Consider the following 57,671-nt stretch of genomic DNA (forward strand, 5'->3'; position numbering starts at 1 on the left):
TTTAGCGAGCTGACCATCATATCATGTTTTAATAGTCTGTCAACTTCTTTTTTTAATTTGTTTCAACAAGTTAACTGAGTTATTAATGTGTAATCTACACACTAGCTACTTCCAGCTCGTCTTGATGAGGTGCGTATTATAGACGCTATATTTATTTAGTCAAGAAGTATTTTCTATTTAATTCAAACAATTTACATCGTCCAAATCAGCAATCCACTTCCCTTTCGACTGGGTGGCATTATACGGAATTTTAAATAGAAAACAAGGAAACTCTATAAATAATCTCAGTTATTTTCTATCAAAGATATCGTATTAACCTAACCTATTGTTATCGCTATCAAACTTTAAATACTATCTTATACATCTACAGATTGAGCTTGTTTACATTGGCTGATGTAACATAGCAATATATAGAACATATAAAAAAAGGAACTTACCTGACGGTAAGTTCCCTTATATAAAATCTAAATACAGCGTTTAACTTTTTACTTTCGTTTTAATCGTAGTTACGATACCTGATAACGCATAGATAATACCGATCGCTAAGATACCAACAGGAATATCATAGAGCACGATGCTCATGACTAGCACCCCAATGATAAGCACTACAAAAGGTACTTTCTTTTTATCAAACTCTTTAAAGCTATAGTATTTGACATTACTGACCATCAGTAGACCGCAAGTCACGACCCAAGCTGCAAACAATAGCATGACAGCTGTATCGTATTGACCAATCCACTCGTTATGATCGACTGCAACCATCACAGCAGACGTTACCAATATAGCAGCCAGTGGACTTGCCAAACCAACAAAGTACTTTTTATCGACAATACCAACCTGAACGTTAAAACGTGCAAGGCGAAAAGCAGCACAAGCGGTAAAGACAAACGCACAGCCAATGCCGATACGACCCAAAGGCTCTAAAGCAAAGCTATAAATCAAAATAGCAGGGGCAACACCAAACGCTAGCATATCTGCTAAAGAGTCGTATTGCTCACCAAATGGACTTTGCGCATTGAGCATACGTGCGACACGTCCATCTGCGCCATCAAGAATAGCGGATAAAAAGATAGCCAAAGCTGCTTTATAGAACTCACCTTGGGTACTCGCCAAAATCGAGTAGAAGCCTGACAGTAGCGATAAAGTAGTGATCAGATTGGGTGCCAAATAGACACCGCGACTAACTACTCGCTTACCTTCGGCTACTTCAGCTTCAATCACCTCAAATGTCAAACCATCATAGCTGTCGTTATCCGCTAGGCGAATATTAAATTCGTGCTCATCAATAAACGGTGGCTGAGTCGCTGCATTATCTTGCAACGAGCCGTCATTTAAGGACGAATTATTCAAAGGTGCATTATTCGGCTGGCCGATAGGTGGCTGAGTCGTCATCTTAATATCCTTATTGGCCGTTATTGCTATTCGCCGACGAGCCAGCGTACATTGGTCGCACTATCAGGCGTCAAGTTTGGCGCGTCTTCTACTTTTAGTACTGGCTGTAAGAAACGTAATATCTCACGTGCATGGTTATCAAATTGCCATGGCGGATTGATAACCAGTAGACCTGTACCGTTCAGACCAACCGCAACATCATTAGGATAAATGTTTAGCTCACAAACCAACTGACGTCTCATTTCAGTACGTTTGAGCTTTTTATAGAAGAGCTCTACGGCTTCGATATTTTTGATTGGGAACCAAAGTGCATAAGTCCCTTGTGGCCATTTGTTATAAGCCGCGACCAATAGGTCGATAAGCCGCGTAAAATCTTTGTGCTCTTGCTCATAAGGAGGATCAAGGAAAATCAAACCGCGCTTTTCTTTTGGTGGAATAACAGCGGTAATACCTTCAAAAGCGTCACGATGCTGGATACCAATTGGCAACTTATGTAGCTGATAGTTCAACGCATCGTATTCAGTCGCTTTGGCTTCAAAAGCCTCAGCACGCACGCCAGCATCAGGCTTTTTAACGGCGGTTTTTTCGACGTGATGGGCCACCCACCATGGCGAACCAGGATAGACTTTATTGTCATAAGTGAATTTGGCTTGCTTAATGCCTTCCATATAATCTTTGACAGCAGCTGGGGCTTTTTCGGTATCTGCTTTTAGAAAAGCTTGAATACCGCCTTTGGCCTCACCTGTTTTGCGCGCTTCTTCACTGCTTAGTGAATACAGTCCACGACCGCCATAAGCGTCAAGCACATAAAAAGGTTTGTTTTTCTGCCCCAGTTGATTAAGCAGTTGTACCAATAAAATGTGTTTAACCACATCAGCAAAGTTACCAGCGTGGTAGGCGTGTTTATAGTTCATAATCTCAAAAGTTTAAATAAGAAAAATTGCATCTATGGTAGCATAGGCAGAGTAAAAGATAATGTGGTTTTAGTAAGTGCTTTCAATAAAAACGTATTGAATGACGGTATATTGACAGCTGATTGATAATAATGAGATGAAATGACGCAGATTATTAGCAACCTTAACAAGACAGCGTTGGTCGTTGATCATCCGATAGGTCAGGATAATCCACCATTACTGCTGCCAGATACTCATAATGTTAGCCAAGAAATTCCTACTCAGCACGTATTGCAAATGTCTGACTTTGCGGTTAACTGGGAAGATAAGCTGACGGATAAACAGCTCGATACCTTTGTCACTGACGGCTGGCTCATCATTGATGACGTATTCAATAGTACTGCCTTATTAGCACTACAAGCAGAAAGCGGTTTTATTGACTATCGTGATGCAGAGCTGACCGCTGGTGTTCGCATCAGTGATATTCGCGGTGATAGAATACGCTGGATTACTGAAGACTTTTTTGCAGGTTATTACTATCTACAAAGCATAAATGTTTTGGCCTCGCTATTCAATCGTAGTTTATTTGCTGGTATTCGCCATAGTGAAGCGCATTATGCGTGCTATCCGACTGGTTTTGGCTATCAATGGCACAGTGACAACCCTGCTGGACGTGATGAACGTGTTATCTCGGCGGTTTTTTATCTCAATGATAATTGGGAAGCAGCCGATGGCGGTGCACTAGAGGTCGTTGACAAACATGGCACGCACCATGAAGTGATGCCAGTTGCCAATAGACTGATTATTTTCGATAGCGATTTACGTCATCAAGTACAAATTGCGCATCGTCAACGCTACTCTATCGCTACTTGGCTAAGACGTGATGATGCTGTAGTTTTGTTTGCTGCGCCCTGAGTATATCTATCATTCGCTACGGCTCTAAGTAAGCTTTGTTAATTAAGGACAATAATAATGCGTAAGAATCTATTCAACCATTCTGTTTTACTTATTATGTTACCTTTGCTTGCAAGCTGCACGACTATTGATCATCAAGCCTCAATTCAACAAATCAGTGAGCCTTTCTTTACCTATCACCTACCAAAATCCACCTCTGAAAAACCTGTAATAGTTACACCAACTGCTATCACGACTGAGTTCAAGTATGAGAACGGGTGTCTGCTTGCATTTGATGGAACAAGATGGATGACGCCAGTATTTCCAGAAGGACATGCCACTTTCGATATTAGTAATAAAACTTTAGAATTATTAGGAACAAGTTATCAAATGGGCGAAGTTGTTTTTGCTGGTGGCAATATCAGTAATTATGACAGAGACAAAGCTAAAACTTATAGCAATACTCTAGCCGAAAAATGTATTACAGAGTATTTAGCAAAGTTTTATGGTGATTATGAAAAAATTTACTTAGACAGAGACTAAGATTTTTTTAACTATAGCAGTTGATTAACCTTTATATATTTGCAACGCATAAATAATTAGTACCAAATAGACCTGATAAAAAATAAGCTATCTTTTATAGCAAAAAACATTAACTCAACTTACCTAGGACTATCATGAGTTCAGAAAATAATAGCAAAACCCACCAGCAAGAAACCTTAGACTTAAGTATTGCACTGTTAGAGCGCCCTTCAGTGACGCCCGATGACGATGGTTGCCAAGATATGTTGTCAGCACGGTTAGAACAAGCAGGCTTTGATTGCGAGTTTATGTATTTTGGTGATAGAAAACAAAGCGGCGAACATGCCGAAGTTAAAAATTTATGGGCACGCCGCGGTACTACCGATCCAGTGATTTGCTTTGCTGGACATACTGATGTCGTACCAACAGGTGACGAAAAAAACTGGACTTACCCTCCGTTTACCCCAACTATCGCTGATGGGTATTTATGGGCACGCGGTGCCGCCGATATGAAAACGGGTATTGCAGCTTTTACTGTTGCAGCCGAACGTTTCGTTGCTAATCATCCTGAGCACAATGGCTCAATTGCTTTTTTAATCACTTCAGATGAAGAAGGCCCGTCAATTAATGGTACGGTCAAAGTGATCGAGACTTTAGAAGCACGTCAAGAAAAAATCACTTACTGTCTCGTTGGTGAGCCATCAAGTACCGATACGTTAGGCGATATCATCAAAAACGGTCGTCGTGGCTCATTGGGCGCAGAGCTTACCGTTACAGGTAAACAAGGTCATGTTGCCTATCCACATCTGGCATCTAATCCGATTCATGCGGCAATGTCTGCCCTTGCTGAACTGACTTCTACCGCATGGGACAACGGCAATGACTATTTCCCGGCCACATCATTGCAAATATCGAATATCAACGGTGGCACTGGCGCAACCAATGTCATTCCTGAAACACTAAACGTGGTCTTTAACTTCCGTTTTTCAACTGAAACGACTGAAGATGAACTAAAGGCAAAGACGCATGCTATCTTTGATAAACACTTTGCCAATAGTAAAGCGAGCTACGATATTCATTGGAAATTATCTGGTCAGCCGTTTTTGACCCCAGAAGGAAAACTGGTTTCGGCATGTCAAAATGCCATCAAAAAAGTGACCGATGTCGATACCACCCTATCGACTTCTGGTGGCACCTCCGATGGACGCTTTATCGCGCCAACTGGTGCCCAAGTTGTAGAGCTTGGCGTACGTAATGCGACGATTCATCAAATAGATGAAAAAGTAGAAGTCGATGATCTAGGAAAGCTTGCGCAGATTTATGAAGGCATTTTGGAAAATTTATTATTGGACTGATTGCAAGGTTAGCTGCACCTGTCTAATTGATGACATATATCCAAAGAAAAAGCGCTACCTAAGTTAGGTTAGCGCTTTTTTTATCATTGTTTTTATAGACAATAGGTTGAGCGGCTTAAATTATTTAAGCAAATTACTAGCTTTACTCGATACCAATATAGACATCAACCTGACCGTATTCTAAGTTACCACCGATATAATGCTCAAAGTCTACATTGAAAGTGCGGGTATGCTCGCAATCGGACGCATTGAAATATTCCCAAGCACTTTCCCATGCATTCATCACAGTGTTAGGCATATAACCTTCTTCAGAAAATACCAAGTACTTTCCTGCAGGAATATCAACAGTCACTAGGTTACTAGCATTGGCCACACTGTCGCTTTCTGATTGTGCATCTTGCTCGCTGGCTACTTTCCAACTGGCCACAACGTCAAACGCCCCTGCCAGATCATCGCTTTCATAGTTGTGATAGACACCATAAATGTCTTCACCTTCAGGGAGTTCACCCGCGTGATTTTGATAAAACTTCTGCCATAATCTACCAAGTTTGGCAGTGTCATGGCTTATCTCAGCGTTGTTGGTAGTACGAACGCTGATACCGCTACAAGCTATCGCTTCTGGTAGCTCTTTAATTTGTGAGGTCATGATGCGGCCTTTTCTATCTGTTTATTTAGTTTTCTGTTTGTAGCAATGCTGGCAGATCGAATCGATTAATCTGCTTCATCAATCCAGTTCATTTGAATGGCTTCTAAGATGCCTTCATTTGATTTTTGTGGATCATCATCAAAGCCTTCAAGCTCAGTTACCCAGCGATGCAAATCAGTAAAGCGAATATACTGTGGATCTGTTTCTGGAAATTTTTCATAAAGCTCAATCGCGATATCTAAGCTGTCTGTCCATTTTAATTTTTGTGGGGTCATAACGGTACCTTATTTTTAGTCGTTTTGAGAATCATCATTTTAAAAACGATGCCATCGTCCTAATACTGACGACTTGATGGGCTCTATCCTACCAAAATTCAGCAAATGATTATAGCCAAGTTATTTTACGATGTTGTTTTTCAATACTGGGTTTCAATACTGTTTTGCGATGTGGCTTAGGCTGATTTAGTCGATTTTACCGCGACTTGGTGCTCATTCCATGTGTTAATGGTATCCGTCAAATGCTCGCCCATCATGTCTAATACTTCTGGTGTGCGCATACCTTTGCTATCTGTAAAAACAAACTTAGTCATACCAACACCCATCAGCTGATTTTTGACAAAGAACCGATGCTCAAAATACACATATTTATGATCCCATCCTGCGACTGCACTGCTAAGCGTCATTTTATCCAAAAATTTAATTTGCTTAAGATAAATCATCTCTTGCATGGCAATCACCCAATTGAGCGACTTGATGCCTTTTTCGTGACAGCACGCCTTTACCCAGCGTGTCACGTTTAGCTCAATAAATGATAAATAACGATAATTGGGTAAATGATCGCGAAATCCCATATCGTGTGGCAAAATTCGATAATGGCGGACGGTCGGTGCAATCAATGTCTCTAGACTGATAGTTTCGCTCGTCGATTGATGCTTAAGCTGTTGCTTAAGTAAGCTAACCATAATAAAAAAACGCAGTAGCATATTCATAAATTTTTCTCTTATTTCATTGTATTTATAGTTGGTAATCGTATATCGTTAAAGCTGTTCAGATGGGTTAAAAGGTTAATCAGGCGCATACCGTATAGTGAGTACATAAAGCGCAGTTAATTTTGTGATTATTAAACAACTGACCGTAATTGGAAATAATCTCAGTCTATAGTCGGCTCATAAATGTCGCCCACTTTAACGCAAAAAAAGCCACCTCAGTGACTTTCTTTATCTAAAAACTTACCTGCAAATAATAATGGTTAAAAACATAGCTTAGAGATTAATGACCGCCGCCATTGATAGTACGTACCATCTCTTCTACCATTTTCTTAGCATCGCCAAAGATCATCATCGTTTTGTCCATGTAGAACAAGCTGTTATCCAGACCTGCATAACCAGTACTCATTGAACGCTTGATAACCATAACCGTCTGGGCTTTGCTGACTTCTAAAATCGGCATGCCAAAGATTGGAGAAGTAGGATCATCTTTCGCAGATGGGTTTACAACGTCGTTTGCACCGATAACCAAGACCACATCTGTACTCGCGAAATCTGAGTTAATCTCGTCCATTTCTAAAATATCATCATAAGGGACATCAGCTTCAGCCAATAGGACGTTCATATGGCCTGGCATACGACCCGCAACTGGGTGGATAGCAAAACGAACGTTAACACCTTCTTCTTTTAACAACTCATATAGCTCTTTTACTGCATTCTGTGCGCGGCCTTGTGCCATACCATAACCTGGTACGATGACCACGCTACTGGCATTAGACATCAGGAACCCTGCGTCTTCTGCTGAGCCTGCTTTGTAGTTCTTCGGTGCCCCATCATCGCCGCCTGCGGCAACAGCTGATGTACCCATACCACCGAATAAGACATTAAGTAGTGAGCGGTTCATGGCTTTACACATGATGTAAGACAAAATCGCACCTGATGAACCAACTAGCGAACCTGCGATAATCAGCATCGAGTTGCCAAGCGTGAAACCAATGCCTGCTGCTGCCCAACCTGAGAACGAGTTCAATAGAGATACAACTACTGGCATGTCACCGCCACCAATTGGGGCAATCCACATCCAACCAAAGATAACGGCAATCACTGCCATCGCATAAAATGCTGGTAGTGAGTCAGTGACGAAATACACCCCACCGAACCCAATCATCGCAATAAATAGTAGCGCTTGAACCGGTTTTACCCAGCCACCAACCAATGTTTTCGCCCAGCTTTTCGCGGCCAATTTACCAAAGGCAAAGACTGAAGCTGAGAACGTAATCGCACCGATGAAACAACCGATAAATAGCTCGATGCGAGCAACAGCGCCATGCTGTTGTTCAGTGTGTAATACTGTTGCAAGTGCAATTGCAACCGCTGCCAAACCGACGAATGAATGCATCAAAGCAACCGTTTCTGGCATCTGGGTCATTGCGACTGTTTTCGCTTTCCACATACCAACGAGGGCACCCAACACCATCGCCCCGATAATCAACCAAAGCACAGGGCCTTCTGCTAAAAAGAAGGTTGTCACGACGGCAATCGCCATCGCTGCCATACCAAAGCGGTTACCACGAATCGCTGTCTTTGGGCTAGACAAACCACGCAAAGTTAAAACAAAGAGGATAGCGCCGACTAGATAAAACCAATCTGCATTTGCCGCAATCATTGCTGAGAAGTCGTTCATGCATCACCTCCAACATCAGTGGTCGCTACTGGTGCTTTTTTCACTTTCGGTTTGAACATCGCAAGCATACGCTCGGTCACGGCAAAGCCACCGAAAATATTGATACTGGCTAAAAATACTGCAAAGGCACCAAGCAAACTGGTCGGTGTAAACATTGAACCATCAATCGTGACGGTCTGTAGCATCGCACCCACGATGACGATACTTGATAAGGCATTGGTTACCGCCATCAATGGCGTATGTAATGCAGGCGTAACGCCCCAAACCACGTAGTATCCGACAAAAATAGCGAGCACAAATACAGTGAAAATCGCTACAAATGGTGTGCTACTCATGGCCGCACCGGCTGGCGCTGCAGCTAAAATAGTGGCAATCATCTAATCCTCCTAAAAATTTATTCATTACTGGCAAATGTGTAGTGACAAAGTATGTGGTAATAGACTGTTCAAACTAGCGTTTGGCCAGTCGTACTTGACTGTCATGTGTCACTGCCAGTGCGCCCTGAATCTCGTCTTCCATGTCTAAGTTAAGTGCCAAGCTAGCTGATGCGTCATCGCCAACAGGTGCAATCAATGTCGTAATAAAGTTAACAAGGTTATTGGCATACAAATCTGAAGACTGTGCGGCTAGCTGTGAAGGGATATTGGCGGCACCAACGATACGTACGCCGTTGTCTGTGGTGATGGTTTCGTTAGGCACGCTGCCTTCGACGTTACCACCGGTACCAGCAGCCATATCGATCAGTACGGAACCTGCCTTCATTTTGGCAAGCGTTGCACCATGTACCAGACGCGGTGCGTTACGACCAGGAATCTGCGCCGTGGTAATAACGATATCAGCATTGCTCAATGCTTTGTCCACGACAGCCGCTTGATCTTTGACATATTGCTCCGATGGTGTCCACGCATAACCACCGGTAGACTTGGCTGTTTCAGCCTCCTCTGCACTCATCGGCACATCAAGCCATTTACCACCGAGTGACTCCACTTGCTCACGAGCGGTCGGACGTAGGTCACTGGCTTCTACCACTGCACCCAAACGCTTTGCTGTCGCAATCGCTTGTAGACCTGCAACACCCACACCTAGGATAACGACTTTGGCTGGCTTAACCGTACCTGCTGACGTCATAAACATCGGGAAAGGACGCGAATACTCATTGGCCGCTAGCAATACGGCTTTATAACCAGCAAGGTTGGCTTGTGACGACAATACGTCCATATTCTGTGCGCGTGACAGTGTACGAGGCAATAACTCCATCGCAAAGACTGTTGCGCCTTTGGCTGCATAAGTATCAAGCTGAGTGTTGCGATACGGGTCGAGCATGCCAATGACGATCTGACCAGACGATAAGCTTTCAGTGGCTTCCGCTGGTAGGTCATTGACGGTGGTAATAATATTAGACTGGGTAATCACCTCGGTGCTGCTACTAGCAATGTCGGCGCCCGCAGCCTGATACAACTCATCAGCATAGTATGCTGCTTGGCCTGCACCTGACTGAACGACGACTTCAAACCCAAGTTTACGCAATTTTTTGACTGCGTCTGGGGTTATGGCTACACGGCTCTCGCTCGTGATATCTGCACTAATTACACCGATTTTCATACCGTCTCCTTACTTACGTCCAATGACTATATTTACGTCTCACGACTACCTTTAATACCCTCAACGCACATCTAAAAAGCACAGGGGACAAAACCCATTGATCATGATTAATCCATTACAGCGACCAAAGGTTATCAATTTAATAAATGATAGCTACTTTACCATCATGCCTTTTTATTATAGAGATATCGTTCGTCAAGTTTCATTGTCTAATGATGACCCACAAGTAAAATAAAAATTTAGGTATTTACACCATTGGCATACTTTTTGTTGGTATATTAAAGCCTTTTATTTTTCCGAAAAACGCTTAACCCTTATAGATACAGGCCTACCTCCATTTATTTCCTAATGTTAAATCCGTTCTTTTATTAAACAAATAACGTCAATAAACATAAAATAAGCAAGGTTAAGTCAAGTTCCACCCATGCATACCGTATAATAAGAATACTTGACACTCGAAAAAACCTGTCATCGATTCATTATAATAAGGAATAACCATGTATTTTTTGCTCTCCCCTGCAAAATCCCTGAACGAAACAGATGCTATACCATTAAATTTAGGCAACTATTATAGTCAGCCCGAGCTAATCGAACGCTCACAAGAACTGATGAAAGTACTGAAGTCAAAAGAGCCTGTTGACCTACAAGAATTGATGAGTATATCTGACGATTTGGCTCAGCTTAATGCCACGCGCAATCAGCAATGGCATTGGAGTGAAGCGCAACCATTTACTAACGATGCCTCTGACAATGCCGCCAAACCTGCAGGCTATTTGTTCGATGGTGATGTCTATACTGGACTTGATATGTATCATATGGACAAAGATACCGCCACTTACGTCAATGAGCACTTAGGTATTTTGTCTGGGCTGTATGGAGTACTAAAGCCGCTCGATCTTATCCAGCCATATCGTTTAGAGATGGGCACCAAGCTGAAAAATGAGCGCGGTGACAATCTTTATGAGTTTTGGGGCGAGGAAATCACTAATGTTATCAATGCGCGTATGGCTGATAGCGATGACAAGGTATTAGTGAATTTGGCTTCTAATGAATACTTTAAGGCGGTAAAGAAAAAAGCACTGAAGGCAGGCATTATCACGCCACGATTTGAAGACGAGAAAAATGGTCAATATAAAGTGATTAGCTTTTATGCCAAAAAAGCACGTGGTTTGATGGTGAAATATGCAGCAGATAAGAAGCTGACCAATGCTGAGCAGTTAAAGCAGTTTGATTTGGCAGGCTATTACTATTGTGAAGGCGCGTCTGATAATAAGACGTGGACGTTTAGACGAGATGCGGTGGTTCAGTAGCTTGAGATAATATGAGTTAAAATTATAAAAAACCCATCATAAGCTAAAACTTATGATGGGTTTTTTATTCTCCAACCACTAAATGTTTTAGTACCTATACTCTAAAGCGTAACTTATCCCTTGAAACATCCAGTACTACTGTTTCATTATAAACATTATAGGTATGGAGACGATCAATGTCAGTCTCCCAATTCGGCTCAATATAACGTACAAAGGTTTCTTTATAAGAAGTCGGTGTTAACTCTTCTACTAGGTATAAAGCCACCCTACGCCCGTATCTAAGAGTGCCATCCTGAGCAGTACGAAAGAGCTGACCGTTTTTTTGGAATAATGCTCCCGCTAGTCGTGAGCCACGCACATCAATTTTTAGAGGCGCCGAGGGATGAATGGTCCAATTATCTGCTTGCAGCTTGTCAGACGTATAAATATACAGCTCTAAATCCATAGTAAATGCTGAAATTGAACCGTGAGTTGTGAAAAGATACCATAATCCATTATGCTCAATCACGGCGCTATCCACTGCCTGAACGCCTGAAACTAACTCATGAACTTTTTTCCACTTACGCGGAAAGTCTGTCGCTTTTAATAAGCTAATACAATTGGTTTTTGCAGCCTCTGGAATCATATAGACAGCATCTTCATACTCGAATACATTGGGAAAGCTTAAGTGCGTGCTAATACCCAAATCAGCTTGTCCTGAACCAATAACTTGATGGCTTTCATTCAGCTCTATCCACTCTATTCGACCAACATTCTCTTTATAGTTCAAGCTTTCAAAAAATATGTAACGTCTTGAGTCTTGTTCAATATAAAAAGGATCGGCCCAAAAACATCCCTTTTCAGGTAGTATCTCCGTGTATGTCTGTATCGGCTGATCAGTAGAACCAATAAAAATACTCCAGTTGTTTAGATAAAGACTTTTATAAAATCTTTTTATCATGTAGTTTTTTAGAAAATTCTGTAAATGTCGTACTGCTGTTAACTGTGGAGGCGTTTTATAAAGTGTGTGATCGTTAATTAAATTAATAAAATTCCCACTTTCGACGCCAATTTTATTTTTACGGAAGTACCAATACAGTATTGATGCTGCAACCCCTTTTAACTTATCCTCCGTCAAATTATAGTCCCAGTAAAACAAACTGCCATAACCTCTACCTACCACTTTGTCTACATCATCGTCATTACTCAATAGTTGCAGTGTCACGACGCTGTTCTCCCATTGTTCAGCAAACTGCCAATACAACGCAGGCTCACCTCGCTGTATCCTTTCATCACCATAATGAAGTAAGAGAATGCCATGCTTCGTAACACCTAGCGCTTTCCCTATTAAGGTTTGAAAATCCATACTCAGCAGGTAATCTAAATCTGTTGCCTGCAGTCTCTTAATCACTGAGTGTTCAATTTCATCAGTGGATTTATTCTGTCTTGGTATTGATGTAATGACAGGCATTTTGCCATTAGGGACTAAATCATGAATAGAATAACGCCTGGTAGTCTTTTTAGCTCGAGAAAGAATAGAAAATAACTTTTGATTGATAGACGGTATAACCTTGGATATATGAGAGGGATTAGCTTGGTGTTCTGCACTTCGTTGGATAGCAATACAAACCTCAACTATACCTTCATCTACTAGAGATTTTAATGGCATAAACTTGTGCCATTCTAATGTTTCATCTTCTACAAAGATTCCAAGCCTAATTTTTTTCATCGTTATCACATTCAATGGCACACGATATTTTGCAAATTCTGTCCCGCAACACGTGTCCAAGCTCCTTTTAAGTAAATTATCATTCCATTATATATTCATATAATAGCATATATATTGACAAACGTTAAACAAAGCGCAACGTTAAAATTAAACATAAAAAAGCCCTGCTATCTTTCGATAACAGAACTTCTAATAGCCAAATAGACTTTATGACAAAATCATACGTTTAGCGAAACGCGATTCATCGAGAAAGGTGAGAAAATGGTCAATATAAAGTGATTAGCTCTTATGCCAACAGAGCCCGTGGTCTGATGGTCAAATATGCTGCTGACAATAAGCTGACCAATGCTGAGCAGCTAAAGCAGTTTGACTTGGCAGGATATTACTATTGTGAAGACGCGTCTGATGATAAGACTTGGACGTTTAGACGAGATGCGGCGGATCAGTAGCTTGATATAAAAACTATATTTGCTACAGTCACTAGAAGCATTGCATTTAGTGCTTCTAGCTCACTCATCAGATATCCTTTAGTTGAACATATGAACAGATTACAACAATCCTTCTTGTGCCATCATTTCCTGTATCGAGGCGCGGTTTAGCATGGCTTGATAATGTGCATTTATGTGTATCCAGTCTTGGGCTCGACTCGCATATCGCTGACTCCAGTGAGCAATCATAAATAAATGAAAATCAGCCCCACTTAATTTATCGCCTAACAGCCATGGACCATTATTTGCTAATCCCTTTTCAACGATACCCCAGCAGTGGGTTAGCACATCATTCGCTTTATCTTTCACTTGTTGCAAATTGTGCTCGCCGCTAATGTACTGCTCGGGATGTGCCCAGCGATTGGCAGCTTCTTGTAGTGTAGAAGACATCCAAAACAAATACTGATAATAGACACCGCGCCTAGGGCATCCTATATCAGGTGCTAGCTCAGACTCTGGGTGTTGATCTAACACATACATTAAAATTGCCGCAGACTCATAAATAACCTGTCCCTGATGCACTAACGTAGGTACTTTGCCATTTGGATTAATGGCTAGATACTCAGCTGATTTTTGCATGTTTTTAGACAGGTCTATTTCTATCATTTCATAAGACGCGCCTAGCTCTTCAAAGACAGCATGGGTAGCCATATTGGCGCCACCCTTATCCCAATATAAAGTATAAATAATCGTGTCCTTCTTGCTGTGGCAATTAATAGATAAAACCATTGCACTGAGTTATAAAGATTATTCTCTAACGTGGAATAATCGACATGATAGCGTCCGCCAGTTGAGGGATTTCCGTCATTTTCAAACCGGCAATATTGATTCTACCATTTGGCATGCCGTAGATAGCGAACTCATCTTGCAACATGAGCATTTGACTCTCTGTTAGCGGTAATAGAGAAAACATGCCTTTTTGATGCGAAATATCCAAAAACTCTGCAGGTGCACCCCTATCTTTTAATGTTGCGCCTAATGCTTGGCGAATAGTATCTACCCTACTACGGTAGCTTGCCAGCTCGACTAGCCAAGCGTCTGGTTTGTCTAGCAAATAAGAAGCAACTGCGGCACCGTGATTGGGCGGCATAGAATAGTTGGCACGTGTGATGGTTTCTAAAAGTGTCTGTATATCTGCGTGACGCTCATGGTTCGTCGTCATCACCGTAGCAATACCCGTACGCTCGTTGTACAGCCCCATATTTTTTGAACAGCTGGCGGCGATAAATGCAAAATCAGCGTCTTCAATGATTAGACGAAGACCTGCAGCATCGGTATCAGGATCATCGCCAAAACCTTGATACGCCATATCAATAAACGGGACAATATTTTTCTGTTTACACCTATCAGAAAACAGTTGCCACTGCTCTAAAGAAGGATCTATACCGGTAGGATTATGGCAGCACGCATGTAATAACAGCACGTCTCCTTCTTTTGCTTTTTCTAGCGCGGCAAAACACGCATCAATGTCTAACTGACCATTTTGATTTTGCCATGGATACGTCTTAACCATTAACCCAGCACCTTCCATCAGCGGACGATGATTGATATAGCCTGGGTCACTGATCCAAACGGTTGAATCTGGAGCAAGCGTGACGATCAAATCAGCAATGAGTCGTAGCGCCCCTGATGCCCCAACCGTCTGAATCGTGCATTGGTTTTTTAGACTTGGACTGTCACCCAATACAAATTTTGCCATTTGCTGGTTAAAATTAGCGTTACCCGATAGCATGCCATAAGCTTTTGAATGAGCTTGATGAGCAAGATGTATCTCTGCGTCTTGCACGGTTTTCATCACAGGCGTATTGCCATACTTATCCCGATAGACACCAACCAATAGATCTATTTTATGTTTACGCTGGTCAGCGCGAAACCTACCTAACAATGCCCACAGTGGATCACCATTGATAACAGGCATATTATCTAACATCATGATACTTCCTTAATTAGTTTATTTCGCTCGATTGGACAAAATGACGCCAATGGTACTGAGTACGATGCCGCATATCATGATAACTGATAGAGACTCATTAAGTATCAGCGTAGCCAGTATAGCGGTTAATCCTGGCGACAAAGAGCCAAGTAATAAGGTACGAATGGAGCCCAGTTGTTTGACCGCATAAGAAAACGCAATGGTTGAAACCACCCCCACACCAAGTCCTTGTACTAGGATAAACGGAAGCGCTTCATCAAAAGATACAGAACCTATATTCGTCTCTACCATACCAGACAGAACCATCACTAATGTCAGAAAGAACGAGGTATAAGAAAGTACGATAGCGATAGCTATTGGATTTAACTTGGTGCTTTTTAACCCTAAGGTATAACCCGCCCAAATCAGGCTTGCCATCAACAGTAACCCCACGCCATACAGAAGACTATTAGGTATTGACTGTGCACGCCCGCCAATCATAGTAGCGATACCAAAGAGAATAAGGATCAATGCGGCAAATTTTCTTAATGATATTCGCTGACGATAAAAAATAAAAGACAATATTGCGGCAAAGAAGACTGGTGTCCCTGTCAAAATAGTACCAACGTAAGCTGCTGGTACCGTACTTGCACCAAAAGCAGCTAATAAAAGAAAAGGCACGCCACCAAGTAAAACGAACATGATATCTGGCAGTCTTATATTTTTGACTTCATGCCAACTAGAGAGTACCCAAGGAGTCAATAAGACCAGCGGTATACTAAAGCGAATGAGCATGACATCCGCAATACTTAGCGACGATGCTCCAACCGCTCGTACAGTCAACGCAAAGCCTGACCAAATCAATAATACGACACTCATAGCCACATAGCCTTTGGTTAGTGGCGACATTACAAACAAAGGATTTTTGCGCGATGAGGGATGGAATATCGTATTCATAGTCGTGTCTTATGCTGGTATACAAAGACCAATTATCGATTAAAATACGCGCTTTTATCTCTATTTATTCATTGCAATTTTGCAAATATTTGGTGGATAATGCTAATTAAATAAAAATTATTGGCTTAAAAATCCAAAAGGTAAATTATGGACAAAATCGATCGCCATATCTTGGAAGTGCTCCAAAAAGAAGCGCGCTTATCTACAGCCGAATTGTCCGAACGTATAGGGCTGTCGCCTTCTCCTTGCGCGCGACGCCTAAAACGTTTGGAGGACGAAGGCTATATAGAGAACTATCAAGCAAACGTAAATAAAGCCAAAGCAGGCATTGCGATGAGTTTCTTTGTGGAGGTCAGTCTCAACAGTCACCAAGAAGAATCTATCGCAGCCTTCGAACGCGCTCTGTCCAACATGGACGAGGTAATCAATGGACATGTGGTATCGGGTTCTTATGATTATTTGTTAGAAGTAGTAAGCCCCAATCTCGATGGCTATGAGCGGTTCACCCGTAAGCTACACAAGCTTGCTAGCGTAAAAGACATACATACTCATTTATCGGTGAGAAAGGTAATCAATAAGACGACTCTACCTATTTTTGTGTGAGATTCTTTTATACCGATTAGGAGAAAAATGTCTCGCTCGATTATTCGTGAGTAGCAAGGCCCATAATGAGTTCATTTGAATTTGACAGAATATTGCTATTATAAAGAAGTGTCTGATGATAAGACTTGGGTTTTTAGAAGAGATGCAACAGATTAATAGAGTATTTGATGAGCTTTAACTATAAAGCCCTAATATAGGAGATATTACTAGGGCTTTATTTTAGAGGGATAAGTAAGTCATTCATAGTAGGTAGCTTATTAACAATAGATTTGTATTCACCGTATTATAGGGAAATCTCAACTTCTATTTTGATTGGTCGTTTTAAATTGATGTTACTAATACTAAAAAACCCTACTAATTTTAGGAGGGTTTTTTAGTATTAGTGATTGGAAGCTCATAGATACGATATATTAGAGTAGAATTAATTACTACTCTCTTCAGTCGTGTCAGCACATCCTTTTCTACTGTATTGCGTTGAAACAGCTTCATATTTACCTTTCAAAAGAGCATAGTTAGACTGTAGTGTACCGTCCCCTCCCTCTAAAAAGAAAAGTGCAGGCCAAAACAGCACCAATCCAACGCCCATCTGCCATGCGTCAGCTGAGGCCTCTTTATCTACTTGGCCAGTAATAGTGGCCACTCTCTGCGATATATCTCTCATTTCATTTTCGAGAGCAGTACAACTAAGGCTAGCATATTCGTTTGGCGACACGTAGGTTATAGGAATCTTCGTAGATTTACTAGCGCAGCCACTCATAATTAAAGCTGTAACCATTACTACTAAAATGGCAGGTGAGTTAATGTTCAATAAATACTCCTTTTCTTAAATATATTGACTGTAAATGTATAAAGTAAAAAATAGTTTAGTTTTAACAGTGTGCATTATATACAAATAGAAATAGTTATGTAACATTTATTGATTTGCTGTATGAAATTTCCAATATAAAGATAAGAGTAACTAATTTGGAATTTATTTAATAAATCATGAAAATATTGAACTCCAACAAGTTAGCATATCGATTTTAATATTATCTGAGGATAAAACTTTCCAATAAACCAAACACAAAAAAGCCCTGCTATCTTTCGATAACAGAGCTTTTAATAGTTCAAACGCTTTCACAAAAATACTTACAACTCTAGTGAAAAAAGCTTTATGAGTTGACTAAAGCAGTACGACTAGGCAACCGAGTGAAGATTGTACTGATAGTACATCGAGCGAGGTTAACAACGTCGTACAAAGTTAGTCGAGGCATATATTACATCATGCCGCCCATTCCACCCATACCGCCCATTCCAGCACCGCCGCCCATAGCAGCCATACCGTCATCACCTTGCGGTAAGTCAGTGATCATAACTTCAGTCGTTAGCATTAAGCCTGCAACAGATGCAGCGTTTTCTAGTGCTGAACGAGCAACTTTAGCTGGATCAAGGATACCCATCTCTAGCATATCGCCATATTCGCCAGTCGCTGCGTTATAACCGTAGTTACCACTGCCACTCTTCACTTCGTTAACCACAACTGAAGCTTCTTCGCCAGCGTTGGTTACGATTTGACGTAGTGGTGCTTCCATCGCGCGACGTAGGATGTTCATACCAGCGTTTTGATCATCGTTATCACCGCGTAGTTCAGACAATGCATTCATCGCACGAACTAAGGCAACACCGCCGCCAGGTACAACGCCTTCTTCAACCGCTGCACGAGTTGCATGTAGCGCATCGTCAACACGGTCTTTCTTCTCTTTCATTTCTGTTTCGGTTGCTGCGCCGACTTTGATTACTGCTACGCCACCTGCCAGTTTAGCAACACGCTCTTGTAGCTTTTCTTTGTCATAGTCAGAAGTAGACTCTTCGATTTGACGGTTGATAGACTCAACACGATTTTCGATGTCAGCTTTGTTGCCAGCGCCATCAACAATAACAGTGTTTTCTTTACCGACAGTCACTTTCTTGGCAGTACCAAGTTGCTCTAGAGTAGCAGTCTCTAAGCTTAGGCCAATTTCTTCAGAGATTACAGTACCGCCAGTTAGCGTTGCGATGTCTTCAAGCATTGCTTTACGACGATCGCCGAAACCTGGCGCTTTGACAGCACAAGTTTTCAAGCCGCCACGCATGTTGTTTACAACTAGTGTTGCCAACGCTTCATTTTCTACATCTTCAGCGATGATTAGCAACGGCTTGCTCTGCTGCATTACTTGCTCAAGTAATGGCACGATCTCACGGATGTTGCTGATTTTTTTGTCAACCAACAAGATATATGGGTTTTCAAATTCAGCAGTTAGGCTGTCTTGCTTGTTTGCGAAGTATGGGCTGATATAACCACGGTCAAACTGCATACCTTCTACAACTTCTAGGGTATCTTCGAAGCTTGAACCTTCTTCAACAGTGATAACGCCTTGCTTGCCTACTTTTTCCATCGCTTGCGAGATCAGTTCACCGATTTTGGTGTCTGAGTTTGCAGAGATAGAACCAACTTGAGCGATTGCTTTGTGATCGTCAGCTGGCGTTGACAGTTTATGAATTTCTTTAACCGCTTCACGTACCGCTTTGTCGATACCGCGCTTAAGATCCATTGGATTCATGCCAGCAGCAACTGACTTCATGCCTTCTTGTAGGATTGACTGAGCCAATACAGTCGCAGTGGTTGTACCATCACCAGCGACATCATTAGTGCGACTAGCTACTTCACGTACCAACTGTGCACCCATGTTTTCAAATTTGTTTTCTAGCTCGATTTCTTTGGCAACTGAAACACCATCTTTAGTGATGGTAGGTGCGCCAAATGATTTATCGATAACAACGTTACGACCTTTAGGGCCTAATGTTACACGTACTGCGTTTGCTAGAACGTTTACGCCGTCCATCATTTGTTTACGGGCATCAATGCCGAATTTTACGTCTTTTGCCATGTTAAATTACTCCACTATTATAAGTATGAGAATACAATTGATTGATTTGATAGTTGCTTATCAAAAGCGATTATCAGAAACTGCTATCAAAATGCGCTGAGTATAAAATAATACTCAAAAGGACTAGCCTTCTAGCACACCCAATACATCAGACTCTTTCATAATCAATAGTTCTTCACCGTCAACCTTTACGGTTTGACCAGCATATTGACCGAACAAAACTTTGTCGCCAGCTTTTACATCTAACGCACGAGTTTCACCGTTGTCACGAACTTGACCATTACCAACTGCAAGCACTTCACCTTGTGAAGGTTTCTCTTGTGCTGAACCAGGAAGCAAGATACCACCAGCAGTCTTTGTTTCTTCTTCTATGCGGCGGACGACAATACGGTCATGTAAAGGACGAATGTTCATCGATATGACTCCAAAAGTTGGTTAATAAAATTAAGGGTTTATTTGAATTAATGGTCTCAATACCAGTATCTATAGGGAACACTGCCAAAAACAACGCTTTATAGATAAGCCTTGAGCTTGTAACAAAAAGTGGGGGCAAGGTGAGTTCGGTTCAAGTGTAAAGCCCAAAAATTTACAAGATTATTTTGCAAAAATTGATCAACCAACATCTAATATCGATGCTTTACGTTTAATAAAGCCGCTATGCTATTCAAATAAGGACAAGAAGTAAGAATATTTAAAATATTAGTGAGCTGAATTTATATTTTGACCAATGCCAAATTAACTATAGAAACATTTGCTACAAGCACTACACGAAGCGGTATGACACCACGCTTGAAAATGTAACAGCGTATGACCATTATAGGTCTGGTAAACATAATAAGAACGAACGAAAAAAATTGCTATATCGGCAATAAATTAATGAAGGGGTATCTATGAGTTTTTCATCAATGCACAAAAAGTCATCAAGCGACAATGTTGATAATGCTAATAACGCAAAACGCAGTCCATCTAAATTTTTATCTGCCTTAGTAACAGGCATCAGTATCTCTACCGTTGGAGCTTTGAGTATGACCGCACCTACCCTTGCCAGCGCAAAAACCGTCCAACCATCAACTGCCGATTATAGTTTTACCGTTGAGGACAAATACAAAGGCACAGCAACTCGTACGCTAAGCAAATCTGGTAATACGTGGAAATATAATGTCAAGGCTCGCGTCGCCGGTGTGGCTAGTGCCTCGCAAAACAGTACTTTTACGCTTAATGGTAATAATGTCAGTCCCACACAGGCAAGCACTACGTACAAACTACTTGGCATGGGTCGCACACATAAACTAGACTTTAACCCAAGCAGCAAAAAAGTCACCAGTAACTATAAGGGCAAGTCGACGACTATGAACATGTCGCAACAAGCCTTTGATGATTTGAGCCTTGAGGTACAGATTCGTCAGGATTTATTAAACGGTAAGTTCTCTGGTAATTACTACATGGCAAAAAAAGACAAAATCGAGAAGACGCCATTTAAAAAATCAGGCAGCACTAAAATTACCGTACCAGCGGGTACCTTTGATACGGTACGTGTTGACCGCGTCCACGATGACGATAGCCGCTCTACCAGCTTTTGGTTAGCCCCAAGCTTGGACTATATGCCAGTTAAAGTTAGCCAAATTAACGATGGTAAGAAAATGGATTTAGAATTAACTAAGATTAATTAATCTACTTATCTTGAAAGTTATAAACAAAAAAGCGGCGCTCCAGATGGGGCGCCGCTTTTTTATGGTTTTAGATTAATGGATATAATTTATTAGGCTTCAGGTAAGTTTAATTATTGGCGAGGTTTCTTCACAACATTGTTCATCGAAGGCAGGCGTTTAAGCAGAATAAATAGCCAAACATTGATAGCAAGCAATAGTAAAAAATCCGCTAAATACACGGCGATTTCTGCCCAGCTACTGCCATATATACGAGTAAATAGCACCACGCCACTCGCGCCCAAATATACTAGGGTAAACATACTGCTTATCAACAACGCATAAGGTGAACGACCGCGCAATATCCATGGCGTCAAAATCAACGCTGGCACTAGCCATAACGCCTGCCAAGCAATACCGCCAACGATATCAGGGCTACTAGGATTAAAGATACTAATAAAGATAGGCAATCCGAGCAGTCTATAAACGAGCCAAATTAACCACGTAACCTTCAAGCGCTGTGCAATAGGTGCGATAGCCTTAACCGTTTTAAGAGGCTTTGTATTAGAGCGAGTTGTGGCCATTAGATATTTTGACTTCCTAAATGAATAATATACTGCTGAATGTGAATAAGTAGCTCTTTGTTATAACCACTTGCTTATAATCAAGTGGTTATAAGCATTGAATCGTAGATTTTGAAACTTAGACGATTCTAGACAGCAGGTTTATAAAAGTTGCTTATAAGCTCCAATTAGCCTGTGCTAATGCAGCCGCAGTAATCGCTAAACGGCGACCCTGCGCAATACCCAAATCTCGTTCGTCAGTAGATATAGGCTGATCATGCGATGCACCGCTGACATGGCTAGCACCATAAGGCGTGCCGCCGCGATGAGTACGGTTCAATGCTGGCTCTGCATAGGGCACACCTACGATGACCATACCGTGATGCATCAACGGCAACATCATCGTCAATAATGTCGTTTCTTGGCCACCATGCATGGAACCTGTCGCCGTAAACACCGATGCAGGCTTGTTCTGTAGGTTCCCTGCCAGCCATAAGGTCACAGTATTATCCCAAAAATACTTCATGGGTGCGGCCATATTACCAAAGTGCGTTGGGCTACCAAGCGCTAGACCGCTACAGTCCTTAAGATCGTCCATCGTACAGTACAAGTCACCCTCATCAGGTATCGCAGGCTTACTTGACGTGGTTTCAGGTGCCACTGTCGGTACCGTACGGATACGCGCCGACATGCCAGCATCTTCAATACCTTGAGCGATAGCATATGCTAATGTCTTAGTCGTACCGTAATTAGAATAATAAAGCACCAAAACATAAGGGTCGGTCTGACTCATTAGCAAAGCTTCCTTATAAAATCGTTAGTCGTACTAGCCACCAAAAATGCGGCGAAATATACGACTAACTGGCATTGTAGAATATGTGCACATTATGCCCGAGTCATTCACTGTCATGCAAATAACCATGATTGATATCCTGACTTATATTGTATCTGATGTGCTACGCGGTGCATTTTGACACAATTAAACCGCAGATGATAACCGTTCATCTTTGTTACACTATTGTCACTCTTACTTCTGCTTAATGGTCGACATGGAAAAATTATCTCAAAAACTCCCGTTTTTACAGCAGCGCTGGTTTCAGTTCTTACGGTTTTTGACTCGGCATTTTTTTGAAGATAATTGCCAGCAAAAGGCAGCTTCACTGACATACACCACTATGCTATCGATCGTACCGGTATTAACGGTATTACTGATGATTTTGTCATCCGTACCAGCACTCGCATCGGTTAGAGCTCAGATTTATGACGTCATTTATAGCAATCTGTTGCCGCAGTCGAGCATGCAAGTTAGCGAGTATATTAATAGCTTTGCTGAAAAGTCATCCAATCTAACCATCATCGGTGCCATGATTTTGTTCTTTACGACTATCATGACCTTGACCACTATCGAGCGCGCGTTTAACCAGATTTGGCGAGTAGAAGACCGCTCTGGTGGCATCAAAAGCATGCTGCGTTATTGGACTATCGTTACCCTAGGGCCGCTGGTGTTGGGTACCGCTTTTATCGCTTCAAGTACCGTACAGAGTCTGAGCTTTCTCAATCGTCAAATTGCAGGCTACGGTATCGACTGGAGTTTTTGGGTACAAATGGCATCGATTGGTATTACGATGGCGGGCTTTATCGGTATGTACTGGTTTATTCCAAAGGCGCGCGTACCAGCAAAAAATGCAGCCATCGCTGGCGTGTTCGTGGCCATTGTCTTTGAATTAATGAAACATCTGTTTGGTACAGTGATGGCTAACTTTACCAGCTACGAAGCGATTTATGGCGCTTTTGCCGCATTGCCTATCTTTCTACTATGGATTTATCTGTCGTGGAATTTGATTTTATTAGGCGTTGAAATCAGTTATACCTTGACGATTTTTGAGACAGAAGAAGTCTACCCTCGTCACCCGTTACTCAGCTTGTTAGACATGTTGAATTTGGTTTATACCCACCACTTAAAAGGTGAAGCTGTTAGCGAGCAAGCACTGCGTAATGTCTTAGGTCGCAAAGAGCTGCCAAAATGGTATACCTATATCAACTACCTACAAGACAGCAATCTGATTACCATGACAGATGATGACGACTATGTACTCAAAAGAGACCTGAGTAGGATGACGTTATGGGACTTTTATCGTACCTTGCCCTACCCACTTCCTATCAAGGACGAGTTGGATGAGATGAAATTGGAAGGTCAAAAGCCTTGGCTAAGTTTACTGGTAAAACGCTTTGAAAATACTGAGGCGTACGCCAAACAGCAACTGCATCTGCCGCTAAATGCTATCTTTGCCAATAGCGAACCGCGTAAACAATCTAACAGTAAGCATAGCGATGACCATAAATTATTTAGAAAAACCTCTGCCGCCACTGAAAATGTACAACGACATGATAATCTAGATAGACATAATGAGAATATTTATAACGGTAATGATTCAAATATTGAAGCCTCACCGCACCTAGAGCCTATGGCTTATGATAAAGACAGTGATATTGAGTATGACGATCACGACAATGAAGCCATCATACCTCTAGGGACTAGTGAGAGTCATGCTGAGACAAATATGAGCAGACGTACGCACAAAAACGCTATTATTACAGAAGCAGATAACCCTAAGGCTCATCACAGTGAATAAAAATGATGGAGACAGTGTCTGGACACGTACGATCAATGCAGGTCAAAACAGGCTTAAGCAGTTCACTAAGTTGTGGTCAATACAAACGCTGACCGACTTGCCTGATCGCTTAAATAACTTGTGGCAATGGCTGATTGGCTCTTATTGGTTTATTCCAACCGCTTGTGTCATCGTCGGTATTTTGCTTGCTCCTTTACTAGTCGCGATTGATCAGCATTTTGATCGTGAAACGGTAAAAGAGATATCCTTTGCCTTTACTGGTGATGACGAGGCGGCGCGCGCGATTATGACAGCCATCGCTGGTGCGGTATTGGGCGTGGCCGGTACGACATTTTCGATTACGATCGCCGTCCTGTCGATGGCATCCTCACAGTTTGGCCCAAGACTGCTACGTAACTTTTTGACTGATACCCCAAACCAGTTTGTCCTTGGCGCTTTTATCGGTACATTTAGCTATAGCTTACTGGTACTAAAGTCGATCCATAAGTCTGACGTAGCTTTTGGTGTACCGCAATTGGCAGTGACTTTTGCCATTATTATGGCGATTATCTGTGCGCTGCTCTTGGTTTATTTTGTACAGCATATGGTGCATGCTATTCAGGCGTCACATGTCATTCAAAATGCTAGCAACGATGCAATTGCAAACATTTACTATTGGTATAACGATCGATGTGATATTCAACATCAACGCGATGCTGAGCACCATGATATCGAGCAGTTCCAGAACTGGCCTGCTATGCCAATTTATTCACCAAATTCAGGTTATTTACAGCAGATTTATCTTGAGTCATTGATTGCGCTGTCACAGGATTATGGTGGCGTGGTACAAATGCATGTCAACCTCGGTAATTACGTCACTGACAAAAACGTCATTGGCTACTTTTATCAGCGGCCTGCATCTCATCCAAATAATCGCCAAAGGACAGCAACACCGCATCTAGCAGTAATACCTAGAGCACCTGATGGACTGTTTTGGCAACGTCTTGCAGGTTGCCTACGACTTGAGCAACGATTGGCGCACTCTAACGACATTGCCTATAGCTTAGGTCAAATGACGGAGATTGCTGTACGCGCGTTATCCCCTGGTATCAATGATCCAAAGACTGCGGTCAATTGCGTCCAGTCTTTAACCAGCTGTCTGAGTATCATGATGCGTCGTCAGCCACCGAGCCCTTATCATTTTCACATACCGCAATCAGACACTAACGATAGCTCTGAAAATACTGTCAAACAGAAGCGACTGGCCATATTGGCACTAGTCACTCATATCCCCAAAATCTCTGATTTTATCAATGTATCACTCGGTGAGATACGTCGTTATGCAGCTGCTGACCTAATGGTCTTAAAAGCATTATGTCAGGCAATGGTCAATTTGAACTATGCACGAGTAAACAGCGCACAGCAGCAAACGCTATTACATGAATTGCATCTGATTCAGCGCGCCGGAGAAGAGAATTTAAATTATCAGGAGCTGGTCGATGACTTGGTCGCTATGTGCGAACAAGCCAAGCAATTTATCCTTGATAAAGATGCGCAGCACAAGCATTTTATTTATGTTAGTGAGTTTGAAGCCGATATTCGTCAAGCGTTACAGACACAGTCTAGTTAATGACATGACCAATTAATTGTTTAAATAAACGGCCGTATCAGACTTTATAAACACCTTACTTATAAGCACAACCCCTATAGCCAACAACACTTATAACGTCCCTATAAGCCCTGCGCTTTAGATACTTTTTATATTCATATGAGACCTACTTTTTATGGCATCTGCAACCAGCCTCACCATTCTAGAAATCAGCGCCATATTTTTGTCGATTACCGCTTCATTAACTTATATTAATCACCGTTTTATTGGTTTGCCGACCACTATCGGTGTCATGGTCATCTCTATCTTACTGTCAATCGGTGCGATATTTTTAGGCTTCTTAGGGTTTGATCAGCTGATTGATTACGAGGTCAGCTTACTGGAGCAGCTTGATTTTACCGAAGTACTCTTAGACGGTATGCTATCAATGTTGCTATTCGCAGGTGCATTACACGTTAATATTGGTGATTTAAGACGTTACAAGTTACCTATCGGCATCCTTGCCGGACTTGGTACGATCATATCAGCGATGCTCATTGCGACTGCGATTTACTTTATGCTGCCATTATTCGGTTTCGGCTTACCGTTTCTCTGGTGCCTGTTATTTGGTGCGCTTATCTCCCCTACCGATCCTATTGCTGTCATGGGCATTCTCTCATCAGCAGGCGCTCCAAAGAGTATCGAGACTGTCATCGCTGGCGAGTCATTGTTCAATGATGGTATCGGCGTGGTCATCTTCGTTTTATTGCTAGGAATTTTATCTAGCGGCGATATTCCTACTGCCAACTATGTCGCACATACATTAGCGGTTGAAGCTGGTGGCGGCGTTGTATTCGGACTGGTACTTGGTGCGATTTTGTACTACTTGCTCAAGAGCATTGATAGCTATCAAGAAGAAGTACTATTAACATTAGCGGGCGTCATCGGTGGCTATGCACTGGCCAGCCATTGGCATTTATCAGGGCCACTCGCCATGGTCATGATGGGTCTGATGGTTGGTAATCGTGGTCGAGAGCTAGCCATGAGTGATAAGACACGGCACTATATTGACTTGTTCTGGGAATTGATTGACGAGATTTTAAACGCCATTCTATTTGTGCTCATCGGTCTAGAAGTTGTGATGATTGCTTATTCAGGCAATTTATTTATTGCTAGTGGTTTGACCATTTTGATTGCGCTCATTGCACGGTTTATCGTGGTAGGTATGACGACCAAGACTTTTCATCGTCAGCTTGATTTGCCTACGGGCGCATGGAAAGTCCTGACATGGGGCGGTTTACGCGGAGGTATCTCAGTCGCGCTAGTATTACAGTTACCTATCGGAGCTGAACGAGAGATTCTATTAGCACTCACTTATGCAGTGGTGATTTTCTCTATCTTGGTACAAGGTCTGAGCGTTGGAAAAGTCGCTAAAAGCATTCGTACAGATGAAAAAACAGTAGAAGTATAAGCCAAAAATATAGCAGGCACAAAAAATCCAGCATGAGATACTTGTCTTATGCTGGATTTTTCAACTTAAATTTAAACGTTATATCAAGCCCTTTCGTTTCATATTACGATAAACCACAATAATAATGAGCAGATTAGAAACCAATATCCCAAGCTTAAACCAGTCAAACGGGCTAACGATCAGATAGTAGATTTCTATAGGAATAAATACTCCGTAGCCTAGTACCCCAAACCAATACGCCCATGTTTTGTCATGCCATAAGCCATATGCTTCTAGGAAGCGCAAACTGGCATAAGCGAATATCAATAATAAAAACATCGGCCAGTTTTTACTTGCTTGCTGAGCAATACGTACGGCACTATCGATTTGCGGGGCAAGCATATGGCCGAAGCTGCGCTGCCAAGTAACCGTTGCGGTCGTCAGCCAATGCTCAAGATTGGTATGCCACCACCATAATGCCCCTGCTCCTAGTAACGCACCAACACCTTTTACTACCTCATAAATGGCCACTGCTTTGATAGACTCACTCGCCGTACTACGCGATTTTTCTTGCTGACCATTCATAGTAACCCCTTTATCCTTCGAGGATGGCGGCAGACGGTCATCCTGTCGGGGCAAATTAGCCAAAGAATGTCTCCACAACACGTCCTTGCAACTGCTGATTGAAAAACGGCGTGTTCTTACCACTCGATAGCATAGATTGCGCGGTTACTTGCCACTCAAGGTTAGGATCGACTAATACTGCACCGCCGATAGCTTCATACTGCTCACTGATACCAGCGATTTTTGCAGGATTCAGGCAGATTTTGTCTACCAGTTGCGAGAGTGTTAATACCTCATCATTGACCAGCTGACAAGCCAACGCCATAAACGTATCGAAGTTTGAAATACCTGGCGTACTTTCAGCAAATGGTGCTTTTTTGGCGGTGCTACTTAGTGGCTCGTGATGACTACAAATAGCATCGATAGTGCCATCTTTTAATCCACGGCGAATTGCCTGCTGGTCAGTATTACTACGTAGCGGTGGCAACACATATGCCTGAGCATTAAAGCCTTCAAGGTTATCATCAGTTAAATACAGCTGATGCATCGCAACATCACACGTAACAGGCAAGCCTTTATCTTTTGCCCAGCGCATAAGCTCAATCGAAGACTTACATGATAACTGGCTAAAATGAGCAGCGATTCCAGTCTCTTCAACCATCAGCAGCTGCGTAGACAATGCAACAGTTTCCGCAATCCAAGGAATCCCTTGCAGACCATGATAAGAAGCAATATAGCCCTCATGTGCCACGCCATCTCCAGACAGACTTGGCTCATCAGGATAAAAGAATACTTTCATACCAAAAGTCGCCGCGTATTCTAGTGTACGTAGCAATACTAAGTCATTACGAAAAGGTCTACGCGCATTAGATACCGCAATACAGCCGCCCTTCTTAAGCCCTGCGATATTAGACGGTCGTTCGCCCTCTAACCCTGTGGTCAATGCACCCAAAATATGCAAGTAAATCCCGCCATCACTCAAGGCGCGCTCACGTAAACCTTTCAAGAGTGAGCCGTTTTCTAAAATAGGATTGGTGTCAGGCGGTGTGACTACATGCAAGAACCCATTACCACGTGCAGCACTGCCTTCTGATTTTAGCGTACCGTGTTGCTGTTGGCCTGGCTCACGCAAGCGCGCGCATAGATCTACTAGTGGTGGTAATAACCACATTTCACGGCCAGAATCGAGTGTAGACAGTTTTTCTGTTGCAGTTTGCGGCAATGCATCTTTAAATGCTTTTGGTAAATGGTCAAGAATGGGTGCATCCGTATTAAGCATGGTAGACATAACGTTATTACCGTATCAATAAAATGAAATAAATGAGAATAAGTCGCGCGGCAGCCTGTTACTTACCAGCCGCTTGATGAGCACGTTGACCTTCCATCGCAAGTGATAAGACTGCCATTCTAATAGCAATACCGTTATTTACCTGCTTTAAGATAACGGATTGTGCGCCATCAGCCACACTAGAGGCAATCTCAACACCGCGGTTCATCGGCCCTGGATGCATCACCAATGCATCTGGCTTGGCAAGCGCTACTCGCTCTGGCGTGATCCCATAATGCTTATAGTATTCACTTGATGATGCCAATAGCGGCGAACCAATACGCTCATTTTGTATTCTTAAGCCCATGATCACATCACAATCGGTGACACACTCGTCCATGTTTTCGTATACCTGCACACCGAAACGTTCGATACCTTTGGGCAGTAGAGTACGCGGCGCACAAACACGGATGTCTGTCACACCTAGCGTTTGCAGTGCACTGATATCGGAGCGTGCCACGCGTGAATGCTTAATATCACCAACGATTGCGATAGACAGCTCTTCAAATGGGCGCGGCGCTTCACGGTGAATAGTCAACATGTCGAGCATTCCCTGAGTAGGATGCGCATGCCAGCCATCACCACCATTAATGATAGCGATATCAGGCGTCACTTCTGTCGCCATAAAATGCGCGGCACCTGATGCTGAATGGCGTACTACAAAGATATCCGCGGTCATTGCCTGTAGATTCCACAGCGTATCACGCAGACTCTCGCCTTTTTTGGTACTAGAACGTTCGATATCGATATTGAGTACATTGGCACCCAAGCGTTTTTCTGCCACCTCGAATGTCGTCCGGGTACGAGTCGATGGTTCGAAAAACAAATTCATGACCGTATAGCCGTCTAACTCAGGACGATTGATTAGCTGTCCATTTTCATCAAAGAAAGTCTCTGCTTTTGCGATAATAGCTTTGAGCTGTGCTTTATTAAGACCTTCAACACCTAAAAAATGCCTAATACTGCCATCAGTGTTGAGCTGCGGACGACTCAATGAGGTATTGAGTCTTTGATGAATCGTACTGGGATCAAATTTTGCATAATCAGTCGGTGAGACTGGTTGTGTAGCGCTACTATCGATAGAATTTGACATAATGGCGAGTCTTTATTGTGGGTTTATATGAGTCTATAGTAATCACTTATTCATCTTTGTTCGATCATTTATCACTGATAGGCATAGATACAAAGGACTTTTTGACGCTTATTTGCTACAATTTACCGTAATCAAACTCGACCAAAAAATAGCCTCAGCAGACAATCAGAAAGCGTGAGTAGACATGCTGTATTCTCATAGAGAATAATTCTGACAAAACTATAAATGAATAACAATAGATATAGTGTAGCCGATTTTGTGGTCGGGACAAAGATGCCGTATTAGCTATTTAAGAATTTACCTATTTCAGGTGTGCGAAACGCCACCTACTTCTTTACTTTGACACCTATCCATTCTTTTACTTTCCATATCATTTATTAGGAAGCCTTATGACGACCTTAGCAGATTATCTAAACCAACATGCCACTAGCCCTGCACTTAACGACGTGATTACCACTGTCACTGATGTCGGTAAGACGATTTCACAATTGCTCAGAAAAGGCGCTTTAGCAGACATTTTGGGCGAAGCGGGTAATCAAAACGTCCAAGGCGAAGATCAGAAAAAACTAGACGTACTGGCCAATGACTTATTGCTAGATGCATTGGCAAAAAACACGCACTGTGCAGGCGTTGCTTCAGAAGAGCTCGATGACGCGACTCCTGCTAATGACGATGGTAGCCTATTGGTGTTATTTGACCCATTAGATGGCTCATCAAATATTGATATCAATATGGCAGTAGGTACGATTTTTTCTGTTCTGCCATATGAGCGCCAAGGTCAAACCAGTGAAAACAGCGACTATCTACAGGCAGGTAACAAACAGCTAGCAGCCGGTTATCTGCTATATGGTACCTCTACTGTCCTAGCGCTAACCATCGCTGATAAAGTCGTTATGTTTAGCCTAGATCCAGAGACGTCTGACTATGTGTTGATAGAAGACAACGTGCAAATCGATGCCGATACGAGCGAATATGCTATCAATAGCTCAAACTATCGCTACTGGCGTGCACCGATGCAGCAGTACATTGATGAGTTAATCGCTGGCGAGACTGGGGTACGTGGACGCGATTTCAATACACGCTGGGTAGCCGCCATGGTTGGTGACGTCCATCGTATTTTATGCCGAGGTGGTCTGTTCACTTATCCGTTTGATACCAAATACGCTCATAAAGCGGGTAAACTACGCTTGATGTATGAAGCCAACCCAATGAGCCTATTGATTGAGCGCGCGGGTGGCGGTGCGACAGACGCTATCAATCGTATCTTAGATATCGAACCGACTGATATCCATCAACGTGTCCCTGTGGTACTCGGTAGTAAAAACGAAGTCAATTATGTGAAAGACTTACACGTCAATTATTCTGAAAAATAATTGATTGACGCACTTGTTAAGAACAGCCAGCAGAATGCTAAATTAATCATAGGTGTTATGCTGGCTATCTAAACGACTCCTTTACTCTTCTCTAAGCGATCCACTATGGTATTAAATCCCACCGAGCTGATTACCTCAGATAAGAACACAACAGTGAAGCTTGTAAAAGCACTGTTGTCCCAAGCACGCCAGCGTAAAAAGAACGGTCAGACAGTCATAGAAGGTGTCCATTTGATAGATGCTGCACTGCGTAGTGACTATCCTTTCGTCCAGATACTACTGTCTGAGTCAGCGCGTAGCCACCCTGAAGTTCAGCAGGTATTGACTCGCCTGCCCACTTATACGCCTATCCTCACTTTGTCAGACTCACTCTATGAGAGTATCCGCAGTTTGGGTACAGGCATCGATATTATGGCCGTCATTAAAATACCAACGCCTAGCTTATCGATGATCAATGAAGACTGCCTAATCTTGAACGACGTGCAGGATAGCGGTAATGTCGGTACGCTACTACGCACAGCAGCAGCCGTTGGTATCCGCAACATCCTATGCACCAGTGCGACCGCTCAAGCGTGGTCTCCCAAGACGCTACGAGCAGGTATGGGTGCACAGTTTGCACTGACTATTTATGAAGGCTTGAGTACGCAAAATATTTTAAATCATGTACAAGTGCCGCTTTTGGCAACTAGCTCACATACAGATACTATCATTTACAATCACGATTTATCTGCGCCTGTGGCATGGATTATGGGTCACGAAGGCCAAGGCGTTAGCGACGAGCTAATGCAATGTGCCACGCCGATAGCATTACCGCAGCCAAACGGGCAAGAGAGCTTAAATGTAGCAATTGCAGGCTCTTTGTGTCTGTATGAGACCTTGCGCCAAAGACAATACTCTTAGCCTCAATTTATAACTACTATCAAAACCCTATCTATCAAGCGTAAAAAAACCCACTACCAATTGATAGTGGGTTTTTTATCATACGTCTACTACTGATATAGTCAAAGAAATCTAAAACAGATACAAAGCAGCCGACTGCAGATTGTACAAGTAGTACATCTAAGGAGGGTAACGCCGTAGCCGTTTAGTAGTTCTGTGACTATACATTAAACCTTGCTAGTAAGCTCAGGTAGTGCTTCGAACAAATCAGCTTCTAAGAAGTAGTCAGCAACGCTAGCGATAGGTGCTTCTGGGTCATTGTTGATAGCAACGATGACTTTAGAATCTTTCATACCAGCCAAATGCTGAATCGCGCCTGAGATGCCAGCTGCGATATATAGCTGCGGTGCAACGATTTTACCCGTTTGACCGACCTGCATATCGTTTGGTACATATCCTGCGTCAACAGCAGCACGTGATGCACCAACAGCAGCGCCTAGCTTGTCAGCCAATGGCTCAATGTACTTGGTGAAGTTTTCACCGTTTGCCAAGGCACGACCACCAGAAACAACAATACCAGCTGACGTCAATTCTGGACGATCAGACTTAGCCATTTCTTCGTTAACGAAACTAGCTTTGCCAGTTTCTTGTACATTGTCGATAGTTTCAACAGTAGCTGAACCGCCTTCGCTTGCCACTGGGTCAAACGCAGTGGTACGTACTGTTAGTACCACTTTGTCTTCTGTGGTTTTTACTGTTGCAGTTGCATTACCTGCATAGATAGGACGTTCAAACGTTTGCGCATCTACCACACCTGAGATTTCAGACAGCATGCTTACGTCAAGTAACGCAGCAACACGTGGCATAAAGTTTTTGCCAGTCGTGGTCGCAGCCGCTAGGATATGGCTGTAATCACCAGCGATATCAGCAACCAATAGCGCCACGTTACCTGCCAATTGATGCTCATAAGCAGCATTGTCAGCCAATAGTACTTTAGTCACGCCTTCTGCTTTTGCCGCTTCATCAGCAACAGCTTGGCTACCACTACCAGCAACCAATACATGGATATCATCACCCATTTGTTTAGCAGCAGCGATGGTGTTTAAAGTTGCCTTTTTTAGACTGGCATTGTCATGTTCTGCATATACCAAAATTGCCATGGTTTTAGTCCTTTATATATTCGTATTATCTATTCATGCGGTTGTTTGTGTACAAAGCTACGTAAGCAAATATCGCTTAATATAGGATAAAGCAGTCAAATTCATAGCCTTGTACAGGATATGCCGTAGCGAAGTATCCAATCATTAAAACATTAAATGACTTTTGCTTCGTTTCTTAGCTTATCGACCAACTCATCAACTGACCCTACTGTAATACCAGCTTTACGGTCAGCAGGTGGCACGACTTTAATAATCTCTTGCTTAGATGTCATATCAACACCGAAATCTGCTGGCGTTTTCTCATCAAGTGGTTTTTTCTTCGCTTTCATGATGTTAGGCAATTTAGCATAACGTGGCTCATTCAAACGTAGATCAGTCGTGATAACTGCTGGCAAATCAAGAGCAACAGTTTGTAGGCCGCCATCGATTTCACGCGTTACGTTCACTTTGTTGCCTTCAACTTTCACTTCTGATGCGAACGTACCCTGACCGATACCCATCAATGCCGCCAGCATCTGACCAGTTTGGTTGTTGTCATCATCAATCGCTTGCTTACCTAATAAGATAATATCAGTGCTTTCAGCTTCGGCGATACTTTTTAGAATCTTAGCAACTTGTAGTGGATATGGTTTTTCGTCACTTACGACTAACACACCACGGTCAGCACCTAGCGCTAGGGCTGCACGAATCTGCTCTTGTGACTCTTTTGGACCGATTGAAGCAACAATGATCTCATCAATGACGCCAGCTTCTTTTAGACGAACCGCTTCTTCTACCGCGATTTCATCAAAAGGGTTGATTGACATTTTAGTGTTTGATAAGTCAACGCCAGAGTTGTCGGCTTTTACACGAACTTTTACGTTATAATCAATGACACGCTTGACCGCTACTAATGCTTTCATACGTTCCTCGTTTATTAATGTTATGAGTTAAAAATTGTCAGTTAAGAACCAAAGGTTCGTTGTGGTTCAAATTGTCGTTCAAAATACTGCTCAAGGTTATTACTACATCAACAGAATATTGTTAACTAAGAAAGATGAGCCAATATCTAAGAGCATATTAGCATTGTATCTCTTACTAATGAAATCTGCTAAAGCTAAGCCAACCGTTATTATCAGACCTATGTATCTTGCGTCAGCAGGCAGATAAGGTCAAGACAACGCCGTGAATAATGCGTCATAAATTTGTCAACACTCTATAATAAATACTCTATAAGCGCATCGTTTCACGTTTTTCATGGTTCAACAGCTCAAAATGCTCATACCCTTTATAGCATTCTAAGCCTCAGCTTTACTTAATATTTTGTTATTATTTATCTCTTCAAAGTTAACGGATGAGAATAGTTAGGCAAGCTAGACCTGCGACTTACCATTCTTACTAGCACTAAGCAATAATTCGCTATCACGTATATCGTCAAATAAAGACCAGTCAGGTTCAACGTCATTATTCTTGATAACACTCATATCACCTGTCGTCTCCATAATTACTGCAAACACTTCTGTTTTGGCCTTAATACCATTTTTACGTAGCACTTCCTGCACATCGCTGGTACTAAGATTAGCCTCTTTTAAGTTGTCTTCTAAATACTTACCCTGAGCCATTAGGATAATAGCTTGATTGTCTATTAAAGCTTTGAGCGGCTTTATCTTACGTCTAATAACTGAGATAACGCCCTGAATTAAGAATAACACCGCAACAGCAAATAACCCTTGAAGTAGAGAGGGCTTATCTGACAATACCGTCGACGCCAATATACTACCAATACCAACGGTCATGGCAAAATCATGGCTTGATAACTTGGAAAAACTGCGTAAACCCATCAATCGAGTAAACAACATCAGCCCTACATAAAAGCCTATAGCAGATAAAGAAATCCCAAGCACTTGTTGCCAGTCAATTGAAAGCCAGTTTTCCCACTTCATAACACAACCTTATCTATTACATCTTTATTAAATTATTGTTCGCTATTACCTGATGATGTTAACCGTCAAAATCAATAGCACTTTACATTAGCAACACTTTGTCATACCAAAAAAGTCCCATAAAAAAAGCAACCTGATAAGAGGTTGCTTCTTTTTAAAGTCGATACAGTATTTTTATTGTTTTAACAAACAAAGTAATCAATGCATATTGATAATCTTATTGTCATTAAGTTTACTGACAAGCAGTTAACCTAATAATAAATGAGATTAGATAGCTTCGATTTGCTCAGCTTGTGGGCCTTTTTTGCCATCACCTAAGATGAAAGACACTTTTTGGCCTTCGGCTAGAGTTTTGAAACCGTTACCTTGGATAGCGCTGTAGTGAGCGAATACGTCTTGTCCGCCATTGTCTTGAGCGATAAAACCAAAACCTTTAGCTTCATTAAACCACTTTACAGTGCCTTCAACTTTATCTGACATAAATTTTCCTGACTCTTTAACTGTTGGCGAGACTTGTGTCATCACCGATTAATTGATATATACCCTAATATTTTTTGCTAAATGCGGCGGCCAAAAATGCTAAATAATCTTAAAGAAAATCTGGATCTTTTGCCTCAAATATTTTGAGTACAGTCTGATTATAACAGTTTTCCATGGTAGGAACAGTCTAAATTGCTGATTTTTGTAAATAAATACTAACCATTGTTGCAAGCTAACATTGATAGCAACCAGTTCCATATCTTATTGATATAAAATAGTTTTTATTTATAGATATAATACAACTTCATCAGTAAACCCCTAATGAAATAAGTCGACATAGATGATAGCAGGTTAGAATATTAGTTACTGCAATGGTGATGTCGGTAGCCATGCTGAACTCAATACGAGCAAACATAACGCAAAAAACACCAATGAAAATGACTGACTGTAGGCAATATATTTTGCTGGAATCACCAAATCTTTAGGAGAGTCAGGGATGCCTTTACGCTTCAGTAGCTTGGTACCATATATCCAGCCAAAGGTCGTGTATATGCCATATGCAGCAGGCACTGCGATAGCTAACGGGGTCAAATCAATAACGTATAAAATCACCACTGATATGAAGAACCATAGAGTATCTAACAATGAACTGACTTTGAAGAACTTAGATTGAGGCAGTTTACCATCGGTCTGTTTGAGCATCTCCCCTTCTATCCAAATTAAAACTGCTACCACAGCGCTAAGAGTAATATATACGAATTGCGGCGTTAGCCAGTCTGAATAAGATATTTGCACAGCATACAACCTATTATCTATAGAAAGTGAGAATGAAGCATCCGCCCGCTTCGAATACTTAGAAACGGGTAAGAACAATGATGAATGTTAATCGCAAAGGCGCTTTGGCCAATGTTAAGGTGCCTGCTTATATTGGGCAGCAATTAATGGTTTTCAACCGATAACCCAGATTCAAATCAAAGCAAAAAGTATCTATCAAATACTTTGCATAAAAAAACCCATGCTATCAAGTGATAACATGGGCTATTTAATCTAAATCAGATTATTATCTGAATAAGACTTTTATCTGTATAAAACTTAGTTTTTGTCTTTATCGATGATTTTGTTACCACCGATCCATGGCATCATGCCACGTAGCTTAGCACCAGTGATTTCGATTTGATGATCAGCGTTGTTACGACGACGCGCAGTCATTGATGGATAGTTGGTTGCACCTTCAGAGATGAACATCTTCGCGTATTCACCAGACTGGATACGTTTTAATGCATTACGCATGGCTTCACGTGACTGCTCATTAATAACTTCAGGTCCAGTAACATATTCGCCGTATTCAGCGTTGTTACTGATTGAGTAGTTCATGTCAGCGATGCCGCCTTCATACATCAAGTCAACGATAAGCTTTAGCTCATGTAGACATTCGAAATAAGCCATTTCTGGTGCATAGCCCGCTTCTGTTAGCGTCTCAAAGCCCATTTTAACTAACTCTACTGCACCACCACAAAGTACAGCTTGCTCACCGAATAGATCCGTTTCCGTCTCATCTTTGAACGTTGTTTCGATGATGCCTGAACGACCACCACCAACGCCAGCAGCATACGATAATGCTAACTGTTTGGCTTGACCAGAAGCGTCTTGATAGATAGCGATAAGATCAGGGATACCACCGCCTTTAGCGAACTCTGAACGTACAGTATGACCTGGTGCTTTTGGTGCAACCATGATGACATCAAGATCGCCACGTGGTACCACTTGGTTGTAATGGATTGCAAAACCGTGAGCAAAAGCTAGTGTAGCGCCTTCTTTGATGTTTGGCTCGATCACATCATTATAAAGCTCTTTTTGGAACTCATCAGGCGTCAAAATCATGATAACGTCAGCAGCTTTTACCGCTTCTTCTACTTCAGCAACTTTTAGGCCAGCATTTTCAGCTTTTTTCCATGAGCTTGAATTTGCACGTAGACCAACAGTTACATCGACGTCTGAATCTTGTAGGTTAAGCGCGTGTGCATGGCCTTGTGAACCGTAACCGATAATGGCAACTTTTTTACCTTGGATAATAGATAGGTCACAATCTTTGTCATAATAAACGTTCATAAATAGAGTCCTTGTTCTCAATCATGGCTTGCCATGGATAGTAAACGCTTATGCTGTAGTCAATATAATAACTAAGATAAGCGCTTTGTTGATTAGATAAATAAATATTGGTTGAAACTGGTTTTGATAAATATTTAGATGCTGAGGGTTTTTTCACCGCGGGCAATACCGATAACACCTGAGCGAACTACTTCCATAATGCGCTCACGGCCAATTACATCGATAAAACCATCAAGTTTGGCTTTGTCGCCCACGATTTGAATCGTATATAAGTTCGAATTTACATCGACGATTTGTGCGCGGAAAATATCTGCGCTACGTTTAATCTCTTCACGCACACCGCCTGTTGCACGGACTTTAATAAGCATCAATTCACGCTCAACGTGTACATTCTCTGTCAGATTAAGCACTTTAACCACTTCAATCAATTTATGCAATTGTTTGGTGATTTGCTCAATTCTTTCAGGTGACGTAATGGTCGTAACCGTTAGACGTGAGATACTTGGGTCATCAGTAGGTGCGACGTTCAAAGTTTCGATATTATAACCACGTTGTGAGAACAAGCCGACTAACCGCGACAACGAACCCGCTTCGTTTTCCATCAATACCGAAATCAGATGTTGTTGTTGCATTAGGTACGCTCCCCTTTTGTTAACCACATATCACGCATGGCCTGTCCAGCGATTTGCATTGGATATACATGCTCATTACGATCGACGTAAACATCGATAAATACCAGTTTGTCTTTCATCGCCATTGCTTCAGCCAATTGTGCTTCCATGGTCGCAGGGTCAGTAATTTTGATACCGACGTGACCATAGCTTTCAGCCAATTTGACAAAATCTGGTAAGGAGTTCATATAAGACTGGGCATGACGACCTTCATACAGCATATCTTGCCACTGCTTCACCATACCAAGCTGCGCATTGTTAATGTTCAGAATTTTAACTGGTAAGTTATATTGCAAACAGGTCGATAGCTCTTGGATATTCATCTGAATAGAGCCTTCACCAGTAATACAAACCACATCACGCTCAGGATTGGCAAGTTTGGCAGCCATTGCATACGGCAGACCAACACCCATGGTACCAAGGCCACCTGAATTCAGCCATTGACGTGGCTCATTGTAAGTATAGTAAAGTGCCGCAAACATTTGATGCTGACCGACGTCACTTGTGATAATAGCGTTACTATTAGTCACTTTATCTAGAGCTTGTACAACACTTTGTGGCTTAATGCCATTATCTGTGCTGGTGTCATAACGTAAGCCATGACGCTTACGCCACTCATTAATTTGTGACCACCAATCGAGCAATGCGTGCTGCTCTAACTGCTTGTCTTGACCAACAATCTCTAGCATGTCCGTTAAGACAGATTTCACATCACCTACGATAGGAATGTGCGCAAGAATCGTTTTTGAAATTGACGCAGGATCGATGTCGATATGAATGATAGTTGCGTTAGGGCAGAATTTTTTAACGTTATTGGTCACACGATCATCGAAACGCGCGCCGACAGCCAAAATCACATCAGCATGGTGCATACTCATATTGGCTTCGTAAGTACCGTGCATGCCAAGCATACCTAAGAACTGACGATCAGAGCCAGGGAATGTACCAAGACCCATCAAAGTATTAGTCACTGGTAAATTCAGACGATGTGCAAGATCTGTTAACTCTTCGTGCGCATTGCTCCAAATCACACCGCCGCCTGCATATACAACAGGACGCTGCGCTGCTAATAGCGTTTCAATGGCTTTTTTGATTTGACCGCTGTGACCTTTGAGTGACGGCTGATACGAGCGTATAAATACTTCTTCTGGATATTCGTAAGCAAATTTTTCGCTAGGCGCCGTCATGTCTTTTGGCACATCAATGACGACAGGACCTGGGCGACCAGTCTGGGCAATATAAAACGCCTTTTTTACAATCATTGGAATTTCGCTAGCATGGCGTACTTGGAAGCTATGCTTAACGATAGGACGAGATACGCCTACCATATCTGTTTCTTGGAAAGCATCTTCACCAATTAGGCTGCTTGGCACCTGACCTGCGATCACAACCATTGGTACAGAATCCATAAAGGCAGTAGCAATAGCTGTCACGGTATTGGTCGCACCAGGGCCTGATGTGGCCAACACGACGCCAGTATGACCAGTCACTCGCGAATAAGCATCGGCCATGTGGCCCGCTGCTTGCTCATGACGTACTAAGATATGCTCAATATTTTCTTGCTGAAACAGCGCATCATAAATGTGTAAGACCGCGCCACCTGGATAGCCAAAGATGTATTCGACACCTTCGTCAGTCAGTGCTTGCACCAGCATTTCAGCGCCCGATAGCATCACAGGCTGTGCACTACCTTCTGCAAGACGTTGTTGCTTTTGTTCAAAATTTTTGGCGGCATTACCCGTCTGGGTATGTCCCGTCATGTTCGGACTTTGCGTGGTTTGCGTCACTGTCATCACCTTTTTTTGCGGCGAGAATTTGCGGGATTCTATGAGTAAAAATAATTACTTACCGTCATTATTTCTACTTACTGAATGATCGCTAATTCTTGTCCATATCAAGAATATCTGCCCAATAGGTTTAATTAAAACTGTCTCATAGGACAATACTAATCAAACATAGCAGTGTATTTTAGGTCAGCTTTGTGATGGATGTTTATCGATATACAGTGACAAGATGCGAGTGCATCTATAAAAGAAGGCGCTTATTATTGAGGTTCGATACTAGCAAGTACCTATTGTGACTTTATTCGTGTGACTTTATTTGTACAGATGCATCGATATACACAAGCAAAAAAACTTCATAGCCAATGCTAAATTATAAGATGTTTAGAACTTACAATAGGCTTTGGGGAAATCTCTTAACAGCATACTATATCGCGTTTGATACAACTGCTAAAAACACATTTAGCACATTTCAAATAATAAGTTTATCTTAGTCATTGTAGACAGATAAGTCCGGAGACAATGTATCGCTATCAACAGTGGTCGTTATGCCACTATGCTTGCTATATCATTATCACAAAGGAAATAAAACTGCGTAAGCTACCGATAAGTAACTCGTCGTTTTCTTTCTCAAGTGCCACGGCAACATCGTAAAAGCCGCTCACTGACCAATCAACTGCTATTATATTCGATGGTTTACGAGTTATTGTCAAGAAAAACTTCTAAAGCCTATCCCAAACTAATAGTTATTAAATAATACACATTGATAAGTATTATTTGCTAGAATCGATAGTCGATACATTATTACTACCAATAAAACGTTCAAGTGTTATATTTACACCCATATACATTTGATTTTTATTAAATAAGAGGATTGCTACTATGGCATATGCGTCTAAGATAACTACCGCTGCCAAACTGTTGATGAGTACCGCGTGTATGCTAATGCTGTCCATGAATGCCAGTCAGGCCATTCAAGTTTATAAATCTATTGGGGCACATGGTGAAGTAAAATATAGCCAACATGCGCCACAAGTCGGCAAAAATATCGAACTGATTGAGTTTCGTAGTGACGGTAGACAGAACAATGCAGGACAAATGGCAGGAAAAACAGATCCTAACCAGAGCAGCAATGCTCAAACTGCAGAAGAACAGCGAGTAGCAGCACTTGAAGCACGTATTAAGGAACAAGAAGCTCAGGCTAATGCTCAACGCTGCCAATCATTACGTAATAATCTGACCAACCTAAATGTAGGCGGCCGTATCTATGAGATGGATGCCAATGGTAAACGTCAATACCTAGATGGTCGTGAGATTGAGCTTAAGCGCGAGCGAGTACAGCAAGCGATTACTCAGTATTGCTCCAACCCTTCTACCTAGTCAGACCTAATGAAAGCAAATATCAAACTATCATAAGCTGCATGACGTGACGAATGGCTGCTGGCATATCTTGAGCTTGTAGCCCTCGTTGCCCCATTAGTAATATATTTGCGTCGCTATTCGCTTGATTGACTAATACATCTCCTGCAAACCCATGTATAAGAACCGCTTGATGCAAGCTACGTGCCTCTGCTGATAAATCTTGCTGTGCTAATAGTCCAGCGGTTACCCCAGATAGCACATCACCCATGCCAGCGGTTGCCATACCAGCATTACCCACATTACAGACATATACTCTTTCTTTTCCCTCTTCTTGTTCTAACACTAACGATCCTGCCCCTTTTAATACCCAGTCACCACCATATGTTGCAGCGCACTGTTTTATAGCTTGCAGTCTATTGGACTCAATCTCACTTATCTTTTGCTCAAGTAATCTAGCTGTTTCCCCACTATGCGGCGTCAAGCAAACCCGATGATTAGCACTATATTCTCGTAGCTTTGTCGCCAGTTCATGACTGTCCATGTGCAGCGATGCTAAGTGATAAAGTCCATCTGCATCGATCACAATTGATTTTTCATTCTCTATAGCAGCCTGTACGTAATCAATGAATAATGCTTCGGCTTTTTCGTCGCGGCCAAGCCCCATCCCAATAGCAACGACACTGGCCTGCTTAATCAGATTTTTCACGCCGCTTGCGTCATGTAAATTAATAGTCATCGCATCTGGTAATGAGGTCAATAGTGACCCATGAAAAGCCTCATGGCAGGCAACTGTTATTTTACCGGCACCTGTCGCCATCGTACTGGCCGCTGATAGTATTGCAGCACCGCCCATACCCTGAGAGCCATCGACGCGATTTCCGCCAATGACTAGTACATGACCGTAGCTACCTTTGTAGCTGTTTTGGCGACGTGGCTTCATACTATATGCAGCCATCAGCAGCGTGGCAACTGGCGCAAATGCTTGACTGGCATTTTTCTCAGCTACCATATGATGGCTAGCTGTTTGCTGACACGCCTTTTGATGAGGTATCAACGGTATATCGACTATGTCTCCGCTATAGTCTGTACCGTCTTTGGTATGTAGACCAAACTTGCGCGCAATCAAACATAGAGTCACGTCAGCTTGTATCGCTATACGTTCGAAAACTTCACCAGTAGAGGCCACTAACCCACTCGGAATATCAACTGCTATTGCCAGTGCGTTATTTTGCTGAGTAAGACTATTGAAGGTATTGATAGCTAATTCATAAACGCCTTCTGGTGCACGATCTAAGCCAATACCAAATAATGCATCGATATAAACATCAGCTAGCAAGTTTATTTTATCCGCATCATCGTGACTAATAATGTCTTCAAACCGTTGATAGTGACAACTGCTAGCTAGAGCTATCTGTAATGCCTTTGTCGCGTCCGTTATATTTCCACTGTAGCTATCTTTATCGCTAGGAGTTTTAGAAGTTACTGATTGGTCATCGATAATAAAATCATCTTTACTAAAGCCAACTGTTATTACTTCTACTTGCCAGCCAACTTGCTGTAAATAATGAGCGATGAGCCAGCCATCACCACCATTGTTACCTTTCCCTACCCAGATACTTGCTCGACGTGGATGAGCACTACGGTGATAAATGTTAGTGTTGGTAGAATGGCTGGCACTGACGGTTTTTCGCTCATAAATCTGCTCTATTTGCTGTGTCATTTGCCAAGCAGCTTGTTTCATCAAACCAAAACTATCGTATCCCTCTGCAAACCAAGCGTGCTCCATCGCATAAACCTGCTCACTACTATATAGCGCAATAGGTTGTGTATTTTTTATAGGTGATAAATGGGTATTATTTCTCATAACTCATCCTTGGTGTTGCTACTAATTTTTATTTTATCTAAATTTGGTTGCTCATTTCTCATATCAGCTTAGCAAAAGCTTACCTCGATTTATGTATCAATATGAATGTGAGTTTATTTTCTTTTATACTTGCACTCATTGCTCACTGGCTTATCATAGCGGTATTTACATAACCGCTGATCGTCAGATATGAATAGTCTGATTAAAACAAACGAGAAAACATCTAATAAGCACCTACTCTCTATGCCTACTGATAAAAACAGAATTACCATTATGAACCCAACTGTATTTGCAACTACAGCTGATGTTAAGCAGTGGATTACAGCACAAGCACAGGCACTAGGATTTGCTGATTGTGGTTTTTTATCTGTGCATCATCCTTTGTTTACTAAGCAGATTGAACAGCTAAAAAAGTGGCTAGATAAAGGCTATGAGGGCCAGCTGCAGTTTATGCATAATAATCATGATCTGCGCGCTCATCCTGATCAGCTAGTCGAGGGAGCAAAGACCATCATCAGCGTACGTATGGACTATCTAACTCAAGCACCCACACCGCGTGCTGTCACTGATAACGATCACCCTAATAAAGGCATCATTGCGCGTTATGCAAGAGGGCGTGACTACCATAAAACAATGCGTAGTCGTTTAAAGCAATTGGCTTTAAAGATAGAAACAATGCTTCCTGAATGGCAACATTTGGAAATCGGTTTAGAAAAAGAATTTGTGTTTAGACCTTTTAGCGATTCGGCGCCTATCTTTGAGCGGCCTATTGCAGATGCAGCAGGTCTCGGTTGGACAGGTAAACATACATTACTTATAAATAAACAAGCTGGCTCATTTTTTGTGCTCGGTGAGCTATTTTTGAGCCTTGAGCTGCCCGATGATAAACCGGTCAAGGAGCATTGCGGTAGTTGTAGCGCTTGTATCGACATATGCCCTACTCAAGCAATTGTAGCGCCCCACGAGCTCAACGCCTCTGCTTGTATCTCCTATTTGACTATCGAGCATGATGGCGTCATCGATACCAAATATCGACGCGCAATTGGCAATCGGGTCTTTGGCTGTGATGATTGCCAGTTAATCTGTCCATGGAATCGTTATGCCAATCTAACTACTGTTGATGACTTCGTACCAAGGCATGGATTGGATAATAGTAGCTTGCTTGAACTATGGCAGTGGCAAGAAGCCGACTTTATGAAGAACACTCAAGGTAGTCCGCTTAGACGCACCGGCTATGTGAATTTTTTACGTAATATTGCTATCGGACTTGGCAATGCTAATGCTAGCTTAGAAGTAGTCGAACAGTTAAAATCTAAATTGACCTTACATAATGACATGCTAGATGAGCATATCGAATGGGCTCTAGCTGAGCAGCACAACAAGCTAGACTCGACTAATTAACCAATCACTTTATAACTATCAAATGTCACTGAAATAAAGTGTTTATTTGAAGTGTACAACATAAAAAAAGCCTCTTAATAATAAGAGACTTTTTTATTAGAATGTCATATTCAAAATACTATCTTTCTATACACTACCTTTCTATACGCTTCTTCTAGAATTATGGCTTAGGAATGCGTAGTACTTGACCTGGATAGATTTTATCTGGATCAGATAACATTGGCTTGTTTGCTTCGAATATCTTCATATAATCACCAGATGAACCATAAACTTCTTTAGCAATCTTAGATAAGCTGTCACCAGACTTTACCGTATACATTATAGATTCAGGTGCATCTTCTTCGATATCGATGTTATCAATAACTTTTGCAACGTTTTGCACGTTACCGATAGCGATAATTGCTTTTTCACGGTCAGCTTGAGTTTTAGCATTACCGCTAATTTCTGCAGTATCTGTAGAACCATTGTATTTAATTTTCAGGTTACTGATATTGAGATTCTGCTGCTGAATACGGCGCAACAAAATATTTGCCACTGATTGTGCACTCGGCTCACTGCTTTGTACTGGTGTATTGGCATCTGCTTTCGTCTCTGTCTTAGCATCATGCTTTTCGTCATCACGGTTAAAAATCTTATCACCGATATCTTTTGCAAAGCTAAACATACCCATATATCTACTCCTTGAAATATTATTATTTGTCATTCTTTTAGTAAAACACGCAATCAAACAATATTTTAAATGTCTAACCGGCATCCTTTTCTACGACTTACTATTATGAGTATAGATAAAGTGATCCAATGTATATAGTAATAGTATGTTGAATAATGTTGAATTGACGTAGTCAATGTTAAATTCGATTGCTGCGTTTAAAAATATCAGTTATACACCCATAAAAAAAACCGCCTATCTAATCAGATAAGCGGCATTATAAATCTGCTAAATAAGTAGCAAATTATAGTTGGGCTTGTACGTAATCGATTGCTTTTTGAACAGTAGTCAATTCTGCAGAATCTTCATCAGGAATAGTGATACCAAAATCACTTTCAAATGACATAACCAATTCAACTAGGTCTAAAGAATCTGCACCTAGGTCTTCCATGAATGAAGCATCATTGTTGATGTCTTCAACATTCATACCTAGTTGCTCAGCTACTGCTGCTTTTACTCTTAACTCGATATCATTACTCATGTAGATCACTCCGTTATCATCTATTATTTTTAATAAACTGCTATATCGCCTTGTTTAAACGCTATAGCATGGTATATAAAATGCGTTTGCCAGACCAGCAATGCTGTCTGAGTACTCTATGACATGTTATACAGTCTGTCTGATGTCTAATAAAGCCCTGTTATCATACAGGGCTTTGACTCAAAAGTATCCGGCATTATAGCATCCTTTATTATAGTTTACACTCGTTCACACAGTTTTTTATTATAACTATGTAACGCTCGTATATTGCCTACATATACATGCCGCCATTGACAGGAATCACAGCGCCTGTGATATAGCTGGCCTCGTCGCTAGCCAAGAAATGTACCGCTGCAGCGATGTCTTCTGGCTGACCAAGACGACTGATAGGTACAGCATCTAACATAGAGTTCAATAGGCGCTCATCAAGCTCATCTGTCATATCCGTTTCGATCAAACCCGGTGCCACGCAGTTGATGGTCACTTGGCGTGAACCAATCTCACGTGCAAGCGTACGGCTAAACCCTTCTACGCCAGCTTTGGTCGCCGCATAGTTAGATTGGCCTGCATTGCCCATTTGAGCGACGACAGAGGTAATGTTGATAATACGACCACGGCGTGCTTTCATCATACCGCGTACGGCACGTTTACTCATGCGATATACCGATGTCAAATTGGTGTCGATGACATTTTCCCAATCTTCATCTTTCATGCGCATCAGTAGACCATCTTGAGTGATACCTGCATTGTTAACCAATACTTGTACCGCGCCATAAACGCTTTCGATCTCTTCAAACAGTTTGTCAATTTGAGCAGTATCACGTACGTCTAAAACACGACCAATACCACCAGTATCATGAAGGTAGTCATCGATAAGCTCAGCGCCCTTTTCAGTGGTCGCGGTTCCGATGACAAAATGTCCTTCTTTAGCAAAACGCTTGGCCACTGCCTTGCCGATACCTCGGCTAGCGCCAGTCACTAATGTAATCGTACGGCTCATGATAACACCTCCAATAATTTTTCTAGACGGGCAGGCTTGTCAGTAGGATAGCTGGCGATTGGCTGCGCCTGACGCTTCGCCAAATTGCTCAGTACATTACCACTGCCACATTCAATTAAGATATTGATTTGCTTGTCAGCCAGCTCTTGCATGGTTTTTGACCACAGTACTGGCTCGCTCAGCTGTTCGGTCAATGCTTGCTTGATACCGACCGCACTGGTTTCAACGCGTGCATAGCGATTTTGTATAACAGGAATGGTTGCCTGATCAAACTTGATACCCGCTAGTATCTCAGCCAATGCATTGCTGGCAGGTTCCATAAGTGCGCAATGAGACGGCACACTCACTTTTAGAGGAACAGATTTTTTGCCAGTATTTTTGACTTTATCAATAACAGCATTAACACCAGCAGCGTTACCCGAGATAACCACTTGTCCTGGACTGTTGAAATTGGCTGCACCGACTACGGCACCTTCTACGTGTTCGGTTGCTTGTTCACACAGGTTTTCGACTCGGTTGTCCTCTAGTCCTAGTACTGCAGCCATAGCAGTATCGACACCTACAACGGCCTCTTGCATCAACTGACCGCGCTTATGCACTAAAGTGACTGCATCACCAAGCGATATTACGTTGGCAGCACACAGGGCACTGTACTCGCCTAGAGAGTGACCAGCTAAATAACAAGGCGTCTCTTCTATTTTTTGTTGTAGAACACGCCAAATAGCAATACTAGCTGTCAAAAGCGCAGGCTGAGTATATTGGGTTTGATTGAGTTTTTCTTCGTCCTGACAGATTGCCCACAAATCCTCGCCAAGCGCATCACTCGCTTCGGTAAATGTATCGCGTATCTCTGGATAGATTTCAGCAAGCTCGCTTGTCATTGCGACTACTTGAGATCCTTGTCCAGGAAAAATAACCGCGATACGAGCGGGTTGCTTTTTTACCATATCGGGTACAGAAGCCATAACCAATATTCCTTATCTGATTAGAAATATCCCTAAAAACAATGGGGTGTATTATATTATTAGATGTTATACAAAGCCGCTACTTCAAGTATTTATGCAAGCAAACGGATTGTCAGTAAACTATACACTGACAGACACTATTATCATAGCGGATGCAAACCAAACAGCAAGAGTAACGTTGCTCAAATTAAAGGAGCAGATTATATCAGCACATTTTTAAATCTACTAAAAATAACAAGCGAATTAAGCAATAAGTCTAGTTATAAATAACAAAAAGCCAAGTTATCTAGCCACATAATATATGATAGCGAAATAACTTGGCTTTTTTTAGCTCAAAGCTTATTGACTAATAATAACTAGGCAAAAACAACAATAGTCACCAGTACTATTATCATCTTCGCCTAAGCTATCACAGAGCCAATATCTTAGGCGTCTTGGCTGACTTTGAACAGTTGACGACCACGGTAGAAACCATCTTTAGTCATGTGATGACGACGATGTTTTTCACCAGTAGTAGCATCTACGCTTAGTTCAGCAATTTCCATACGGTGATGTGAACGGCGCATGTCACGACGAGAACGGCTTTTACGACTTTTTTGAACAGCCATGATATAGCTCCTATACTTAAAAGGGATAAGCTTGAAATTCAGCTTAAGTCGATACTGACAGAGGCTATATAATCATAACAACCTAAGTCTTAAGCATCATTAGTTAAATAGATTGCCACTCACATAAAGCACTGACCAAGGCTGAATTCTATAAAAAATTTACCCAGTCAGTTTCTATCAGCAAGCAACAGGTTGCTCGAATGCAATAAACCGGACATTATACGCATGTTTATTAAATTAATAAAGCCCTGCCTTGCACTCTTCTGTACAAAGCTGATAAAAGGCTTTTTAAATGCATCGAGTAGATAATTTTGGCGCTTATAGTTTACCTTTTAGCGAGGCTAAAGCAGCAAAAGGATTCTCACCTTCCTCTTCTTCTGGTATCTCGCCAAACTGCTCAACAGACATCTCACAATCGTCATGCTTTGGCGCCATTGGCGTTTTGAGCAAAATTTCGTCTTCTACCAATTTCTTAAATGGTAACAGACGCTCTGGCGACTGCTCGGTGACGATTTCATCTAGTAATAAATAATCTTGTTCATCTTTGACTAAACGAACCTGACTATCGTTTTCGAGTAGCGCGATGTCATAATCATCAGATAAGTCTATAGCGATTGGTTGTAAACAGCGCTGACAAGTTAGCCAAACATCACCTGTCAAAGTAAATGCTAAATGCAAGACGTTGTTACGACGATACAAGTTAGCGTTGAGCTGTATATTTGACTGCTCATGCTCAGTGCTCAGAATAGTAGCCAGACGATCAAACGAGCTTGGTTTGACCTCTCCTGACCATTCGTAACCAGTGTCTGCCCACTTATCTAAGGAGATGTGCTCAGGCATGCCAGTAGATACAGGCGCTTTTTTATTGTCAGCGTGAGGTGCTGACGGTTTAGTTTCTGGAGTGCTTGACATGCGCGGCCTCATTCATAAAAACGGTGTATAATATTGCTTGCCATACTAACGGAAAGTGCCATATTCTGCTAGCGCTAGTATGTTAAGATTTTTTGATAGTAAATTTGTTTAAGCTCTCTTACTACTTACCTTTTTACCTAAAGTTTTTTGTCTTTAGTATTTATTAAGTCAATGTCTTCTCTATGAATCGATCCGATAATAAAATAAATTTTTCTGATTTACTTTCTTCTACTGAAGCAAGTTCGTTGCTACAACAGCTTATTCAATTAAAGAGTCATACTGAAAAGTCATCTAGCAATATACTCTCTCATGATAAAAATGAGTATTTAAAAGAATGGAGAGGCCAGTGGCAAGAATTGTCTAGTACTCAATCTGACAATACTTACTCAGCAGAATTGTTAGTTGATAGCGAACGATTAGCTACCGATTGGCTTATACAGTTATTTAATACTTTGTTCGCTGATCAGCAAGTTATATTGGCTCGTAGCAATGATGAACCCGAGTATTTTCCAGCTCAAGATAATGAACCCGCTCGAATTGAATTCGCTCATGGCTTTTTTGCCAGTGCTTTACATGAAATCAGTCATTGGTGCGTAGCTGGTGACGCTCGTAGACAACTATCTGACTTTGGCTACTGGTATGCTCCAGATGGACGATCAGCGGCGCAGCAGCAGGCATTTGAGCGTGTAGAAATCAAACCTCAAGCATTAGAGTGTTTATTCACCTTAGCGTGTGGACGAAATTTCCAAGTCTCACAAGATAATTTGTTTGCCGACTTCGACACTAGTAGTAGCACCTTTGCGATTGATGTTTATCAGCAAGTCCAAAGCTATATAGCCAAACCTCATACTCTGCCGCGTGACGCTAAGACTTTACTGACTGCATTACTTAGCGCTTGCACTTCTTCATCTGAGATCAGCGCTTAGTTTAAATTACTAAGCGTTCCTACTTATTAACGATTTTCTACGCTTGGTAACGCCTTGCCACTAAACTTATATCTACTTTGAGCTATACTGATAACTGAAGTAGTATTTTAAAGATATTGAACTATTTTAGTTCTAGAATAGTTCTTCTAATATATCTAGTGATTGAACCACATCTAATTAATGAAAAATTTGTCTCAATTAAAAACCAATAATTATAAAATAAGGAACCACTATGGAAGTCTTCTATATTCATCCCGATAATCCGCAGCCACGCCTCATTGAGCAAGCCGCTGACCTATTGCGCAGAGATCAGTTAATTATCTACCCAACTGATACCAGTTACGCTTTTGGTTGCCGTTTGGGAGCAAAGGATGCCCTAGCTAAGCTTAAGCAAATCCGTGAACTCGATGATAAGCATCAATTTACACTACTGTGCCGCGATCTAAGCGAAATTGCCAATTATGCAACAGTTGATAATGTGCAATTTAAACAGTTAAAAGCCCACACCCCTGCCCCAATTACTTTTATTCTTACTGCCACCAAAGACGTACCCAAGAAACTGGCGCATGCAAAGAAAAAAACCATTGGTATTCGTGTGCCTAGTAACCCTATTGCTCAAGCATTATTAGAAGCGATGGATGAACCTATCTTAACCAGCTCACTGATTTTGCCTAATCGAGACGATATTTTGGACGACCCATTTGAGATTGAAGATTTACTAGGCAATCAAATCGACGGACTGATCAACGCAGGTATAAAGACAACCAAGCTTACTACTATCGTGGATATGACTAGTAGCGTTCCTGAAGTTATCAGACAAGGTGCGGCTAATGTCGATTCGTTATTACTCTAAGCAGCTAATTATTGCTTTAAACAGCTACTAGTATATTTAGTCAAATTTAAGACAAAAAAAAGCTCCAATTCAATTGGAGCTTTTTTATGGAATATGTCTTAGGTGTAAAACTAGTCACGATCAACCAATTCTACATAAGCCATTGGCGCATTGTCACCATCACGGTAACCGCATTTTACGATACGCAAATAACCACCTGGACGCGTCTGGTAACGAGGACCTAACGTGCCAAATAATTTGCCTACCATAGCTTTGCTACGCATACGGCTGAATGCTAAACGACGGTTAGCAACGCTGTCTTCTTTAGCCATAGTGATCAATGGCTCGGCAACGCGACGTAGTTCTTTAGCTTTTGGTAAAGTTGTTTTGATCAGTTCATGCTCAAATAATGAGTTAGTCATGTTCTGAAACATTGCCTTACGATGACTGCCGGTACGACCCAGCTTGACTCCACTCTTACGATGGCGCATAGTCAAAAATCCTTAAAGTTTAACGGCTACGATAAGAAAAGCGATCATCAACACGTAAATCAGCTGGTGGCCAGTTATCTAGGCGCATACCGAGCTCTAAATCTTTAGACGCTAATACGTCCTTGATTTCTGTCAATGATTTCTTACCAAGATTTGGGGTTTTTAGAAGTTCAGTCTCTGAACGCTGTACCAAATCACCGATATAGTAAATGTTTTCAGCTTTCAAGCAGTTGGCTGAGCGAACCGTTAGTTCAAGATCGTCCACAGGGCGTAATAGCACCGGATCAACCTCTTCTTTCTCTTTCACAGGCTCAGGCGCTTCTTCAGCTTCTAGGTCAACAAAGATAGAAATCTGTTGTTGTAAAATAGTGGCTGCTTTACGAATTGCTTCTTCTGGATCTATAGTGCCATTAGTTTCAAGCTCAATGATAAGACGATCAAGATCAGTACGCTGCTCTACACGAGCGTTCTCAACCTGATAAGCAACACGAAGCACAGGACTAAAACTTGCATCAAGCTTTAAGCGTCCAATTGCTTTAGTATCACCATCTTCACGGCGCTGGTTTGCTGGCTCATATCCACGACCCATCACTACACGCAAACGCATCTTAAGATGACCACGATCGCTCAATGTACCCAAGACCAATTCTGGATTGATGATGTCAACATTGTGCGGTAACGCGATGTCTGCAGCAGTAATAGTGCCTGGACCTTGTTTATCCAAGGTCAAAAATACTTCATTTTGGTCATGAAGCGTAATTGCTAAGCCTTTTAGGTTCAAAAGCAAATCAAGTACGTCTTCTTGCAGGCCTTCAAGCGTTGAGTATTCATGGTCAACACCATCAATCTCGGCTTCAATGACTGCAGCACCAGGTAATGAAGATAACAAGATGCGACGCAGAGCATTACCTAGGGTATGCCCAAAGCCGCGTTCTAACGGTTCGAGCGTGACTTTCGCAATCGTTTCGTTAACCGTATCCACATTAATGGCATTCGGCGTTAGAAACTCAGTTGCATTTAGCATCATGATGTCACCTCGATTTATTAAACTGGTTTAATTAACGTTAATTGCTCAATGCCATTTTCATAACATTGAGCATTACGTCATTACTTAGAGTATAGCTCAACGATCAAGCTTTCGTTGATTTCAGCAGGTAGATCAATACGATCAGGCGCATGTTTAAACGTGCCTTGTAGTTTGCTGTGGTCAACATCAAGCCATTCTGGAATACCACGTTGTGTCGCTAATTCGATAGCGTTTTTAATACGTAGCTGTTCGCGAGATTTCTCTTGGATAGCGATGACATCACCATCTTGAAGCTGAATTGAAGGAATGTTCACACGAACAAACTCATCACGGCCAGCTTTTTTTACCATAACAGTACGATGACTGACTAGCTGACGTGCTTCTGCGCGAGTTGAGCCAAAGCCCATGCGATATACAACGTTATCTAGACGGCTCTCAAGCATTGCTAGCAAGTTTTCACCAGTAGCGCCACGCTTACGAGCAGCTTCTTTATAGTAGTTCGCGAATTGACGCTCAAGTACACCATAAATACGCTTAACTTTTTGCTTTTCACGCAACTGTAGAGCATATTCTGAGGTCTTGTTACGGCTTACGCCATGCTGACCTGGTGGACGACCAGCTTTCTTCGTTTTTACGTCATACGGTTTAACGCCAGACTTAAGGCCTAAATCCGTACCTTCACGACGTGATAATTTCAGTTTTGGTCCAATATAGCGGGCCATTGTTATGTCTCCTATAAGCTTTTAGTATAAAAAGCTTCGTCTTTAATATTAGACGCGGCGCTTTTTCGGCGCACGGCAACCATTGTGTGGGATTGGGGTTACATCAGAGATGCTGTTAACTTTATAACCCAATGCACCTAGTGCTCTTACCGCAGACTCACGACCCGGTCCTGGTCCTTTGACCAAAACATCGATATTCTTAACACCATATTCTTGGGCCGCTTTACCAGCGACTTCAGCTGCAACCTGAGCTGCAAATGGTGTAGATTTACGTGAACCACGGAAGCCTTGTCCACCTGAAGTGGCCCAAGCCAATGCATTACCTTGACGATCGGTAATCGTAACAATGGTGTTATTAAAAGACGCATGGATATGGGCAATGCCCTCCGATACTGAACGACGAGCCACCTTTTTGCGACTGCGAGTGTCTTTTGCCATCTTTTAGCTTCCTAAGTTAATTATCTTTTGAGAGGGCGTGTCGGACCCTTACGAGTACGAGCGTTGTTCTTGGTGTTCTGACCTCTAACTGGTAGGTTACGACGATGACGAATGCCACGGTAACAACCAAGATCAACTAAACGCTTGATGTTCATTGAAACTTCACGACGAAGGTCACCTTCAGTCATGTAATTTGCAACTTGTGCACGGATAGCATCTAACTGTGTATCATCTAACTGACTGACTTTAGTAGTAGGGGCGATGCCAACTGCTTCTAAGATTTTCTGAGCAGTGGTACGACCTACACCAAAGATGTAAGTTAGTGAAATAACAGCATGCTTATTATCCGGAATGTTTACGCCGGCAATACGAGCCATTGATTTCTCTCCATTAAAGAAAAATAAGCGTTATCTAGCGATAAGGCTTTACTCTTCAGATTTGTTGCTGTTAATACTAGAGCTTTTATAGTCATTATCGATGTTTTGACTATAAGTCTGCTCATCGATTCTATTATAAAAGATTTTGTATAAACACGGCAAGTGGCGGATGATATCGCATCCGCCGTTATTTTTCAAGTATTAATTTAATTAGCAGTGAAAACTAGAGGTTTTCTAACACTAAATATTAACCTTGACGTTGCTTGTGGCGAGGTTCTGCTGTACAAATAATATGTACACGGCCTTTACGGCGCACAACTTTACAGCTACCACAAATCTTTTTAACTGATGCTTGAACTTTCATAGCATGCTCCTTGAAATATCGTACCGCTCATTTAAGGTTGAGTGGGCGATTGAATTAACGTCTGATCATGATATTGATGGGTCATCAAATGCGCTTGAATCTGCGAGATGAAGTCCATTACCACAACCACCATAATCAGTAAAGACGTACCACCGAGTTGAAACGGCACACCAAACGATGACTGGACGACCATTGGCATTAAACAAATAACCGTCATATACATCGCGCCAATAAAGGTCAGTCGGTTTAATACATGATCGAGGTAACGCTGAGTTTGTTGTCCTGGGCGAATACCTGGGATATACGCACCACTACGTTTAAGGTTCTCTGCTACTTCACGCGGACTAAATACCAATGCCGTATAAAAATAACAGAAGAAAATAATCATTGCGCCAAACAGTACTAAATATAGCGGCTGCCCTGGAGACAACACCAATGCCATATTTTGAAGTATTTTCTGTACAAAGGTAGGATCAGTCGATTGACCAACCCACTGCCCTAAACTTGCAGGAAACAATAACAAAGAACTGGCAAAAATAGCTGGGATAACCCCTGCCATATTTAGCTTCAGCGGTAAATGTGATTGCTGCTGAGCATAAATTTTGCGACCTTGTTGCTGTTTTTGTGCATAGTTCACAGGAACACGGCGTTGAGCACGTTCAATATAAACGATACCCGCAGTAACCGCGATACCTAGCAGTACAAAAATAAATAGCACAATCAAGTTCATCTGACCTTGATTGACCTGTTCAATAGACTGCGAAATCATACCTGGCGTACCAGCCACAATACTCGCAAAAATGAGCATTGAAATACCATTACCTACGCCACGTTCTGTAATCTGCTCACCAAGCCACATTAAGAACATTGCGCCTGCTACTAAAGAAGTAACAGCTGGAATATAGAAGGTAAGACCAGTAGATAAAGTAAGGTTTTGGCTGATTAAGCCGGCACACATTCCTAATGACTGTACTAGTGCTAAAGCAAGTGTTCCCTGACGGGTATACTTGTTTAACTTGCGTCGTCCCGCTTCACCTTCCTTTTTGAGGGCTTCAAGCGATGGCAATACTGCAGACATCATCTGTACGATAATCGATGCTGAGATATATGGCATAATGCCAAGTGCCATGATAGACATACGCTCTAGCGCACCACCTGAGAACATGTTAAACATGCTCAGAATGGTGTTTTCGTTGCGCGAAAACAGATCAGCCAAGTTAACTGGGTTGATACCCGGAACTGGAATATGTGACCCTAAACGATAAACAATCAATGCGCCGATTAAAAATAATAAACGCGTCCATAGCTCATCATACTTACGTATAAATGCGAATGGATTAAGCGGTATACCAGCCGATGACATTGATTGTTTTGACACGTTACTACTCCTCGATGCTACCACCAGCAGCTTCGATAGCTTGCTTAGCACCTTTAGTCACTTTAATACCTTTAAAAGTATAAGCTTTAGTGACTTCGCCTGATAGCATTACACGAGCACGTTTCATATCGTGACGGATAAGGTTAGCAGCTTTAAGTGTTTCAAGGCTAACTACATCGCCTTCAATTTTATTCAGTTCAGAAAGACGTACTTCAGCAGTCTTCATAGCCAGTTTACTGGTAAAACCAAATTTTGGTAGACGGCGATATAAAGGCATCTGACCACCTTCAAATCCTGAGCGAATGCTAGAACCTGAACGAGATTTCTGACCTTTTACACCACGACCACCAGTCTTACCAAGACCTGAACCGATACCACGACCACGACGTTGGGCAGTTTTCTTTGCGCCAACACCTGGTGATAATTCATTTAATCTAAGACCCATTACGCTTCCTCCACTTTTACCATGTAGTTAACGCGATTGACCATACCACGGGTTGAAGGAGTATCTTCTACTTCAACAGTATGATTAATACGGCGTAAACCCAATCCTTTCAAGCTCGCTTTGTGGCTCTTTAGGCGATGGGCACCCGATTTAAATTGAGTGACTTTCATTTTTTTCATCGTAACTCACCTAGTCTAAGTTAACCCAAGATTTCGTCTACAGATTTACCACGTTTAGCTGCCATCTTCTCTGGAGTTGACATATCACGTAAACCGTTAAACGTTGCGCGAACAA

The 57,671-nt window shown here is 41.9% G+C and carries 60 protein-coding genes and 1 pseudogene (1 of these 61 running past the window's edge); 16 read left to right on the forward strand and 45 right to left on the reverse strand.

Features of this window, described 5'->3' with window-relative positions:
* Window positions 1-477: 477 nt before the first annotated feature.
* A complete protein-coding gene (gene pssA, locus Q0788_RS10380) occupies window positions 478-1,392 on the reverse strand; it encodes a CDP-diacylglycerol--serine O-phosphatidyltransferase (protein WP_227511196.1) in 915 nt (304 codons plus the stop codon).
* A gap of 26 nt (window positions 1,393-1,418) precedes the next feature.
* On the reverse strand, window positions 1,419-2,306 hold the full coding sequence (locus Q0788_RS10385) for a 23S rRNA (adenine(2030)-N(6))-methyltransferase RlmJ (RefSeq protein WP_298810375.1): 888 nt from the start codon (window positions 2,304-2,306) through the stop codon (window positions 1,419-1,421).
* Window positions 2,307-2,447: 141 nt separating this feature from the next.
* Here Q0788_RS10385 and Q0788_RS10390 point away from each other — a divergent pair, with 141 nt between their 5' ends.
* The 3 genes from Q0788_RS10390 to dapE all read left to right on the forward strand — a co-directional run bounded on the left by Q0788_RS10390 (window position 2,448) and on the right by dapE (window position 5,056).
* The gene (locus Q0788_RS10390) at window positions 2,448-3,200 is read left to right on the forward strand and encodes a 2OG-Fe(II) oxygenase (protein WP_298810377.1); all 753 of its coding nucleotides are present in this window, start codon (window positions 2,448-2,450) and stop codon (window positions 3,198-3,200) included.
* A 57-nt stretch (window positions 3,201-3,257) separates the two neighbouring features.
* Window positions 3,258-3,722 (forward strand): hypothetical protein, encoded by a 465-nt coding sequence (locus Q0788_RS10395; protein WP_298810379.1) that lies wholly within the window; start codon window positions 3,258-3,260, stop codon window positions 3,720-3,722.
* Window positions 3,723-3,856: 134 nt separating this feature from the next.
* Window positions 3,857-5,056 (forward strand): succinyl-diaminopimelate desuccinylase, encoded by a 1,200-nt coding sequence (gene dapE / locus Q0788_RS10400; RefSeq protein ID WP_298810381.1) that lies wholly within the window; start codon window positions 3,857-3,859, stop codon window positions 5,054-5,056.
* 142 nt (window positions 5,057-5,198) lie between these two features.
* On the opposite strand, the gene Q0788_RS10405 is transcribed toward dapE, so the two are convergent.
* The 6 genes from Q0788_RS10405 to Q0788_RS10430 form a co-directional block, all read right to left on the reverse strand.
* Entirely contained in the window at window positions 5,199-5,702 is a 504-nt protein-coding gene (locus Q0788_RS10405; protein WP_298810384.1) for a GyrI-like domain-containing protein, read from the reverse strand.
* 65 nt (window positions 5,703-5,767) lie between these two features.
* Entirely contained in the window at window positions 5,768-5,977 is a 210-nt protein-coding gene (iscX, locus tag Q0788_RS10410) for a Fe-S cluster assembly protein IscX (RefSeq protein WP_021812734.1), read from the reverse strand.
* A 176-nt stretch (window positions 5,978-6,153) separates the two neighbouring features.
* A complete protein-coding gene (locus tag Q0788_RS10415; RefSeq protein ID WP_298810387.1) occupies window positions 6,154-6,690 on the reverse strand; it encodes an acyl-CoA thioesterase in 537 nt (178 codons plus the stop codon).
* 280 nt (window positions 6,691-6,970) lie between these two features.
* Window positions 6,971-8,353, reverse strand: a complete 1,383-nt coding sequence (locus tag Q0788_RS10420; protein WP_179799564.1) for an NAD(P)(+) transhydrogenase (Re/Si-specific) subunit beta — start codon at window positions 8,351-8,353, stop codon at window positions 6,971-6,973.
* Between the two features lie 14 nt (window positions 8,354-8,367).
* Window positions 8,368-8,706 carry a proton-translocating transhydrogenase family protein gene (locus Q0788_RS10425; RefSeq protein ID WP_298810598.1) on the reverse strand — a complete coding sequence of 113 codons (339 nt, stop codon included), beginning with the start codon at window positions 8,704-8,706 and terminating at the stop codon, window positions 8,368-8,370.
* A gap of 115 nt (window positions 8,707-8,821) precedes the next feature.
* Window positions 8,822-9,973: a Re/Si-specific NAD(P)(+) transhydrogenase subunit alpha gene (locus tag Q0788_RS10430; RefSeq protein ID WP_298810389.1), complete on the reverse strand. Its 1,152-nt coding sequence runs from the start codon at window positions 9,971-9,973 to the stop codon at window positions 8,822-8,824.
* Between the two features lie 497 nt (window positions 9,974-10,470).
* On the opposite strand from Q0788_RS10430, the gene yaaA (Q0788_RS10435) reads away from it, so the two are divergent.
* A complete protein-coding gene (yaaA, locus tag Q0788_RS10435; protein ID WP_298810391.1) occupies window positions 10,471-11,283 on the forward strand; it encodes a peroxide stress protein YaaA in 813 nt (270 codons plus the stop codon).
* A 94-nt stretch (window positions 11,284-11,377) separates the two neighbouring features.
* Here the strand turns inward: yaaA (Q0788_RS10435) and Q0788_RS10440 are convergent, their stop codons facing one another.
* On the reverse strand, window positions 11,378-12,991 hold the full coding sequence (locus tag Q0788_RS10440; protein WP_298810392.1) for a hypothetical protein: 1,614 nt from the start codon (window positions 12,989-12,991) through the stop codon (window positions 11,378-11,380).
* Between the two features lie 257 nt (window positions 12,992-13,248).
* On the opposite strand from Q0788_RS10440, the pseudogene yaaA (Q0788_RS10445) reads away from it, so the two are divergent.
* Window positions 13,249-13,440: pseudogene (yaaA, locus tag Q0788_RS10445) on the forward strand (peroxide stress protein YaaA); the annotation flags it as partial.
* 99 nt (window positions 13,441-13,539) lie between these two features.
* On the opposite strand, the gene Q0788_RS10450 reads toward yaaA (Q0788_RS10445), so the two are convergent.
* Genes Q0788_RS10450 through Q0788_RS10460 form a run of 3 tightly spaced genes read right to left on the reverse strand, consistent with a single transcriptional unit; the run spans window position 13,540 to window position 16,348 of the window.
* Window positions 13,540-14,208, reverse strand: a complete 669-nt coding sequence (locus Q0788_RS10450) for a glutathione S-transferase family protein (protein WP_298810393.1) — start codon at window positions 14,206-14,208, stop codon at window positions 13,540-13,542.
* Between the two features lie 25 nt (window positions 14,209-14,233).
* Complete coding sequence (locus Q0788_RS10455) at window positions 14,234-15,412, reverse strand: aromatic amino acid transaminase (RefSeq protein ID WP_298810394.1); 1,179 nt, start codon at window positions 15,410-15,412, stop codon at window positions 14,234-14,236.
* A gap of 18 nt (window positions 15,413-15,430) precedes the next feature.
* Window positions 15,431-16,348 (reverse strand): DMT family transporter, encoded by a 918-nt coding sequence (locus Q0788_RS10460; protein ID WP_298810395.1) that lies wholly within the window; start codon window positions 16,346-16,348, stop codon window positions 15,431-15,433.
* Between the two features lie 147 nt (window positions 16,349-16,495).
* Between Q0788_RS10460 and Q0788_RS10465 the strand changes: the two genes are divergently transcribed.
* The gene (locus Q0788_RS10465; protein WP_057758867.1) at window positions 16,496-16,951 is read left to right on the forward strand and encodes an Lrp/AsnC family transcriptional regulator; all 456 of its coding nucleotides are present in this window, start codon (window positions 16,496-16,498) and stop codon (window positions 16,949-16,951) included.
* Between the two features lie 421 nt (window positions 16,952-17,372).
* Here Q0788_RS10465 and Q0788_RS10470 read toward each other — a convergent pair whose 3' ends face one another.
* From Q0788_RS10470 to groES, 3 genes are all read right to left on the reverse strand, one after another.
* Complete coding sequence (locus Q0788_RS10470) at window positions 17,373-17,612, reverse strand: hypothetical protein (protein ID WP_298810397.1); 240 nt, start codon at window positions 17,610-17,612, stop codon at window positions 17,373-17,375.
* Between the two features lie 595 nt (window positions 17,613-18,207).
* Window positions 18,208-19,857 carry a chaperonin GroEL gene (groL, locus tag Q0788_RS10475; protein WP_101204842.1) on the reverse strand — a complete coding sequence of 550 codons (1,650 nt, stop codon included), beginning with the start codon at window positions 19,855-19,857 and terminating at the stop codon, window positions 18,208-18,210.
* A 123-nt stretch (window positions 19,858-19,980) separates the two neighbouring features.
* The gene (gene groES, locus Q0788_RS10480; RefSeq protein ID WP_057758860.1) at window positions 19,981-20,271 is read right to left on the reverse strand and encodes a co-chaperone GroES; all 291 of its coding nucleotides are present in this window, start codon (window positions 20,269-20,271) and stop codon (window positions 19,981-19,983) included.
* 476 nt (window positions 20,272-20,747) lie between these two features.
* Here groES and Q0788_RS10485 point away from each other — a divergent pair, with 476 nt between their 5' ends.
* Window positions 20,748-21,527 (forward strand): DUF3108 domain-containing protein, encoded by a 780-nt coding sequence (locus Q0788_RS10485; protein ID WP_296207610.1) that lies wholly within the window; start codon window positions 20,748-20,750, stop codon window positions 21,525-21,527.
* Between the two features lie 110 nt (window positions 21,528-21,637).
* On the opposite strand, the gene Q0788_RS10490 is transcribed toward Q0788_RS10485, so the two are convergent.
* Together Q0788_RS10490 and wrbA are read right to left on the reverse strand one after the other, a co-directional pair.
* A complete protein-coding gene (locus Q0788_RS10490; RefSeq protein ID WP_298810399.1) occupies window positions 21,638-22,087 on the reverse strand; it encodes a hypothetical protein in 450 nt (149 codons plus the stop codon).
* Window positions 22,088-22,241: 154 nt separating this feature from the next.
* A complete protein-coding gene (gene wrbA, locus Q0788_RS10495; protein WP_298810400.1) occupies window positions 22,242-22,859 on the reverse strand; it encodes an NAD(P)H:quinone oxidoreductase in 618 nt (205 codons plus the stop codon).
* 256 nt (window positions 22,860-23,115) lie between these two features.
* Between wrbA and Q0788_RS10500 the strand changes: the two genes are divergently transcribed.
* The 3 genes from Q0788_RS10500 to Q0788_RS10510 all read left to right on the forward strand — a co-directional run bounded on the left by Q0788_RS10500 (window position 23,116) and on the right by Q0788_RS10510 (window position 27,737).
* Window positions 23,116-24,699, forward strand: a complete 1,584-nt coding sequence (locus Q0788_RS10500) for a YihY/virulence factor BrkB family protein (protein ID WP_298810402.1) — start codon at window positions 23,116-23,118, stop codon at window positions 24,697-24,699.
* The gene (locus Q0788_RS10505; RefSeq protein ID WP_298810404.1) at window positions 24,692-26,308 is read left to right on the forward strand and encodes a DUF2254 domain-containing protein; all 1,617 of its coding nucleotides are present in this window, start codon (window positions 24,692-24,694) and stop codon (window positions 26,306-26,308) included. The genes Q0788_RS10500 and Q0788_RS10505 overlap by 8 nt, the downstream gene beginning before the upstream one ends.
* Before the next feature lie 154 nt (window positions 26,309-26,462).
* Window positions 26,463-27,737, forward strand: a complete 1,275-nt coding sequence (locus tag Q0788_RS10510; RefSeq protein ID WP_298810407.1) for a sodium:proton antiporter — start codon at window positions 26,463-26,465, stop codon at window positions 27,735-27,737.
* Between the two features lie 78 nt (window positions 27,738-27,815).
* Here Q0788_RS10510 and Q0788_RS10515 read toward each other — a convergent pair whose 3' ends face one another.
* From Q0788_RS10515 to Q0788_RS10525, 3 genes are read right to left on the reverse strand one after another with little or no spacing between them, the layout of a single operon-like run.
* Window positions 27,816-28,364 carry a DUF2127 domain-containing protein gene (locus tag Q0788_RS10515; protein ID WP_290177063.1) on the reverse strand — a complete coding sequence of 183 codons (549 nt, stop codon included), beginning with the start codon at window positions 28,362-28,364 and terminating at the stop codon, window positions 27,816-27,818.
* On the reverse strand, window positions 28,357-29,568 hold the full coding sequence (locus tag Q0788_RS10520; protein WP_298810415.1) for a dihydroorotase: 1,212 nt from the start codon (window positions 29,566-29,568) through the stop codon (window positions 28,357-28,359). Before Q0788_RS10520 ends, Q0788_RS10515 begins: the two co-directional genes overlap by 8 nt.
* Before the next feature lie 58 nt (window positions 29,569-29,626).
* Window positions 29,627-30,700 carry an aspartate carbamoyltransferase catalytic subunit gene (locus Q0788_RS10525; RefSeq protein WP_057758845.1) on the reverse strand — a complete coding sequence of 358 codons (1,074 nt, stop codon included), beginning with the start codon at window positions 30,698-30,700 and terminating at the stop codon, window positions 29,627-29,629.
* 389 nt (window positions 30,701-31,089) lie between these two features.
* On the opposite strand from Q0788_RS10525, the gene Q0788_RS10530 reads away from it, so the two are divergent.
* Complete coding sequence (locus Q0788_RS10530; protein ID WP_298810417.1) at window positions 31,090-32,073, forward strand: class 1 fructose-bisphosphatase; 984 nt, start codon at window positions 31,090-31,092, stop codon at window positions 32,071-32,073.
* 105 nt (window positions 32,074-32,178) lie between these two features.
* Entirely contained in the window at window positions 32,179-32,973 is a 795-nt protein-coding gene (locus Q0788_RS10535; protein ID WP_298810419.1) for an RNA methyltransferase, read from the forward strand.
* Window positions 32,974-33,179: 206 nt separating this feature from the next.
* Here Q0788_RS10535 and Q0788_RS10540 read toward each other — a convergent pair whose 3' ends face one another.
* From Q0788_RS10540 to Q0788_RS10575, 8 genes are all read right to left on the reverse strand, one after another.
* Window positions 33,180-34,112, reverse strand: a complete 933-nt coding sequence (locus Q0788_RS10540) for an FAD-binding protein (protein WP_057758839.1) — start codon at window positions 34,110-34,112, stop codon at window positions 33,180-33,182.
* 152 nt (window positions 34,113-34,264) lie between these two features.
* On the reverse strand, window positions 34,265-35,014 hold the full coding sequence (locus tag Q0788_RS10545) for an electron transfer flavoprotein subunit beta/FixA family protein (protein ID WP_298810420.1): 750 nt from the start codon (window positions 35,012-35,014) through the stop codon (window positions 34,265-34,267).
* A gap of 450 nt (window positions 35,015-35,464) precedes the next feature.
* On the reverse strand, window positions 35,465-36,034 hold the full coding sequence (locus Q0788_RS10550; protein ID WP_298810421.1) for a DUF421 domain-containing protein: 570 nt from the start codon (window positions 36,032-36,034) through the stop codon (window positions 35,465-35,467).
* Between the two features lie 267 nt (window positions 36,035-36,301).
* The gene (locus Q0788_RS10555; RefSeq protein WP_057758834.1) at window positions 36,302-36,514 is read right to left on the reverse strand and encodes a cold-shock protein; all 213 of its coding nucleotides are present in this window, start codon (window positions 36,512-36,514) and stop codon (window positions 36,302-36,304) included.
* A 363-nt stretch (window positions 36,515-36,877) separates the two neighbouring features.
* Window positions 36,878-37,309 carry a hypothetical protein gene (locus tag Q0788_RS10560; RefSeq protein ID WP_101204855.1) on the reverse strand — a complete coding sequence of 144 codons (432 nt, stop codon included), beginning with the start codon at window positions 37,307-37,309 and terminating at the stop codon, window positions 36,878-36,880.
* A 297-nt stretch (window positions 37,310-37,606) separates the two neighbouring features.
* Complete coding sequence (gene ilvC / locus Q0788_RS10565) at window positions 37,607-38,623, reverse strand: ketol-acid reductoisomerase (RefSeq protein WP_101204856.1); 1,017 nt, start codon at window positions 38,621-38,623, stop codon at window positions 37,607-37,609.
* 134 nt (window positions 38,624-38,757) lie between these two features.
* Window positions 38,758-39,255, reverse strand: a complete 498-nt coding sequence (ilvN, locus tag Q0788_RS10570) for an acetolactate synthase small subunit (protein ID WP_057758828.1) — start codon at window positions 39,253-39,255, stop codon at window positions 38,758-38,760.
* Window positions 39,255-40,967: an acetolactate synthase 3 large subunit gene (locus Q0788_RS10575; RefSeq protein ID WP_296207644.1), complete on the reverse strand. Its 1,713-nt coding sequence runs from the start codon at window positions 40,965-40,967 to the stop codon at window positions 39,255-39,257. The genes ilvN and Q0788_RS10575 overlap by 1 nt, the downstream gene beginning before the upstream one ends.
* A 990-nt stretch (window positions 40,968-41,957) precedes the next feature.
* Here Q0788_RS10575 and Q0788_RS10580 point away from each other — a divergent pair.
* A complete protein-coding gene (locus Q0788_RS10580) occupies window positions 41,958-42,455 on the forward strand; it encodes a DUF4124 domain-containing protein (RefSeq protein ID WP_298810425.1) in 498 nt (165 codons plus the stop codon).
* 22 nt (window positions 42,456-42,477) lie between these two features.
* On the opposite strand, the gene Q0788_RS10585 is transcribed toward Q0788_RS10580, so the two are convergent.
* A complete protein-coding gene (locus Q0788_RS10585; protein ID WP_298810426.1) occupies window positions 42,478-44,301 on the reverse strand; it encodes an NAD(P)H-hydrate dehydratase in 1,824 nt (607 codons plus the stop codon).
* Window positions 44,302-44,544: 243 nt separating this feature from the next.
* Here Q0788_RS10585 and queG point away from each other — a divergent pair, with 243 nt between their 5' ends.
* Entirely contained in the window at window positions 44,545-45,702 is a 1,158-nt protein-coding gene (gene queG / locus Q0788_RS10590) for a tRNA epoxyqueuosine(34) reductase QueG (protein ID WP_298810427.1), read from the forward strand.
* A 160-nt stretch (window positions 45,703-45,862) separates the two neighbouring features.
* Here the strand turns inward: queG and lysM are convergent, their stop codons facing one another.
* The 6 genes from lysM to Q0788_RS10620 form a co-directional block, all read right to left on the reverse strand.
* Window positions 45,863-46,372, reverse strand: coding sequence for a peptidoglycan-binding protein LysM (lysM, locus tag Q0788_RS10595; protein ID WP_298810429.1), 510 nt, complete (start codon window positions 46,370-46,372; stop codon window positions 45,863-45,865).
* Between the two features lie 283 nt (window positions 46,373-46,655).
* On the reverse strand, window positions 46,656-46,892 hold the full coding sequence (gene acpP / locus Q0788_RS10600; protein WP_057758815.1) for an acyl carrier protein: 237 nt from the start codon (window positions 46,890-46,892) through the stop codon (window positions 46,656-46,658).
* 271 nt (window positions 46,893-47,163) lie between these two features.
* Window positions 47,164-47,892, reverse strand: a complete 729-nt coding sequence (gene fabG / locus Q0788_RS10605; RefSeq protein WP_057758813.1) for a 3-oxoacyl-ACP reductase FabG — start codon at window positions 47,890-47,892, stop codon at window positions 47,164-47,166.
* Complete coding sequence (fabD, locus tag Q0788_RS10610) at window positions 47,889-48,857, reverse strand: ACP S-malonyltransferase (protein ID WP_298810431.1); 969 nt, start codon at window positions 48,855-48,857, stop codon at window positions 47,889-47,891. The genes fabG and fabD overlap by 4 nt, the downstream gene beginning before the upstream one ends.
* A 425-nt stretch (window positions 48,858-49,282) precedes the next feature.
* Window positions 49,283-49,465, reverse strand: coding sequence for a 50S ribosomal protein L32 (rpmF, locus tag Q0788_RS10615; protein ID WP_057758809.1), 183 nt, complete (start codon window positions 49,463-49,465; stop codon window positions 49,283-49,285).
* Between the two features lie 318 nt (window positions 49,466-49,783).
* Window positions 49,784-50,377 carry a YceD family protein gene (locus Q0788_RS10620; protein WP_298810432.1) on the reverse strand — a complete coding sequence of 198 codons (594 nt, stop codon included), beginning with the start codon at window positions 50,375-50,377 and terminating at the stop codon, window positions 49,784-49,786.
* A 182-nt stretch (window positions 50,378-50,559) separates the two neighbouring features.
* Here Q0788_RS10620 and Q0788_RS10625 point away from each other — a divergent pair, with 182 nt between their 5' ends.
* Complete coding sequence (locus Q0788_RS10625; protein WP_298810433.1) at window positions 50,560-51,303, forward strand: elongation factor P hydroxylase; 744 nt, start codon at window positions 50,560-50,562, stop codon at window positions 51,301-51,303.
* A gap of 232 nt (window positions 51,304-51,535) precedes the next feature.
* Window positions 51,536-52,156, forward strand: a complete 621-nt coding sequence (locus Q0788_RS10630) for an L-threonylcarbamoyladenylate synthase (protein ID WP_102077934.1) — start codon at window positions 51,536-51,538, stop codon at window positions 52,154-52,156.
* A 110-nt stretch (window positions 52,157-52,266) separates the two neighbouring features.
* On the opposite strand, the gene rplQ is transcribed toward Q0788_RS10630, so the two are convergent.
* The 10 genes from rplQ to rpsE all read right to left on the reverse strand — a co-directional run.
* A complete protein-coding gene (gene rplQ / locus Q0788_RS10635; RefSeq protein WP_021813387.1) occupies window positions 52,267-52,626 on the reverse strand; it encodes a 50S ribosomal protein L17 in 360 nt (119 codons plus the stop codon).
* Window positions 52,627-52,645: 19 nt separating this feature from the next.
* Window positions 52,646-53,653: a DNA-directed RNA polymerase subunit alpha gene (gene rpoA / locus Q0788_RS10640; protein WP_021813386.1), complete on the reverse strand. Its 1,008-nt coding sequence runs from the start codon at window positions 53,651-53,653 to the stop codon at window positions 52,646-52,648.
* A gap of 80 nt (window positions 53,654-53,733) precedes the next feature.
* On the reverse strand, window positions 53,734-54,375 hold the full coding sequence (rpsD, locus tag Q0788_RS10645) for a 30S ribosomal protein S4 (RefSeq protein ID WP_057758723.1): 642 nt from the start codon (window positions 54,373-54,375) through the stop codon (window positions 53,734-53,736).
* A 48-nt stretch (window positions 54,376-54,423) separates the two neighbouring features.
* A complete protein-coding gene (gene rpsK / locus Q0788_RS10650) occupies window positions 54,424-54,813 on the reverse strand; it encodes a 30S ribosomal protein S11 (protein WP_010196728.1) in 390 nt (129 codons plus the stop codon).
* A gap of 20 nt (window positions 54,814-54,833) precedes the next feature.
* On the reverse strand, window positions 54,834-55,190 hold the full coding sequence (gene rpsM, locus Q0788_RS10655) for a 30S ribosomal protein S13 (protein WP_021813384.1): 357 nt from the start codon (window positions 55,188-55,190) through the stop codon (window positions 54,834-54,836).
* 247 nt (window positions 55,191-55,437) lie between these two features.
* Entirely contained in the window at window positions 55,438-55,554 is a 117-nt protein-coding gene (gene rpmJ, locus Q0788_RS10660) for a 50S ribosomal protein L36 (RefSeq protein ID WP_010196721.1), read from the reverse strand.
* Between the two features lie 31 nt (window positions 55,555-55,585).
* Window positions 55,586-56,917 carry a preprotein translocase subunit SecY gene (gene secY, locus Q0788_RS10665; RefSeq protein WP_166739245.1) on the reverse strand — a complete coding sequence of 444 codons (1,332 nt, stop codon included), beginning with the start codon at window positions 56,915-56,917 and terminating at the stop codon, window positions 55,586-55,588.
* 19 nt (window positions 56,918-56,936) lie between these two features.
* Window positions 56,937-57,377 (reverse strand): 50S ribosomal protein L15, encoded by a 441-nt coding sequence (gene rplO / locus Q0788_RS10670; RefSeq protein ID WP_057758719.1) that lies wholly within the window; start codon window positions 57,375-57,377, stop codon window positions 56,937-56,939.
* Window positions 57,377-57,556, reverse strand: coding sequence for a 50S ribosomal protein L30 (gene rpmD, locus Q0788_RS10675; RefSeq protein WP_010196714.1), 180 nt, complete (start codon window positions 57,554-57,556; stop codon window positions 57,377-57,379). The genes rplO and rpmD overlap by 1 nt, the downstream gene beginning before the upstream one ends.
* A gap of 20 nt (window positions 57,557-57,576) precedes the next feature.
* Window positions 57,577-57,671: the final stretch of a 30S ribosomal protein S5 gene (rpsE, locus tag Q0788_RS10680; protein ID WP_057758716.1), read on the reverse strand. 421 nt of this gene lie beyond the right edge of the window; 95 of the gene's 516 nt are visible here — the last part of the coding sequence; its start codon lies beyond the right edge, outside the window; it ends in the stop codon at window positions 57,577-57,579.

It is taken from the genome of uncultured Psychrobacter sp., from assembly GCF_947500265.1.
In the GTDB taxonomy this organism is placed as follows: domain Bacteria; phylum Pseudomonadota; class Gammaproteobacteria; order Pseudomonadales; family Moraxellaceae; genus Psychrobacter.

Excerpts from the sequence above, each read along its gene's own strand:
- pssA (WP_227511196.1), bottom strand. The coding sequence starts at position 1,392 with ATGACGACTCAGCCACCTATCGGCCAGCCGAATAATGCACCTTTGAAT.
- Q0788_RS10385 (WP_298810375.1), bottom strand. The coding sequence starts at position 2,306 with ATGAACTATAAACACGCCTACCACGCTGGTAACTTTGCTGATGTGGTT.
- Q0788_RS10390 (WP_298810377.1), top strand. The coding sequence starts at position 2,448 with ATGACGCAGATTATTAGCAACCTTAACAAGACAGCGTTGGTCGTTGAT.
- Q0788_RS10395 (WP_298810379.1), top strand. The coding sequence starts at position 3,258 with ATGCGTAAGAATCTATTCAACCATTCTGTTTTACTTATTATGTTACCT.
- dapE (WP_298810381.1), top strand. The coding sequence starts at position 3,857 with ATGAGTTCAGAAAATAATAGCAAAACCCACCAGCAAGAAACCTTAGAC.
- Q0788_RS10405 (WP_298810384.1), bottom strand. The coding sequence starts at position 5,702 with ATGACCTCACAAATTAAAGAGCTACCAGAAGCGATAGCTTGTAGCGGT.
- iscX (WP_021812734.1), bottom strand. The coding sequence starts at position 5,977 with ATGACCCCACAAAAATTAAAATGGACAGACAGCTTAGATATCGCGATT.
- Q0788_RS10415 (WP_298810387.1), bottom strand. The coding sequence starts at position 6,690 with ATGAATATGCTACTGCGTTTTTTTATTATGGTTAGCTTACTTAAGCAA.
- Q0788_RS10420 (WP_179799564.1), bottom strand. The coding sequence starts at position 8,353 with ATGATTGCGGCAAATGCAGATTGGTTTTATCTAGTCGGCGCTATCCTC.
- Q0788_RS10425 (WP_298810598.1), bottom strand. The coding sequence starts at position 8,706 with ATGAGTAGCACACCATTTGTAGCGATTTTCACTGTATTTGTGCTCGCT.
- Q0788_RS10430 (WP_298810389.1), bottom strand. The coding sequence starts at position 9,973 with ATGAAAATCGGTGTAATTAGTGCAGATATCACGAGCGAGAGCCGTGTA.
- yaaA (WP_298810391.1), top strand. The coding sequence starts at position 10,471 with ATGTATTTTTTGCTCTCCCCTGCAAAATCCCTGAACGAAACAGATGCT.
- Q0788_RS10440 (WP_298810392.1), bottom strand. The coding sequence starts at position 12,991 with ATGAAAAAAATTAGGCTTGGAATCTTTGTAGAAGATGAAACATTAGAA.
- Q0788_RS10450 (WP_298810393.1), bottom strand. The coding sequence starts at position 14,208 with ATGGTTTTATCTATTAATTGCCACAGCAAGAAGGACACGATTATTTAT.
- Q0788_RS10455 (WP_298810394.1), bottom strand. The coding sequence starts at position 15,412 with ATGATGTTAGATAATATGCCTGTTATCAATGGTGATCCACTGTGGGCA.
- Q0788_RS10460 (WP_298810395.1), bottom strand. The coding sequence starts at position 16,348 with ATGAATACGATATTCCATCCCTCATCGCGCAAAAATCCTTTGTTTGTA.
- Q0788_RS10465 (WP_057758867.1), top strand. The coding sequence starts at position 16,496 with ATGGACAAAATCGATCGCCATATCTTGGAAGTGCTCCAAAAAGAAGCG.
- Q0788_RS10470 (WP_298810397.1), bottom strand. The coding sequence starts at position 17,612 with ATGAGAGATATATCGCAGAGAGTGGCCACTATTACTGGCCAAGTAGAT.
- groL (WP_101204842.1), bottom strand. The coding sequence starts at position 19,857 with ATGGCAAAAGACGTAAAATTCGGCATTGATGCCCGTAAACAAATGATG.
- groES (WP_057758860.1), bottom strand. The coding sequence starts at position 20,271 with ATGAACATTCGTCCTTTACATGACCGTATTGTCGTCCGCCGCATAGAA.
- Q0788_RS10485 (WP_296207610.1), top strand. The coding sequence starts at position 20,748 with ATGAGTTTTTCATCAATGCACAAAAAGTCATCAAGCGACAATGTTGAT.
- Q0788_RS10490 (WP_298810399.1), bottom strand. The coding sequence starts at position 22,087 with ATGGCCACAACTCGCTCTAATACAAAGCCTCTTAAAACGGTTAAGGCT.
- wrbA (WP_298810400.1), bottom strand. The coding sequence starts at position 22,859 with ATGAGTCAGACCGACCCTTATGTTTTGGTGCTTTATTATTCTAATTAC.
- Q0788_RS10500 (WP_298810402.1), top strand. The coding sequence starts at position 23,116 with ATGGAAAAATTATCTCAAAAACTCCCGTTTTTACAGCAGCGCTGGTTT.
- Q0788_RS10510 (WP_298810407.1), top strand. The coding sequence starts at position 26,463 with ATGGCATCTGCAACCAGCCTCACCATTCTAGAAATCAGCGCCATATTT.
- Q0788_RS10520 (WP_298810415.1), bottom strand. The coding sequence starts at position 29,568 with ATGTCTACCATGCTTAATACGGATGCACCCATTCTTGACCATTTACCA.
- Q0788_RS10525 (WP_057758845.1), bottom strand. The coding sequence starts at position 30,700 with ATGTCAAATTCTATCGATAGTAGCGCTACACAACCAGTCTCACCGACT.
- Q0788_RS10530 (WP_298810417.1), top strand. The coding sequence starts at position 31,090 with ATGACGACCTTAGCAGATTATCTAAACCAACATGCCACTAGCCCTGCA.
- Q0788_RS10535 (WP_298810419.1), top strand. The coding sequence starts at position 32,179 with ATGGTATTAAATCCCACCGAGCTGATTACCTCAGATAAGAACACAACA.
- Q0788_RS10540 (WP_057758839.1), bottom strand. The coding sequence starts at position 34,112 with ATGGCAATTTTGGTATATGCAGAACATGACAATGCCAGTCTAAAAAAG.
- Q0788_RS10545 (WP_298810420.1), bottom strand. The coding sequence starts at position 35,014 with ATGAAAGCATTAGTAGCGGTCAAGCGTGTCATTGATTATAACGTAAAA.
- Q0788_RS10550 (WP_298810421.1), bottom strand. The coding sequence starts at position 36,034 with ATGAAGTGGGAAAACTGGCTTTCAATTGACTGGCAACAAGTGCTTGGG.
- Q0788_RS10555 (WP_057758834.1), bottom strand. The coding sequence starts at position 36,514 with ATGTCAGATAAAGTTGAAGGCACTGTAAAGTGGTTTAATGAAGCTAAA.
- ilvC (WP_101204856.1), bottom strand. The coding sequence starts at position 38,623 with ATGAACGTTTATTATGACAAAGATTGTGACCTATCTATTATCCAAGGT.
- ilvN (WP_057758828.1), bottom strand. The coding sequence starts at position 39,255 with ATGCAACAACAACATCTGATTTCGGTATTGATGGAAAACGAAGCGGGT.
- Q0788_RS10575 (WP_296207644.1), bottom strand. The coding sequence starts at position 40,967 with ATGCTATCGGGCGCTGAAATGCTGGTGCAAGCACTGACTGACGAAGGT.
- Q0788_RS10580 (WP_298810425.1), top strand. The coding sequence starts at position 41,958 with ATGGCATATGCGTCTAAGATAACTACCGCTGCCAAACTGTTGATGAGT.
- Q0788_RS10585 (WP_298810426.1), bottom strand. The coding sequence starts at position 44,301 with ATGAGAAATAATACCCATTTATCACCTATAAAAAATACACAACCTATT.
- queG (WP_298810427.1), top strand. The coding sequence starts at position 44,545 with ATGCCTACTGATAAAAACAGAATTACCATTATGAACCCAACTGTATTT.
- lysM (WP_298810429.1), bottom strand. The coding sequence starts at position 46,372 with ATGGGTATGTTTAGCTTTGCAAAAGATATCGGTGATAAGATTTTTAAC.
- acpP (WP_057758815.1), bottom strand. The coding sequence starts at position 46,892 with ATGAGTAATGATATCGAGTTAAGAGTAAAAGCAGCAGTAGCTGAGCAA.
- fabG (WP_057758813.1), bottom strand. The coding sequence starts at position 47,892 with ATGAGCCGTACGATTACATTAGTGACTGGCGCTAGCCGAGGTATCGGC.
- fabD (WP_298810431.1), bottom strand. The coding sequence starts at position 48,857 with ATGGCTTCTGTACCCGATATGGTAAAAAAGCAACCCGCTCGTATCGCG.
- rpmF (WP_057758809.1), bottom strand. The coding sequence starts at position 49,465 with ATGGCTGTTCAAAAAAGTCGTAAAAGCCGTTCTCGTCGTGACATGCGC.
- Q0788_RS10620 (WP_298810432.1), bottom strand. The coding sequence starts at position 50,377 with ATGTCAAGCACTCCAGAAACTAAACCGTCAGCACCTCACGCTGACAAT.
- Q0788_RS10625 (WP_298810433.1), top strand. The coding sequence starts at position 50,560 with ATGAATCGATCCGATAATAAAATAAATTTTTCTGATTTACTTTCTTCT.
- Q0788_RS10630 (WP_102077934.1), top strand. The coding sequence starts at position 51,536 with ATGGAAGTCTTCTATATTCATCCCGATAATCCGCAGCCACGCCTCATT.
- rplQ (WP_021813387.1), bottom strand. The coding sequence starts at position 52,626 with ATGCGCCATCGTAAGAGTGGAGTCAAGCTGGGTCGTACCGGCAGTCAT.
- rpoA (WP_021813386.1), bottom strand. The coding sequence starts at position 53,653 with ATGATGCTAAATGCAACTGAGTTTCTAACGCCGAATGCCATTAATGTG.
- rpsD (WP_057758723.1), bottom strand. The coding sequence starts at position 54,375 with ATGGCCCGCTATATTGGACCAAAACTGAAATTATCACGTCGTGAAGGT.
- rpsK (WP_010196728.1), bottom strand. The coding sequence starts at position 54,813 with ATGGCAAAAGACACTCGCAGTCGCAAAAAGGTGGCTCGTCGTTCAGTA.
- rpsM (WP_021813384.1), bottom strand. The coding sequence starts at position 55,190 with ATGGCTCGTATTGCCGGCGTAAACATTCCGGATAATAAGCATGCTGTT.
- rpmJ (WP_010196721.1), bottom strand. The coding sequence starts at position 55,554 with ATGAAAGTTCAAGCATCAGTTAAAAAGATTTGTGGTAGCTGTAAAGTT.
- secY (WP_166739245.1), bottom strand. The coding sequence starts at position 56,917 with ATGTCATCGGCTGGTATACCGCTTAATCCATTCGCATTTATACGTAAG.
- rplO (WP_057758719.1), bottom strand. The coding sequence starts at position 57,377 with ATGGGTCTTAGATTAAATGAATTATCACCAGGTGTTGGCGCAAAGAAA.
- rpmD (WP_010196714.1), bottom strand. The coding sequence starts at position 57,556 with ATGAAAAAAATGAAAGTCACTCAATTTAAATCGGGTGCCCATCGCCTA.